The organism is Paenibacillus sp. LjRoot56 (genome assembly GCF_964253335.1).
Taxonomy (GTDB): domain Bacteria; phylum Bacillota; class Bacilli; order Paenibacillales; family NBRC-103111; genus Paenibacillus_E; species Paenibacillus_E allorhizoplanae.
This window is the reverse complement of the sequence record NZ_CAXURV020000003.1, coordinates 1210001-1267671: the sequence shown is the minus strand read 5'-3', so window position 1 is coordinate 1267671 and position 57671 is coordinate 1210001. Positions and strand designations below refer to the sequence as shown.

General features: G+C 45.0%; 54 protein-coding genes and 3 pseudogenes (1 of these 57 cut by a window edge). 45 read left to right on the top strand and 12 right to left on the bottom strand.

What is annotated here, in order from left to right; genetic code table 11:
• The 3 genes from clpP to ACSQ8O_RS24695 all read right to left on the bottom strand — a co-directional run.
• Positions 1 to 44: the 5' end (the start) of an ATP-dependent Clp endopeptidase proteolytic subunit ClpP gene (clpP, locus tag ACSQ8O_RS24705; protein ID WP_056613869.1), read on the bottom strand. 538 nt of this gene lie to the left of the window's left edge; the window shows 44 of its 582 coding nt (coding positions 1-44); its start codon is at positions 42 to 44; its stop codon lies beyond the left edge, outside the window.
• 80 nt (positions 45 to 124) lie between these two features.
• On the bottom strand, positions 125 to 448 hold the full coding sequence (locus ACSQ8O_RS24700) for a hypothetical protein (protein WP_236289351.1): 324 nt from the start codon (positions 446 to 448) through the stop codon (positions 125 to 127).
• Between the two features lie 15 nt (positions 449 to 463).
• Positions 464 to 1057 (bottom strand): ArsR/SmtB family transcription factor, encoded by a 594-nt coding sequence (locus ACSQ8O_RS24695; RefSeq protein WP_436243781.1) that lies wholly within the window; start codon positions 1055 to 1057, stop codon positions 464 to 466.
• A 280-nt stretch (positions 1058 to 1337) separates the two neighbouring features.
• Here ACSQ8O_RS24695 and ACSQ8O_RS24690 point away from each other — a divergent pair.
• The 17 genes and pseudogenes from ACSQ8O_RS24690 to ACSQ8O_RS24610 form a co-directional block, all read left to right on the top strand.
• Positions 1338 to 1592 (top strand): annotated as a pseudogene (locus ACSQ8O_RS24690) (transposase zinc-binding domain-containing protein); the annotation flags it as partial.
• Between the two features lie 381 nt (positions 1593 to 1973).
• Positions 1974 to 2693, top strand: coding sequence for a 3-ketoacyl-ACP reductase (locus ACSQ8O_RS24685; RefSeq protein ID WP_173193800.1), 720 nt, complete (start codon positions 1974 to 1976; stop codon positions 2691 to 2693).
• A 108-nt stretch (positions 2694 to 2801) separates the two neighbouring features.
• Complete coding sequence (locus tag ACSQ8O_RS24680; RefSeq protein ID WP_436243780.1) at positions 2802 to 3218, top strand: Rrf2 family transcriptional regulator; 417 nt, start codon at positions 2802 to 2804, stop codon at positions 3216 to 3218.
• A gap of 91 nt (positions 3219 to 3309) precedes the next feature.
• A complete protein-coding gene (locus ACSQ8O_RS24675) occupies positions 3310 to 4176 on the top strand; it encodes an SDR family oxidoreductase (protein ID WP_436243779.1) in 867 nt (288 codons plus the stop codon).
• A 138-nt stretch (positions 4177 to 4314) separates the two neighbouring features.
• A complete protein-coding gene (locus ACSQ8O_RS24670) occupies positions 4315 to 4758 on the top strand; it encodes a 2-oxoglutarate dehydrogenase E1 (protein ID WP_436243778.1) in 444 nt (147 codons plus the stop codon).
• 34 nt (positions 4759 to 4792) lie between these two features.
• Positions 4793 to 5197, top strand: a pseudogene (locus ACSQ8O_RS24665) (NADPH dehydrogenase); the annotation flags it as partial.
• Positions 5198 to 5434: 237 nt separating this feature from the next.
• Positions 5435 to 6202 (top strand): hypothetical protein, encoded by a 768-nt coding sequence (locus ACSQ8O_RS24660; RefSeq protein WP_436243777.1) that lies wholly within the window; start codon positions 5435 to 5437, stop codon positions 6200 to 6202.
• A complete protein-coding gene (locus ACSQ8O_RS24655) occupies positions 6163 to 8259 on the top strand; it encodes a fibronectin type III-like domain-contianing protein (RefSeq protein WP_436243776.1) in 2097 nt (698 codons plus the stop codon). The genes ACSQ8O_RS24660 and ACSQ8O_RS24655 overlap by 40 nt, the downstream gene beginning before the upstream one ends.
• A 213-nt stretch (positions 8260 to 8472) precedes the next feature.
• Positions 8473 to 8934 carry a MarR family winged helix-turn-helix transcriptional regulator gene (locus ACSQ8O_RS24650; RefSeq protein WP_436243775.1) on the top strand — a complete coding sequence of 154 codons (462 nt, stop codon included), beginning with the start codon at positions 8473 to 8475 and terminating at the stop codon, positions 8932 to 8934.
• Between the two features lie 34 nt (positions 8935 to 8968).
• Positions 8969 to 10198 (top strand): MFS transporter, encoded by a 1230-nt coding sequence (locus ACSQ8O_RS24645; protein ID WP_436243774.1) that lies wholly within the window; start codon positions 8969 to 8971, stop codon positions 10196 to 10198.
• A 462-nt stretch (positions 10199 to 10660) separates the two neighbouring features.
• Positions 10661 to 12949 carry a glycoside hydrolase family 95 protein gene (locus ACSQ8O_RS24640; RefSeq protein WP_436243773.1) on the top strand — a complete coding sequence of 763 codons (2289 nt, stop codon included), beginning with the start codon at positions 10661 to 10663 and terminating at the stop codon, positions 12947 to 12949.
• Between the two features lie 112 nt (positions 12950 to 13061).
• Positions 13062 to 15395: a helix-turn-helix domain-containing protein gene (locus ACSQ8O_RS24635; protein ID WP_436243772.1), complete on the top strand. Its 2334-nt coding sequence runs from the start codon at positions 13062 to 13064 to the stop codon at positions 15393 to 15395.
• A gap of 208 nt (positions 15396 to 15603) precedes the next feature.
• Positions 15604 to 16575, top strand: coding sequence for an ABC transporter permease (locus ACSQ8O_RS24630; RefSeq protein ID WP_436243771.1), 972 nt, complete (start codon positions 15604 to 15606; stop codon positions 16573 to 16575).
• Positions 16576 to 16590: 15 nt separating this feature from the next.
• Positions 16591 to 17472, top strand: coding sequence for a carbohydrate ABC transporter permease (locus ACSQ8O_RS24625; RefSeq protein WP_436243770.1), 882 nt, complete (start codon positions 16591 to 16593; stop codon positions 17470 to 17472).
• Between the two features lie 74 nt (positions 17473 to 17546).
• Positions 17547 to 19133 carry an extracellular solute-binding protein gene (locus tag ACSQ8O_RS24620; protein WP_436243769.1) on the top strand — a complete coding sequence of 529 codons (1587 nt, stop codon included), beginning with the start codon at positions 17547 to 17549 and terminating at the stop codon, positions 19131 to 19133.
• Between the two features lie 88 nt (positions 19134 to 19221).
• Positions 19222 to 20814, top strand: a complete 1593-nt coding sequence (locus ACSQ8O_RS24615; RefSeq protein ID WP_436243768.1) for a glycoside hydrolase family 43 protein — start codon at positions 19222 to 19224, stop codon at positions 20812 to 20814.
• Between the two features lie 638 nt (positions 20815 to 21452).
• Positions 21453 to 21689 carry a group II intron maturase-specific domain-containing protein gene (locus tag ACSQ8O_RS24610; RefSeq protein ID WP_436243767.1) on the top strand — a complete coding sequence of 79 codons (237 nt, stop codon included), beginning with the start codon at positions 21453 to 21455 and terminating at the stop codon, positions 21687 to 21689.
• A 321-nt stretch (positions 21690 to 22010) separates the two neighbouring features.
• Here the strand turns inward: ACSQ8O_RS24610 and ACSQ8O_RS24605 are convergent, their stop codons facing one another.
• Complete coding sequence (locus tag ACSQ8O_RS24605; RefSeq protein ID WP_436243766.1) at positions 22011 to 22136, bottom strand: hypothetical protein; 126 nt, start codon at positions 22134 to 22136, stop codon at positions 22011 to 22013.
• A 2-nt stretch (positions 22137 to 22138) separates the two neighbouring features.
• Positions 22139 to 23230: a GntR family transcriptional regulator gene (locus ACSQ8O_RS24600; protein ID WP_436243765.1), complete on the bottom strand. Its 1092-nt coding sequence runs from the start codon at positions 23228 to 23230 to the stop codon at positions 22139 to 22141.
• Positions 23231 to 23589: 359 nt separating this feature from the next.
• Here ACSQ8O_RS24600 and ACSQ8O_RS24595 point away from each other — a divergent pair, with 359 nt between their 5' ends.
• The 5 genes from ACSQ8O_RS24595 to ACSQ8O_RS24575 all read left to right on the top strand — a co-directional run bounded on the left by ACSQ8O_RS24595 (position 23590) and on the right by ACSQ8O_RS24575 (position 28784).
• A complete protein-coding gene (locus ACSQ8O_RS24595) occupies positions 23590 to 25206 on the top strand; it encodes a xylulokinase (RefSeq protein ID WP_436243764.1) in 1617 nt (538 codons plus the stop codon).
• Between the two features lie 2 nt (positions 25207 to 25208).
• Positions 25209 to 25904 carry an L-ribulose-5-phosphate 4-epimerase gene (locus ACSQ8O_RS24590; protein ID WP_436234274.1) on the top strand — a complete coding sequence of 232 codons (696 nt, stop codon included), beginning with the start codon at positions 25209 to 25211 and terminating at the stop codon, positions 25902 to 25904.
• A gap of 41 nt (positions 25905 to 25945) precedes the next feature.
• The gene (gene araA / locus ACSQ8O_RS24585; protein WP_436243763.1) at positions 25946 to 27370 is read left to right on the top strand and encodes an L-arabinose isomerase; all 1425 of its coding nucleotides are present in this window, start codon (positions 25946 to 25948) and stop codon (positions 27368 to 27370) included.
• 33 nt (positions 27371 to 27403) lie between these two features.
• Positions 27404 to 27505: an AraC family transcriptional regulator gene (locus ACSQ8O_RS24580; RefSeq protein ID WP_436243762.1), complete on the top strand. Its 102-nt coding sequence runs from the start codon at positions 27404 to 27406 to the stop codon at positions 27503 to 27505.
• A gap of 937 nt (positions 27506 to 28442) precedes the next feature.
• Positions 28443 to 28784, top strand: a complete 342-nt coding sequence (locus ACSQ8O_RS24575; RefSeq protein ID WP_436243761.1) for a Gfo/Idh/MocA family protein — start codon at positions 28443 to 28445, stop codon at positions 28782 to 28784.
• A gap of 237 nt (positions 28785 to 29021) precedes the next feature.
• Here the strand turns inward: ACSQ8O_RS24575 and ACSQ8O_RS24570 are convergent, their stop codons facing one another.
• Entirely contained in the window at positions 29022 to 29309 is a 288-nt protein-coding gene (locus tag ACSQ8O_RS24570) for a hypothetical protein (RefSeq protein ID WP_436243760.1), read from the bottom strand.
• Positions 29310 to 29460: 151 nt separating this feature from the next.
• Here ACSQ8O_RS24570 and ACSQ8O_RS24565 point away from each other — a divergent pair, with 151 nt between their 5' ends.
• The 6 genes from ACSQ8O_RS24565 to ACSQ8O_RS24540 all read left to right on the top strand — a co-directional run bounded on the left by ACSQ8O_RS24565 (position 29461) and on the right by ACSQ8O_RS24540 (position 38206).
• Positions 29461 to 29985, top strand: coding sequence for a DoxX family membrane protein (locus ACSQ8O_RS24565; RefSeq protein ID WP_056613989.1), 525 nt, complete (start codon positions 29461 to 29463; stop codon positions 29983 to 29985).
• A 115-nt stretch (positions 29986 to 30100) separates the two neighbouring features.
• Positions 30101 to 30733: a molybdenum cofactor guanylyltransferase gene (gene mobA, locus ACSQ8O_RS24560; protein WP_436243759.1), complete on the top strand. Its 633-nt coding sequence runs from the start codon at positions 30101 to 30103 to the stop codon at positions 30731 to 30733.
• 312 nt (positions 30734 to 31045) lie between these two features.
• Positions 31046 to 33652, top strand: a complete 2607-nt coding sequence (adhE, locus tag ACSQ8O_RS24555) for a bifunctional acetaldehyde-CoA/alcohol dehydrogenase (RefSeq protein WP_436243758.1) — start codon at positions 31046 to 31048, stop codon at positions 33650 to 33652.
• Positions 33653 to 33679: 27 nt separating this feature from the next.
• Positions 33680 to 35938 carry a formate C-acetyltransferase gene (gene pflB, locus ACSQ8O_RS24550; protein ID WP_436243757.1) on the top strand — a complete coding sequence of 753 codons (2259 nt, stop codon included), beginning with the start codon at positions 33680 to 33682 and terminating at the stop codon, positions 35936 to 35938.
• 21 nt (positions 35939 to 35959) lie between these two features.
• Positions 35960 to 36712, top strand: coding sequence for a pyruvate formate-lyase-activating protein (gene pflA, locus ACSQ8O_RS24545; RefSeq protein ID WP_436243756.1), 753 nt, complete (start codon positions 35960 to 35962; stop codon positions 36710 to 36712).
• Between the two features lie 285 nt (positions 36713 to 36997).
• Positions 36998 to 38206 (top strand): MFS transporter, encoded by a 1209-nt coding sequence (locus ACSQ8O_RS24540; RefSeq protein ID WP_436243755.1) that lies wholly within the window; start codon positions 36998 to 37000, stop codon positions 38204 to 38206.
• A 25-nt stretch (positions 38207 to 38231) separates the two neighbouring features.
• Here the strand turns inward: ACSQ8O_RS24540 and ACSQ8O_RS24535 are convergent, their stop codons facing one another.
• On the bottom strand, positions 38232 to 38693 hold the full coding sequence (locus ACSQ8O_RS24535; protein WP_436243754.1) for an Lrp/AsnC family transcriptional regulator: 462 nt from the start codon (positions 38691 to 38693) through the stop codon (positions 38232 to 38234).
• 173 nt (positions 38694 to 38866) lie between these two features.
• Between ACSQ8O_RS24535 and ACSQ8O_RS24530 the strand changes: the two genes are divergently transcribed.
• The 14 genes from ACSQ8O_RS24530 to ACSQ8O_RS24465 all read left to right on the top strand — a co-directional run bounded on the left by ACSQ8O_RS24530 (position 38867) and on the right by ACSQ8O_RS24465 (position 51694).
• Positions 38867 to 40048: a serine hydrolase domain-containing protein gene (locus ACSQ8O_RS24530; protein ID WP_436243753.1), complete on the top strand. Its 1182-nt coding sequence runs from the start codon at positions 38867 to 38869 to the stop codon at positions 40046 to 40048.
• A 293-nt stretch (positions 40049 to 40341) separates the two neighbouring features.
• Positions 40342 to 41625, top strand: a complete 1284-nt coding sequence (locus tag ACSQ8O_RS24525) for a molybdopterin molybdotransferase MoeA (RefSeq protein WP_436243752.1) — start codon at positions 40342 to 40344, stop codon at positions 41623 to 41625.
• Positions 41626 to 41637: 12 nt separating this feature from the next.
• The gene (gene moaA / locus ACSQ8O_RS24520) at positions 41638 to 42666 is read left to right on the top strand and encodes a GTP 3',8-cyclase MoaA (RefSeq protein ID WP_436243751.1); all 1029 of its coding nucleotides are present in this window, start codon (positions 41638 to 41640) and stop codon (positions 42664 to 42666) included.
• A gap of 88 nt (positions 42667 to 42754) precedes the next feature.
• Positions 42755 to 43297 carry a hemerythrin domain-containing protein gene (locus ACSQ8O_RS24515; RefSeq protein WP_436243750.1) on the top strand — a complete coding sequence of 181 codons (543 nt, stop codon included), beginning with the start codon at positions 42755 to 42757 and terminating at the stop codon, positions 43295 to 43297.
• Between the two features lie 181 nt (positions 43298 to 43478).
• Entirely contained in the window at positions 43479 to 44006 is a 528-nt protein-coding gene (locus ACSQ8O_RS24510; protein WP_436243749.1) for a hemerythrin domain-containing protein, read from the top strand.
• Positions 44007 to 44107: 101 nt separating this feature from the next.
• On the top strand, positions 44108 to 44788 hold the full coding sequence (gene ric / locus ACSQ8O_RS24505) for an iron-sulfur cluster repair di-iron protein (RefSeq protein WP_436243748.1): 681 nt from the start codon (positions 44108 to 44110) through the stop codon (positions 44786 to 44788).
• 274 nt (positions 44789 to 45062) lie between these two features.
• Positions 45063 to 46103, top strand: a complete 1041-nt coding sequence (locus ACSQ8O_RS24500) for a hypothetical protein (protein ID WP_436243747.1) — start codon at positions 45063 to 45065, stop codon at positions 46101 to 46103.
• On the top strand, positions 46090 to 48261 hold the full coding sequence (locus ACSQ8O_RS24495) for a molybdopterin oxidoreductase family protein (protein ID WP_436243746.1): 2172 nt from the start codon (positions 46090 to 46092) through the stop codon (positions 48259 to 48261). Before ACSQ8O_RS24500 ends, ACSQ8O_RS24495 begins: the two co-directional genes overlap by 14 nt.
• Entirely contained in the window at positions 48258 to 48821 is a 564-nt protein-coding gene (locus ACSQ8O_RS24490; protein ID WP_056614027.1) for a 4Fe-4S dicluster domain-containing protein, read from the top strand. The genes ACSQ8O_RS24495 and ACSQ8O_RS24490 overlap by 4 nt, the downstream gene beginning before the upstream one ends.
• Positions 48822 to 48845: 24 nt before the next feature.
• Positions 48846 to 49370 (top strand): Rieske 2Fe-2S domain-containing protein, encoded by a 525-nt coding sequence (locus ACSQ8O_RS24485; RefSeq protein WP_436243745.1) that lies wholly within the window; start codon positions 48846 to 48848, stop codon positions 49368 to 49370.
• Positions 49360 to 49548, top strand: a complete 189-nt coding sequence (locus tag ACSQ8O_RS24480; protein WP_056614033.1) for a hypothetical protein — start codon at positions 49360 to 49362, stop codon at positions 49546 to 49548. Before ACSQ8O_RS24485 ends, ACSQ8O_RS24480 begins: the two co-directional genes overlap by 11 nt.
• Positions 49545 to 51050 (top strand): MFS transporter, encoded by a 1506-nt coding sequence (locus tag ACSQ8O_RS24475; RefSeq protein ID WP_436243744.1) that lies wholly within the window; start codon positions 49545 to 49547, stop codon positions 51048 to 51050. Before ACSQ8O_RS24480 ends, ACSQ8O_RS24475 begins: the two co-directional genes overlap by 4 nt.
• A 15-nt stretch (positions 51051 to 51065) precedes the next feature.
• Positions 51066 to 51407, top strand: a complete 342-nt coding sequence (locus ACSQ8O_RS24470; RefSeq protein WP_436243743.1) for a hypothetical protein — start codon at positions 51066 to 51068, stop codon at positions 51405 to 51407.
• The gene (locus tag ACSQ8O_RS24465) at positions 51404 to 51694 is read left to right on the top strand and encodes a hypothetical protein (protein WP_436243742.1); all 291 of its coding nucleotides are present in this window, start codon (positions 51404 to 51406) and stop codon (positions 51692 to 51694) included. The genes ACSQ8O_RS24470 and ACSQ8O_RS24465 overlap by 4 nt, the downstream gene beginning before the upstream one ends.
• Positions 51695 to 51833: 139 nt before the next feature.
• On the opposite strand, the pseudogene ACSQ8O_RS24460 reads toward ACSQ8O_RS24465, so the two are convergent.
• Positions 51834 to 52190, bottom strand: a pseudogene (locus ACSQ8O_RS24460) (Crp/Fnr family transcriptional regulator); the annotation flags it as partial.
• Positions 52191 to 52301: 111 nt separating this feature from the next.
• On the opposite strand from ACSQ8O_RS24460, the gene ACSQ8O_RS24455 reads away from it, so the two are divergent.
• From ACSQ8O_RS24455 to ACSQ8O_RS24445, 3 genes are all read left to right on the top strand, one after another.
• Entirely contained in the window at positions 52302 to 52670 is a 369-nt protein-coding gene (locus ACSQ8O_RS24455) for a globin (RefSeq protein ID WP_436243741.1), read from the top strand.
• 154 nt (positions 52671 to 52824) lie between these two features.
• On the top strand, positions 52825 to 53031 hold the full coding sequence (locus ACSQ8O_RS24450) for a hypothetical protein (protein WP_056614048.1): 207 nt from the start codon (positions 52825 to 52827) through the stop codon (positions 53029 to 53031).
• 165 nt (positions 53032 to 53196) lie between these two features.
• Positions 53197 to 53895 (top strand): Crp/Fnr family transcriptional regulator, encoded by a 699-nt coding sequence (locus tag ACSQ8O_RS24445; RefSeq protein ID WP_436243740.1) that lies wholly within the window; start codon positions 53197 to 53199, stop codon positions 53893 to 53895.
• Positions 53896 to 53966: 71 nt separating this feature from the next.
• Here the strand turns inward: ACSQ8O_RS24445 and pduL are convergent, their stop codons facing one another.
• The 4 genes from pduL to ACSQ8O_RS24425 form a co-directional block, all read right to left on the bottom strand.
• Complete coding sequence (gene pduL, locus ACSQ8O_RS24440; RefSeq protein ID WP_436243739.1) at positions 53967 to 54545, bottom strand: phosphate propanoyltransferase; 579 nt, start codon at positions 54543 to 54545, stop codon at positions 53967 to 53969.
• Entirely contained in the window at positions 54545 to 55750 is a 1206-nt protein-coding gene (locus ACSQ8O_RS24435) for an acetate/propionate family kinase (RefSeq protein ID WP_436243738.1), read from the bottom strand. Before ACSQ8O_RS24435 ends, pduL begins: the two co-directional genes overlap by 1 nt.
• Positions 55747 to 56619 carry a 3-hydroxyacyl-CoA dehydrogenase family protein gene (locus ACSQ8O_RS24430; RefSeq protein WP_436243737.1) on the bottom strand — a complete coding sequence of 291 codons (873 nt, stop codon included), beginning with the start codon at positions 56617 to 56619 and terminating at the stop codon, positions 55747 to 55749. The genes ACSQ8O_RS24435 and ACSQ8O_RS24430 overlap by 4 nt, the downstream gene beginning before the upstream one ends.
• A gap of 242 nt (positions 56620 to 56861) precedes the next feature.
• Positions 56862 to 57566 (bottom strand): metal-dependent hydrolase, encoded by a 705-nt coding sequence (locus ACSQ8O_RS24425; RefSeq protein ID WP_436243736.1) that lies wholly within the window; start codon positions 57564 to 57566, stop codon positions 56862 to 56864.
• Between the last annotated feature and the right edge of the window lie 105 nt (positions 57567 to 57671).

The window sequence follows — 57671 nt, the reverse complement described above, 5'->3', positions numbered from 1 at the left end:
TCTCCGCGCGCGGTTTGTTCGACTACCATTGGTATGAAGCTCATTGAAATCATCCTTTCTAAGATGAAAATGGGTTATTTTGTTTACAAGATTAAGGTTTAGCGTAATTAAATGGTTTAGCGCATTAAGCGGCTTTGCATTGGATCGTATGGGTATGAACGGTAGTCTTCTGTCCAAATCCAGAGGAAACCATGATGAGTCGAATAGGTTCTTCATTTTGAAATGATGGAAACTCGCGAACCGTAACGGTTGCTTCGGAATCTATAGATGCGGCATCTTGTCGGCGATAAGATTCAATCGAAATGACTTTGCTTTTGGAGGAATCGCTTGTTTTGGCAAGGGGCTGTTCCCAAGCGATGACAGGTGATACGGATGATGGAGCAGTATCCTGCTGTGGCAGATTTGTTTGTTTCTCATGTGCTTGCCCAAGCTCTTGCTCTTGACTCATGGTAATTTTGCCTCCTCATTCCTTTGGTTTGGGATAAACGGCTAGTAATACCTGATAAGCGTCTTGATCGTCACCGCGAACACCTGCGTAGCGTTGCACTAACTGTTGGGCCATTGCTGTGTATTCTTCAATGAATGCATGTCGCTGTTGCTCCGTGCATAGCTGCACTTGAAGCTGTAGCGTCGCGCTTGGAATCACTTCACCGACATCCGACTGCTCCATGAGCAGCATAGCATCTCGGCGGATTCGCTCGGAAGTTGTCACGAGATGAGCGAGCGAGCTCTGATCCTTCAGCTTTTGCAAGGTTTCAGGCTTCATACTGAGAGATTCGGCCAGTACAAAGGTTTTGGCGATCGAACGATAGAGCACCTCGACCAGATTGCGCACTTGACGTGTACCAACGCGCGTAACTAAGCCGGCTTTCTCCAACGCTTTCAGGTGATAGTTGATGCGTTGAGCCGTCTCGCCTAAGGTGCGCGCCACTTCCGCGGCGGATCCCGGTTCTAAGAGCTGAGCGATGATTTCTCCGCGAAGCGGATTAAGCAGCACAGTTGCCTGCTCAGGGGACTCGATGTAGTAGCTGTCTTGGATCTCTTTGTCTTGTGGCATGGAGTGGATAGCCTCCGTGTACAAATTATATGTTACGTACAAATATTTTATTACGTGGGGGTGGGAAAGTCAATGGGCGGGATTATAAATCGAAAGTGTTGGATGACAAATTGGTTTTGAAATGGACAATAAAGTTTTGAAATGACAAACAAAGTTTTGAAATAAAAAAGCGTTCACTCACAATTCTGAGTGAACGCTTTTTTAACATTATAGAAAGTATAAGTTTTTTGGGGTGGAACCGGAGGTTCCCCCTTTTTAATTTTTTTGCTAAAGTAAGGATATGAAACAGGACATCCTACACTGGATCTTCTTTGATGAGCACAGGCACTGGGAAGCCTTTGTAACCAAGCATGGAAAGAATATACGATCAGTAGTACTCAAAGAAATTGAAAAGTTTCGAGACTGCGGTAACCCAAAAAAGGGATTCAAACTGATGGCCTGCGAAGGATGCCATGACTTGAAGATGGTGCCGTATCGTTGCAAAGGGCGCTTCTGTACGACATGCTCTTGTGGTGAAACGGAAGAGTGGAGTCGTGACAAAACTCCTTAATCCAAAGTTGAACAGAAAGGGCGGGAAGGTGGAGCGGTTGCCCTTTGAATCTTGTGTTCAAACCAATAAAAATATGATCAAATGTACACAAGTTCAAGAGGCAATCGTATCCCACCTTGCTGCCCTCCCACTCGCCAAACTGAACTCAATCGCCAGAGACCGTCCGCAAGGACGGTTTTTCTTATTGTAAAATAGTTAAAATAACTGTAGCAACTTACTTTTTCACTGCATGATTTTGAAGCACATGCTCAACACCAAAAATGGGAATTATGATTGTTAATGAGCAGGAGCTGAGAGATGCTGAAAATCATCTTTTTCAGTTTGTCCAGATTGGATCAATTAAACGATTGAATGGGAGAGATGTTCATGGAATTGCACAATAAGACAGCAATTATTACCGGAGCGGGGAAAGGAATCGGAAAGGCGACTGCGATTGCTTTGGCCACAGAAGGCGTACAGCTTGGTTTAATGGCAAGAACGAACAGCGACTTGGAGTCTTTACAGGCAGAATTGACCCGAACTTATGGAATTAAAGTTTTTATTGCAACCGCTGATGTATCTGTTAAGGCTGAAGTGGATGCCGCCGTTTCCAATTTGATCGAAAGACTCGGGTCCATCGATATTTTGCTTAATAATGCGGGAATGGCGCAGTTCGGTACACTGCTCGATATGGATCCCGATGTGTGGGAGAATATCATCAAAACGAATGTCCTTGGGACCTACTACGTAACTCGTGCTGCTCTGCCTGCCATGCTGAAACAAAGCAGCGGTTCTATTATTAATATTTCTTCCTCCGCCGGCGAGCGCGGAAACGCTACTGCTTCCGCCTACAGCGCCTCCAAATTTGCGGTGATCGGAATGACCGAATCCCTTATGCAGGAAGTACGGAAATCCAATATTCGGGTAACGGCCCTTACACCAAGTACCGTTAACACCGAGCTGGCATCCAATGCAGGGTTGAAAATAGGGGAAGAGGATCGGATGATGCAGCCGGAGGATGTGGCAGAGTTGATTCTGATGACTTTAAAATTACCACAGCGTGTATTCGTCAAAGCCGCTGGAATTTGGACAACCAACCCTCAATAAGATTGGAATCGAATGGGACTATGAACTCGAAAATTAACTTTGGCCGGGTTATGGGTTGACATTCTGTTGCGTAGTAACTAAAATGGTTACAACGGTGGTGATGCTAAAGTGAAACAGATTAGTAGCAGATTTTCCATTGCTGTCCATATCCTTTCTCTGATCGCAGTTAGCTCCAAAGATTGTACCGGCGATTTCATAGCGGGCAGCGTGAATACGAATCCAGTTATAATCCGCAGGATAATGGGGATGCTTAAGAAGGCGGGTTTGGTAGACATTCGTCTCGGGGTGGGCGGCGCTTCCTTGCTGAAGGATTCCGATCAGATCACGCTTCTGGACGTGTACCGCGCCGTGGAAGTCATCGAGGACGGTCAACTGTTTAATTTTCACGATGAACCGAATCTCCAATGCCCGGTTGGCCGGAATATTGAAGCGGCTCTTCGTTCGGAAATGAAGGAAGCCCAAATCGCGATGGAACAAAGGTTGGCTCAAGTGAACTTAAGCCAGCTAGCTTCTCAGTTTGTATAAAAAAGCTCTTAGAGCTTTTTTTTGCCATCGTTGTAACCAAAGTAGTTATAACTACTGTGATTATTAGATTCATACTATAGGAGGAGTTACGATGAAAATTTTGGTGACAGGCGCAACAGGGAAATTGGGATCACTTGTAGTAGAAACTTTATTGGAAACCGTACCGGCTAAGGATCTTGCCGTCAGCGTTCGCAACCCGGAGAAAGCGGAGAGCCTTCGAGCTCGCGGCGTTGATGTAAGGCTTGGGGATTTTGAACAGCCGGATACGCTAGATAAAGCGTTCGCAGGTATCGACCGCCTCTTGATCGTTTCCACGGACGGCGACAACGAAACTCGGACTCGCCAGCATACTGCGGCTGTAGCGGCTGCTAAGCGCGCTAATGTCGGTTTCATTGCTTATACCAGTTTAGGAAACGCTAGCGAGAACACGATATTCCTTGCGCCGGTGCATCGTGCCACTGAGGAAGCCATCAGAAACTCGGGGATTCCTTATTCCTACCTGCGCAACAACTGGTACTTGGAGAACGAGACTAGCAGCATTCAAGCAGTCCTTGGAGGAGCACCTTGGTTGACTTCGGCGGGATCCGGCAAAGTAGGCTGGGCGACCCGTCGCGATTATGCACAGGCAGCTGCAGCCGTACTGGCGGGCGTTGGCCATGAGAATTCCGTGTATGAGCTGTCCGGCAAACTTGCTACACAAGAAGAGCTAGCTTCTGTCCTTGCCGGTGTCTTGGGCCGGGAAGTTCCCGTTCAACAAGTGGATGACGAAACTTATGCCAGCATAATGAGCAGCGTAGGTGTACCTGAACCGGTCGTTCCGATTCTGGTTGGAATTCAGAGTGCGATTCGCGAGGGCGCATTGGAAGTCGAGAGCAATGATCTTCAGAAGCTGCTTGGACGTCCTGCCACGTCACTCGAAGAGGGTCTACGTCAAATCGTAAACGAAATTCAGGCTTAATTGAGCGTGCGAAACAGAGGTTGTTCCCGAAGGTCTAATTCGACCGGAGGGATTGCGTCTTTTTTATGCGTGTATGGAAAGTCTAGAGAATGTTTGGGGAATAGTACTTCATTATGAACAGTAATGGAGCGTAGAGGAATGAAAGTATTATCCATGATTCAACCGTGGGCGACTCTGCTTGTCCAAGGCGAGACTCTCTATGAAACAAGATCCTGGAAGACCCGGTATCGCGGACCGTTGGCCATTCATGCAAGCCAGAAAGTCGATAAGCAGGCCTGCAAATATGAACCCATCCGTTCTTTACTCGCCAAGAATGGCTATACGGAACAAAACCTCCCTACGGGGGTTATCCTTGCAACTTGCGAGCTTACGAATTGTTATCAAGTCATCGACGCTAATCATACGTCAGCCATTCTGGATTGCGGGAAGGTCGTGACGGGGGATGACTTCCTGTTAGGCGATTACAGTCCAGGTTATTTTGCGTGGGAAATAGCGGGTTTCCGTCTGCTGAAGACCTATATTCCAGTGAAGGGAAAACTGGGACTATGGGAATATCCGATAGGCGAAGAGTTGATGATATGACCTATGTAAACAGTCAATTAATGGAAGTTCTGACTTGGCCAATCACTTATTTTCTCCTTATGAAATTAAAGGTTTACAATTGAAAAATCGGGTAGTCATGGCCCCCATGTGCCAATATTCCGTAGCCGCTATGGATGGCAAACCCAACGAATGGCATTATGTTCACTACCTTAGCCGCGCAATTGGCGGTGCAGCCTTGATCATCATGGAAATGACTGACGTTGAGCCGGATGGTCGAATAACCGACTTTGATTTAGTTATTTGGTCCGATGACCATATTCCGGCATTTTCCAGAATTATTGATGAGGTTCATGCTCACGGGGCCAAGATTGGGATTCAAATTGCTCATGCTGGCCGAAAAGCGGAAGATGCTAAAGAGCCAGTGGCCCCTTCCGCTATACCATATCCGGGATCCCGCTATAAGATGCCCCGTGCACTGAAAATATCGGGTGACAATAAAGTTTTGAAGTAACAAATAAAGTTTTGAAGTAACAAACATAGTTTTGAAGTATAAAAAGTGTTCCTCCTTTTGGTGGCGAGATTGTACAGTAAGAAATTGTCCTTATTAGTCAGCAGTTGCGTTCACTCTATTGGGTGAGCGCATATTTTATTTAGTAATAGTTAAATTGGTTTGGCGCCCCCCAAGAACTCTTACTAATACTGTGTTTTTCTTACAATGGGAAGGTATTCACCTTTTTATGGCAGGACAAACGGTATCCCAAATATTCTTTCTCCGTTTCAAATCTATGCGAATAATAATTCTAAATATGGGGTATACAGCAGTACCGACTTTTTCAGCGACCGTTATGTTTATAGTGATCCGTTTAAGCCTGGAGCAGAGGGGCAAGGGAACGGTTACGACAAACAATATGCCATAGATAATACTCATGCTTCAATTTTATTCACTTTAGCAAAGTCAGGGGACGGACTACAAGATGTTCAAAGTATAGTTAATGCCGTAGAAAATGGATTATATGACGTCACAAAAGAGGATTTGATTGAAGCCGCTCAGTCGCATGTTAACCAAATGGTTCGTCTAGGCATCTTTAATGAAGTTGATGAAAAAGGGATCCCTAAATACTATCCATTTGCAAGTGGTGCGAAAGATGTTTCCGTAACTGAATCTACCTATGCAGTAGTGGAACATCAGGAGGTAGCATTGAGAGCTGCACAAGAAAGCATTGTGTTGTTAAAGAATGATGGAGCTCTTCCATTGGCGAAGAATAAAAAAGCGGCGATTTCAGGGATATATGCGGATTCGAGGTTTAAAACTTCTAAATCTTTAGGCACAACTCCCGGCTTGCCAAATTCGGGAGAAGCTCCCCTAACGTCAATCATAAAACAAGTAGGTTCTGCTAACGTTTCCTACAATACCGGAAGCAAGGTAATTGCACTAACTTCCAAATGGAATGGTGGGTCGGTAACTTTGAATACAGTGATCTAACTGTACCACACTCCATTAACGACAAAGACCCGTTCATAGTTACAGTTAATATGAAAAACACTGGTCAGGTGAATACTTCAGAGGTTGTTCAGTTGTATATGAAGAATAATGATTCGGCTTATGGTGTAAATGCACCTTCCAAAAAGCTGGTCTCATACGAAAAGGTGGCACTCAATGCAGGAGAAACGAAAAATGTAACGTTAAAGGTCGATCCAAACGATATGGCTGTTTGGGATGTGAATAAAGGTGATTTACATGTAGAGAGTGGGGTCTACACGGTTATGGTAGGCGCTTCATCTCAAGATATCCGGCTTCAACAGGACGTACAAGTCACGGGAACCCCTCTTCAGCCGCTTAATATTTACAAACCTTTTAACGTGTTCGACCACTCCTTTACCTCGAATGATATCATTTACTATGAGGTAGCCAAGGAGCGTACGGCAGTCAATCTGAAAGAGAAGAAAGTTGTAGCTGGCTACTATGCCGTGGGATCCAAGAAAAATGGTTCATGGACCGCTATTCCAAAAGTTAACTTGACGGCAGCCAAACAGATAACAGCACGTGTCGCTTCCAATGCTTCTGGTGGTGTAATTACACTGCATGCTGATTCACCGACAAATGCACCAATAGCTGTTCTTGATGTACCGATTACTGGACCCAAATCCTATACCATTGCAAATGCAAACGTATCAGTTACTGAACTCGGATATACGGATATAACTGTTGATTTGAGCAAAACGACTCTGATTGGTAATCACGATCTGTATGTTGTGTTCAAAGCCCCAGATCTTCGTATTGATACGCTTTCGTTCCAAACGAAACCGGCTGTCAAAGCGGTTGGTCATATTACAGCATCCCAAAATAACCCGAAAGTTGATGTAGAGGCCGTCGAAGCACCATTCGGTATTAGCGCTACTGAATTAAAGAATTGGACGTTTGATTCAGGAAATAGCGGTTTGACTCTCGGATCCGTTACAGTAAACGAAACAGGAACTATGGCAACCCTTCAGTTGTCGGGGACTGCATCGTCAGGAGGTACACTTACTGTTACTCCTAAAGCAGATGCTTTTAACGGTAATGTTATTGATGGAAATGTTATTACATTCACCATCGAAAGCACGAGCTCCAATTCGGGTACAGACACACCCCAGACTTCCACACCAAGTGTAGGGAATCAGGGCAATGGGAAACCTACAGCTCCACAAGCAATTGTTGAGAAGTTAACCGTCGAAGAAAGGCGCAAAGTAGAGCAAGTCAAGTCGCCAGGAGTAACGCTCTTAGGAACACCAATTAAGATTTCTTTTGAAAATAAGAATGGGCTATATGTTGTTGTCCAGGTAAATGTAATTCCTGCAATCGGACAAAACATTACCACTTTGGCTAGGGTTAATGATGATGGAAGCTTGTCACCTGTACCAAGTATGATAACTACAGATGCGAATGGAAATACGGTAATACAGTCTATGGTTTCCTCGGAAGGTTTGTATGTACCGGTTTCAGTTCAACGACATTTTACTGATGTACCGGACATTGCTTGGTATGCAAAGGATGTTGCTGAGGCAAGTGGTTTGCTCTTGATCAATGGGGTGACAGAGACGACGATCGATCCATCCTCGGCCACATCGGCTGCTCAGACATTAATGGTAGCACTAAATGTACTCGGCATATCACCAGAGAAAAAGTCAGTGGATTCGAAATGGTTTGAAGCTGTCGTTAGGACCGCAAGCAAGCTAGGTTTGATTGATTATTCCTCCCTTCCTTCGGATAAACCAAATTCTCGAGGGGAAATGGCCCTTGTACTTACTAATGTTTTAAAATCTGCAGGTATCGATGTGTCATTATCTGATAATGAAATAAATGCTTTACTCAATGATTATTCTGATGCAAAAGATGCAAATGCTGAACATCGGAAGGCGCTCGCAGTTATATTGAAGCAGGGGATACTTATAGGAATATCTGCGAACGAGATTGCTCCGAATGATGTTCTAACGAGGGCACAGCTTGCAACTGTAGCGCTACGCGCCCGCAATATTATAATGAAGAATGTAATTCAGTAATTTAAGTGTTCTCCTTGTAAGTGTGGATAGAAACCATCATTTGTTTAAAACACTGCCATGGCAAATTGCCCTGGCTTTTCTATTGCCTACACATTTAGTAATGGTATTCTTGTCGCTATTCATGGCAGGAAAGAAGATTTTGATGACCTTGACAGAACATGTTGTCTAACATATAGTTGTCTAAACAACTATATGTTAGAGGGGGTATCATACATGCCAAACGAATCTCGTATGCTGCCGATTGGATTTGCGATGGGCGTTACATACCGGAAACTGGCGGCTTTGTTTCAGCAAAGGCTGAGCGGGCACGGCATTACGCCCGAGCAGTGGTCTGCGTTGAATCAGATCGATCGCGCTCAAGGTTTGATCCAGCGTGAAATCGCCGAACGGACCGGCAAGGACAAGCCGACGACGACACGGATTTTGGATCATTTGGAGAAGAAGGGGCTTATCTATAAGAAACCGGGGAACCGGGACAGGCGATCATTTCTCGTATATAGCACGGAGCTCGGGCAAGCGGTTATCCGCGTAACGACGCCAATCGAAGACAGTGTGACTTCGGAGGTAAAAGCATGCATTTCGGAAGAGGAGTACGAAATCATGATGGAGCTGCTGCTGCGCATTCAACTGCATATCGGCGGGAAACTCGGACATACGGAGCTGATCGAAGACTAATAACATTAGATTAATGCTGATAGGAGATGATAAAGTGCAGCAAGATCAACAACAAACTCCATTATGGACGAGGCAGTTCATCGCTTTGACAACTTGTTTTTTTCTGTTATTCCTAAGTTTGCAAATGCTCCTTTCGTCCTTCCCAGCCTACGTGAAAGATGAATTTCACACGGGAAATATCCAGGCGAGCCTTGTAACGTCTGTATTCGCGCTGGCGGCTATCCTATCGCGTTTCGCGACCGCAGCCCTCATGCAATGTGTTTCGCGGATGAAGCTGTTGCTCGCGGGTCTTATTGTTGCTGCGGTAACGACGGCGCTGTACTCTGCGGCAAGCTCTTTTGCCACATTATTGTCGCTACGCATTGGCTACGGCATTGGCTTTGGTATGGCGAGCACGATTCTTCCGACGCTGGTATCCCGTATCATCCCGTTGCGCCGAATGGGTGAGGGAATCGGTTATTTCGGGTTGTCGACTAGTCTGGCCATGTCGATTGGTCCGTCCATCGGGCTGAATGTGATGAAACAAGCTGGTTTCTTGCAATTGACGATGATTGGATTGATTACATCCTTGGTTATCTTCCCGGTCTTGTGGGTGTCGCGTGTTAAGCGGGAACAAGCCCCTGTGGAGCAAACGAAGCCTATTCGGCAAGTCGTTCTACCTATAGCCAGTGCCAAACCAGAATTCAACCTAAGACTGCTGTTTCCCGCACTGCTGAACGTATTTCTCTCCATCACGTACAGCGGTCTGCTTAGTTTTCTCGCATTATTCGGCGATTACGTACATATCAAACAGGTCGGTTTATTCTTCATGTTCAACGCCGTCACGATAATTCTCGTACGTCCGTTTTCGGGGCGCATTTTCGACCGATTCGGACATGCGTTGGTGCTCATTCCCGCGGGATTGTTCGTCACGGCCAGCATGGCGGTGCTGTCGATTACGCATGCCATGCCGATGCTGATAGTGTCCGCGCTGCTATATGGAGTCGGATTCGGCGCCATTCAGCCTACGATTCAAGCCTGGATGCTGCGAATCTCGAAACCGGAGCAGTATGGTATGGCGAACAGTATGTTCTACAATTCAACGGATTTCGGCGTTGCGCTCGGTGCGATTCTGCTTGGTGCCATTTCGACGGTAACCAACTACTCGGTGATGTACAGATACTCGGCGGGAGTAATGGCAGTGTTCGTTCTTTTTGGAGCGCTGCAGCATTTCATGGCGACTAGACGCGTCAAAAGAAGCAATGATATCGTGGTAGGTTCATGATCGAATGCTGTACAAAAACGGTAGTATCCGCAATCTCATAGACTTCATTTCTCCGTACACTCAATTTGCGAATTTCAGGAAGGCCAATAAAGCGATTCTATCGTCTGAACGATTCTCGTTAGGGTTTTTCCCTCTTGTAGGCAAAAAAGGTTTGTTAAGAAGTACTTCATAACTTATTTGTAATTCAGTTTTCTCACTCGAAAACACCACTTCAAAACTTAATTTGTAAATCGATTTTATTAGAGAAGCCAAGCCAGCAAACCCTTGCGTTTGCTGGTTTCTTGCACTTCAGAACTTATTTGTCACCCAACATAATTTTATGTATGGAGGATATGCTTACTGCATAGTTTCACACATTCTGAAAAATAGACGATGAATCGCAATAATCAACGATTGAGGATTGAAGCGTATGCTGCTTATACTGAGGGAATAAATAATCAATCATTTACTATGGAGATGAATATGGATAATCGTATATGGTTTAAACAACCTGCACAAAATTGGAATGAAGCTATTCCTATTGGAAATGGTCGCATAGGGGCCATGATCTTCGGAGATCCTTTGAAAGAAAGAATTCAGATAAACGAAGATTCTATTTGGTATGGCGGACCTCAGGATCGGAACAACCCGGATGCGTTAACTCATCTATCTGTCATTCGAGGCTTGCTCTTTGATGGCAAACTGAAAGAAGCGCATCAATTAGCTGAAACCGCTTTCTCTGGAACCCCATGTAGTCAAAGACATTATATGCCTGCGGGAGATTTGCTAATAATTGCGGACAAGGAAGGTGAAGTGTCTCATTATTCCAGGCATTTGGATATGGAGCGGGCAGTTGCAGTCACTTCCTATGAGCAAGATGGTTATCGTTATCGGAGCGAGGCATTTGCCAGTTACCCAGACGGCATCCTTGTCATTCGGCTGGAAACGGATTGCCCTAAGGGGATGTTTCTCCGCGTGCGCTTCGATAGGAAAAAGGGGAAATACGTAGATTTTACGGAAAAACGAGGAACTAACAGCCTTGTGATGCGAAATAGCTGTTACGGTACAGATGGAAACGACTATGCTCTTATGGTTCAAGCCCATACAGATGCAGGAACGACGAAAACCATTGGTGAGCATTTAGTTGTGGAAGGCGCTAAAAGCGTCGAATTCAGGGTAGCGGTCGCTACAACTTTTCGTTATGCAAATGCGGAGCTGGCTTGCCAGCAAAAGTTGGATCTTGTTTCGCTCTTTTCCTATTCGGAGTTGTTGACTCGCCATATAAACGATCATAGTCATCTGTTTCAGCGAGTCTCACTACATTTGCATGATGATCACATGGAAGAGAATCTTGCACTTTCTACGCCAGAAAGATTGGAACGAATGAAGCAAGGCTACGATGACATGGCACTGATCAGTTTGTATTTTCAGTTCGGCCGATATTTACTGATTGCCAGCAGCAGGCAAGGCAGCTTGCCCTCGAACCTTCAAGGAATATGGAATGATGAAATGCTTCCTCCGTGGGATAGCAAATTTACCATTAATATAAATACGCAAATGAACTACTGGCACGCAGAAACATGCAATCTCTCCGAATGTCATGTCCCTTTGTTCGATTTGATTGAGAGAATGAGAGAGCCAGGCAGAAGGACGGCTTTGGTCATGTATGGCTGCCGTGGCTTCGTGGCTCATCATAACACAGACATTTGGGCGGATACCGCTCCACAGGATATTTATCCTCCTGCGACGTATTGGACGCTGGGCGCGGTTTGGCTATGTTTGCATTTATGGGAGCACTACTTGTTTACACAGGACCGCACATTCTTAGCTCAAGCATATGAAACAATGAAAGAGGCAGCGTTATTTTTCGTCGATTTTCTCACGGAATCCCCAGAAGGTGTGTTGGTGACGGCCCCTTCCGTATCTCCAGAAAATACGTATATCTTGCCGGGAGGCGAATCAGGAACGCTATGCTATGGGCCAGCTATGGATAGTCAAATTTTGACGGAGCTGTTCGAAGGCTGTTGCGCTGCAGCTCAATTCCTTGGTGTGGATGAATCGTTTTGTGATGAACTCAAACGCATCATGGAGCGGATGCCCGCAACTCAGATCGGCAGGTTTGGTCAAATTCAAGAATGGCTCGAAGATTATGAGGAAGCGGAGCCAGGGCATCGGCATATTTCTCATCTATTCGCCTTGCATCCTGGAACGAAAATTAGTCCGAACACAACACCTGATCTTGCTGCTGCTGCAAAAGTAACGTTAGAACGAAGACTCAACAATGGCGGCGGACATACAGGTTGGAGTCGCGCTTGGATCATCAACTTCTGGGCCAGGCTTCAAGATGGAGACGAAGCATATCATCATATTGAGGAATTGCTGAGGCACTCAACGCTGCCGAACCTGTTTGATAATCACCCTCCTTTTCAAATTGACGGCAATTTTGGTGGTACGGCTGGTATCGCTGAGTTATTGCTTCAAAGTCACCACGGCGTGCTTCATTTGCTGCCTGCGCTTCCTTCCCGCTGGAAGCGAGGCTGGGTTACTGGACTTCGGGCAAGAGGTGGATATGAGGTCGATATGGAATGGAACGAAGGGAAGCTGAAGAAAGCAGTCATTAGGGCGGATAATGAAGGAGACTGCCTGATTCGCCTCATTTCGGTGACTCCGCTGGAAATCGTAGATGCTACCGGTAATTCGGTTGCCTTCTATCTTGATGGGGATATAATTGTTGTTCACATGCAACCAATGCAAAAAATCAGTATCGTTTGATTAATCTATGCGCACTGGGGAGTTGAGCAAGTTGACTCTCCTTTCTTTCCCTTTAGGTATCGGTTGCAGTCTTCTGTATAATGGAATCTAAGAGAGAAAAGGGGTTCTGCCGATGCTTCCTAAAAGTTTAGTTTTTTTTCGCCAACATAGTATTTTTGTGAAATGGTTGCTCATATTGAATATTGTTATTCTAATTTCTATTGTTACAGTGGGCGGTATTTCATATGTGACTTCATCTTCGCTGCTTATCGAAGAATCGGAACACTCAAGCAGTGTTTATTTGGAGCAGGCAAGGGATAACACAGACAAAGAGATCCTAGTTCTGGACAGTATGACGCAACAAATTGCGTTGCAACCGAATACACGTCGGACGATATATCAATCCTCTAATGGAGAAGTAAATAACGAACCGCTCTATGCGGAATTAGTGAAATACCTTAGTAGCGTGAAACTCTCAAATCCGATTGTGGCTAACCTCTGGTTAGATCCTACGAAGGAGTCCTTTACGATCAGTAACGATGCTAAATATGAGAAAGATTTTTTTTACAGCAGCATCTTTCCATTTCACCCTAATAAGAATGAGTTCAATCAAAAACGCAGTCAGTTTGGCGTCTCCTATTTGGGGGCGGTTAAGGTTAACGACACTCAGCAACTGCTATTTGGTAGACCGGCTCCCATTGAAGAGACGGTTTTTCGAGGCGTCATCTACGCAAGCGTGGATGGTTCTAAATTTCTAAACGGGATCAATAGCTCTAAGCTGGGAGACGATACGGGTGTATTTATAACGGATTCGCTAGGAAATATTGTGATTAAGAACAATCGCTTAAAGGAAACAAATGAAGAGAAAATAGGAGAAATATTGAAAGATATTATGAAGACAGTGAATGACAAACAGCACAGTACGGGTTCCCTCCATGTTCGTGTTGCGAAGGGGAAGGAGTATCTCGTCGTATACACTTCTTCTAATGTGAATGACTGGAACTATATGAGTATGGTACCGATTACAACCATTACTGAGAAATCCCGTCGAATTCAAAGTATAACGATCGTTGCCGTCCTAATTTGCCTAGCCTGCGGCCTAATCGTGTCCTACATGCTAACGAGGAGAATCTACGAACCGATTAACCGCATTATTCAATACATTAATGTGATCGGCGTTGGCGGCAGAATCAGTTCAAATCGTGAGAACAAGCAGAATGAATTAGTATTCATCAATCAATTGATTGATACGGTACATAACCGTTATGAAAGTCTTAAGAATACCTTTGAACAACAGGTACCGGCACTCCGCCAAAAGTTTTTGAACGATCTGATTGAAGGTAGAGCCTATTCAGCGAAATGGGAAGAAACGACGACTTCCATTCAACTAGACTTGCCATTCCCCTCCTTTCAACTTATCGTTTTCGAGTCAATGGATTTCTTTCTAAACCAAATTGTCAGCAGCGGCGAAACGATCATGGAAGCATTCGATGAAGCTTTCTCAAGATTTGCGGCAGTCGGATTATCGATTCATTATGTTCCTAAACATAATAATATGATTGTGGTCATTGTGAATTTGGATTTGGAGACTAGCGATCCCGAGAAAATATTTGAATTTGCTCATCATGTGAATGTTACTTTCGAAAGGTTGTACCACAAAAAGTTCACGGTAGGTATTGGAAGAGCATACGACACCCATTCCAACATTCCGCATTCTTACTTGGAAGCATTGAGTGCACTACATTATAAAGTTGTAAAAGGTCAAGGCGAAATTATTTTCGTGGATGAGGTGCCTGTCAATCCACAAACCATCCTGAACTATTCCTTGGATATGGAGAAACAGTTGATTAATCAACTGAAAACGTCCGACATTGATGAGTCTCGAAAATCACTTGATCGCATTTTATCTAGTAATCTGGGTAGAGAGTTGTCTTCACCCGAGCTCATTCAACAATTATTCAGGGCACTTGCTGGAACTACTGTGCGTACGATATATGAGATAGGGGCGACTATGGAAGTGGTGCTGGGGTCAGACTCCAGAATATATTCAGATATTGATAAGAGCTCTACGGTAGAGGCAAAACGGAAAGTATTAATTCAGGCATTTGAAGCTATTCAACTCTATATTCAAGACCGTACTGAGAATCAATATGAGAAGTTGTTTGCCAATATTCGCGAATATGTTGAGCAGCACTATAATGAGGAGTTATCACTTCCCCAGCTAGGGAAGGAACTTAAGATGTCACCGACCTATCTTAGCAGTAAATTTAAAGAAATAACGGGGATGAAGTTTGTAGACTTCGTGAATATTCGTAGAATCGAACAAGCGAAAACATACTTGAAAAGTACAGAAGATCCCGTACAAGTGATCGCGGAAAAAGTTGGCTTCGTTAATGCAAACACATTTATTAAAGTATTTAAGAAACATGAAGGAGTAACACCAGGCCAATATCGTTCTTTACCTTAATTGTACTTCGAAGATTACCGGTTCCTGCCAAAGCAGGGATCGGTTTTTTTATGTAAACGCAAAATATTACGATGGATCCCAAAAAAAGAAGATCAGATTTGAGTTTAGAACGATCTTACGAAAGAATGATCGATTTACGGAAATGAGGGTAGCAGACATAATAGGGGCATGAGCTGGAATATTGGATTCCGCTAGAAAGGGGATGCCTATGAACATCGAGAACGCCACAGGTGATGTTGTAAAATCAAGAACTAAAGTAAGCGAGAGAAGCGGAACAAAATTAAAGAAACGCCTGCTAAACGAGTATCACCTTTATTTGATGTTTATACCTGTCCTAGTGTACTATGCGCTTTTCAAATATGCGCCGATGCTGGGAGCCATTGTGTTATCTTTCCTTGATTATGATATTTTTAAAGGATTCGCCAATAGTCATTTCGTTGGGTTGAAGCATTTCGTGGCATTTTTCGAATCGGTTTATTTTCTAAGGCTATTGAAAAACACGTTATTACTTAATCTAATGAATTTATTGTTTGTGTTTCCTGCGCCTATCATATTCGCACTACTCATTAACGAGATCCGCAGCCGTGTAGTAAAAAGAACCGTACAAACCGTCAGCTACTTACCCCATTTTGTCTCTACGGTTATCGTGGCCAGCATGGCTGTTACGTTCTTGTCACCAAGTGTGGGGATGATTAACAATATACTCGCCATGTTTGGAGTTGAAAGGATTCATTTTTTGATGAAACCGGAATACTTCAAATGGATTTACACAGCTATTGATAGTTGGCAAACGATTGGTTGGTCTGCCATATTGTATTTCGCAGCATTGACTGGTATCAACAGCGAATTGTACGAAGCTGCGATGGTTGATGGAGCAAGCCGGTGGAAGCAGGCGATTCATATTACGATTCCTGGTATTGCTTCGACGATCATCATCTTGTTGCTGCTTAAGATAGGCCATATGCTTGAAGTCGGATATGAGCTGATATTGCTTCTGTATAATCCAACTACTTACGTTACAGCGGACGTAATCAATACCTATGTTTACCGTAAGGGAATCATCGACTCTAGCTATAGTTTTGCTAGTGCCGTGGGATTTTTCCAATCGATAATTGGGTTGATCTTGATCGTTGCTGCAAACCGTCTGGCCAAGAAATATTCTGAAACTAGCATGTGGTAAGGGAGGATACAGTTCATGCCAAATCAACGGTTAACCATAGGGAGAGTAAGTTTCAATATCGTAAATGCCGTCATCATGATCGCTGTTGTCGTATTGACGCTGTACCCTTTTCTTTATATTTTAGCTTCTTCGTTAAGCGAGCCAATCTATATCCAGCAGGGGAAAATTACGATATTCCCTAAGGGTCTTAACTGGAAAGCTTATCAACTTGTGTTTGAATTTCCGATGCTGGGAAGATCCTATCTCAATACGGTCGTGTACACGATTACGGGAACACTGGTTAGTATCACTTTGACAGTATTAGCTGCGTACCCATTATCAAGGAGAAATATGTGGGGTAGAAAAGCATTTACAACAGTTATTCTTCTGCCAATGTTGTTCTCAGGGGGCATTATTCCAGCTTTCCTTGTCGTCAATGCTCTCGGTATGAGGGATTCTATATGGGCTATTATTATACCTGGTGCTGTAACTTCCTTTTATGTATTCATCATGCGTACTTTTTTTGAAGCGATTCCACAAGAGCTGGAGGAAGCGGCTAGAATTGATGGGTGCTCACATATCCAAATTTTGCTAAGAATTGTGCTTCCCCTTTCTCTGCCTTCGTTAGCGACAATAGGACTCTTTTATGCGGTTGCGCAGTGGAATAGTTTCTTTCCAGCTATGCTTTATTTAAGCTCCAAATCGATGCAGCCTATTCAATTATTGCTACGCGACATTGTTATTATGAATGATACGGATTCTGTATTGGGTGGAACGGACGCCTCTGAGAGGGCGTTAAGGGGAGAAACTGTAAAATATGCAACGATTATGGCTGCAACACTGCCAATTTTGGTGGTATATCCATTCGTTCAGAAATATTTCGTTCAAGGTGCAATGGTGGGATCCGTTAAAGGGTAACACATGTCTATTGTAGTCATAGGCGATAGCCTTTGATTGATACATGATATACATTTAATTAAGGAGGGTTTTCAATGACACTTAGAACGAAGCAAAAAACATGGATGGTACCTGCTGCACTTTCCATGACAGCTTTAATGGGAATGCTCGCAGGCTGCTCGGGTGAGAAAGAAACCGCTGGAAGCAGTTCAACACAACCGAGTGCTAGTTCGGCGGTCACGCTGGATAAACCGGTTACGGTCCGATTTATGGTGCAAAACGATCCTGGGGCTCCAATGAACAATGATATGCCGTGGGTAAAAGAATTTACAAAACATACAGGTGTGCAGTTTGACTGGATAGCGGGACCCGAGAATGCTGATCAATACAAAGAAAAATTTAATCTCACCATCGCTTCAGGGGATGTTCCAGACCTTATGGAAAGCCCGGGGGATATGCTGAACAAAGGTGGAGAAGCAGGGACGTTTTTATCAATTGACAAATATCTGGATAAAATGCCTAATCTCAAGAAGCTGCTGGATAGCAATCCTGCTTATGCCCGTGCATTAAAGACAGATGCTGGTAAAATTTATTATCTTCCGCACTTCTTGGCCGTAAAAACTAATAACACCTTCTTGCTACGTCAAGATTGGCTCGATAAGCTAGGCTTGAAGCAGCCTCAAACGTCGGATGAGATGTATAACGTTTTGAAAGCGTTTAAGGAACAAGATCCTAACGGTAACGGTAAAGCGGATGAGATTCCTTTCACTACAAGAAATAAAAAAGCCGGCTTGAATGGATTTATCGAACCTTTCGGTGTTTCACTGGATGAAGATTTTATAGTTGAAAATGGCAAGGTAGGTTTCACATATACGAATCCTAAGTTGAAGAATGCACTTGCCTATTTGAACAAGCTGTATAAAGAGAAATTGATTGATACCGAGTATGCCACCAATGACACGAAAATTTGGGATCAGCGGCTGTCCACGCAAGTATCGGGAATGACTTGGGATGTTTTTGCTCGCCAGGATTATTTCAATAAATCCATTCAACAAATCAATAAAGACGTAAACATATCGATTATCAATCCGCTCAAAAGTGCCGATGGTAAGCAATATACAAAGAATCAGCAGCTTCCTATTGCAACAACAGGTATTGCTATCAGTGCAAAATCGAAGAATATCGATCAGCTCATCAAATGGGCAGATTGGTTCTACAGCCAAGAGGGACAACTGTCATACAATTTCGGAATCGAAGGAGACACGTATACGATGGTGAACGGACAGCCTCAGTATACAGATAAGGTTGTCAAAGATCCGAAGCTTGCCGCAGGAAGTGTGATTAAAGCGCTCGGTCGCTTGCACTTCGTATCCAAATTGGATATTCGTTACGAGAACGCTTCACAATCCGCGGATGTTGTTAAGAAAAGGGATGAGGCTGCAAAATTTGTCACGGATCGTTTCCCGAAAGAGTATCTGTCCTACACGCCTGAAGAGCGGGAAGTAATCAATGCCAAATACACAGAAATCAGTACGTTTAAGGATGAAATGTTTGATAAGTTCATTTACGGCAACGAGTCTATCGATAAGTTTGACGATTTTGTCGCCAAAATCAACAAGATGGGGCTAGACGAAGTTACTAAGGTACAGCAAGCGGCTTATGACCGCTATATGAAGCGCTAGTCATGGCTACTTAAATGAAGTGAGCCCGATATGACTTGGGCACACTTCATTTTCTTTTAGAAGTATGATGATGAAAGGAGATAAAATAATGAATAAAACTGATTACGGTATAATGAATCGGGAGGCATGGGTATCCGATCAGGGAGATGGTACCTTCCTCAATCCCATTCTTTACGCAGACTACTCTGATCCCGATGTGATTCGTGTCGGTGAGGATTTTTATATGACGGCTTCTAGTTTCGGCCATATCCCCGGTTTACCGATTCTGCATTCCAAGGATCTTATCAATTGGAAGCTCATTAACCATGTGATTAAAGAGATGGACCTTCCCGGTTACGAAGTGCCTCAGCACGGCAAAGGGGTCTGGGCGCCGAGTATTCGATATCATGCCGGTAAGTATTGGGTATTTTACGGTGACCCTGATGTTGGCATTTTCATGAGCACAGCAGATGACCCATCAGCAGAATGGTCCGCACTTCATTTGGTTCAAGCCGGTAAAGGTTTGATCGACACATGCCCATTCTGGGACGATGACGGTCAGGCGTACTTAATACATGCCTTTGCTGGCAGCCGTGCTGGGATTAAGCATAAGCTCAGAATTTGCAGGATTTCTCCCGATGGTAAGCGACTTCTAGATGAGGGAACTATCGTGTATGACAATCCTGAGAAACACCCCACATTAGAAGGGCCAAAGATGTATAAGCGAAATGGAAATTACTATATCTTCGCACCTGCTGGTGGTGTCGAGACAGGTTGGCAAACTGTTTTCCGGTCTAAGAGCGTGTTCGGTCCATATGAAGATCGCATTGTACTTCATCAAGGGGATACTTCCCTCAATGGGCCGCATCAGGGTGGTTGGGTGGAATTGGAATCGGGTGAATCATGGTTTATGCATTTCCAAGATCGCGATGCCTATGGTCGAATCGTGCACCTGCAGCCGGTGGAGTGGACAGAGGATTGGCCTCTAATAGGGAAGGACATCAATGGGAACGGTATCGGAGAGCCGGGGCTTCAGTGGAACAAACCTAATGTTGGTAAGCAAATTCCGATTGAAGTACCAGATACGTCCGATGAGTTCAATGACACCCGTTTAGGACTGCAATGGCAATGGCAGGCTAATCCGATGCAACGATGGTACTCCCTGGAAGAGAAATCGGGAACATTAAGATTGTTTGCTGAAGCTTTGCCTGCTGGGGCTCCTAGTCTGTACCATGCACCCCATTTGCTGCTGCAGAAATTTCCAGCTCCTGAATTTGTAGCTACTGTAAAGCTGGATGTCAGTGGGCTGGAGAGTGGAGACCGAGCCGGATTAATCGTTTTTGGGTATCAATATATGTATATAGGGATTCATCGTACAAAGGACTCAAGCCCTGCAGAGAAACATTTTGAGCTTGTGGCTATGGCGGGCGATGCCAATGGGGAACGTCAATTATGGGCTAGACCCATAAATTCGTTGGCATTGTATCTACAAGTTGAGGTTGAAGATGGCGGATATTGTTCCTTTCGATTTAGCGAGGATGGAGATGCATTCGAACCTATCGACATTCCGCATTTTCAAGCATCGAAAGGACATTGGGTTGGCGCAAAAATGGGTATGTTCGCCGCCGGCTTAGACAACGGTGAAAGAAAAGGATATCTTGATGCAGAGTGGTTTAGAGTCTATCCATTTAAGGAGAAATGATTAACCTACTAAATAATTAACCCCGTACTAACAAAATAAGTGATTAATAAGGTATAACAACGATACCGTTATATTGCTGCAGAACATTTTAATTCGAATGAAGCCAGCAAACCATTGTGTTTGTTGGCTTCTTGCAGTGTGCCACGCATGACGATTAATTAGGTGGTGAAAGTCCACTGTGGGGGCTTGTAGTTGCCAACCACTAGCCAAGAGCAAGGGTGTCCATCGCGAGGTGGAATCTGAAGGAAGCTGGAGGCAAAATTCCGACCCAAGGAACACGAACATCATAAGGCATAGGTTACGGGACGAGTCTGCTGTACAAGACGAAGTCCAATAAACTACACGGACGTGCCAGTGTAGATGATGTGGGTACATGGAAGGAAAGTGAATCGTCTTACCGTGGGAGATCTCATGGACGTGAAGAGATATTTTTCGAATCACGGTTGAAACAAGATTTATCATGAGAAGTCAGCAGACGCCATAGTACCCAATGTTGTCGACGACAAAAGGGAAGGGCTGAACCTTAGGAGGTGATCGTCGATGAAAGTTACCAATACAAGAGCAAAGGGCAGCCATCTTCCAATGGAAGGCTCCAGGCAGACACAAGGGTTAGGATTCACCCAAAATCCATTGCTAAGATGAAAGAGAGAATAAAGGAGCTTACATCAAGAAGCAATGGAATGGGGAACGTAGAGCGAGCAGAGAAACTCAAACGCTATATCATGGGATGGACTAACTATTTCAAGATAGCGGATATGAAAAGTCTGCTCCAATCCACAGATGAATGGATGAGAAGGCGGGTTCGCATGATCTTCTGGAAACAATGGAAACGAGTGAAGACGAAGTACGAAAAACTCAAAGCGCTCGGAATTTAAGAGCGGAAAGCTTGGGAATACGCCAACACAAGAAAGAGCTATTGGAGAACCTCCAACAGCCCAATCCTCTCAAAATCCCTCGGAAACAACACCCTCAAAGGGCTCGGATTCTTATTCTTCTCTGATTATTATCGACAAGTAACTGCGTGAACTAAGGAACCGCCGTATACGGAACGGTACGTACGGTGGTTTGGGAGGTCGGCTGCTCAACTACCGGGCAATATTACGGAACCTTCCAACTATTGGAGGCATAATATTTCAGGACACCTACTATCAAATCCATTGCGGATTCCGCGTTAGTCTAATGTAAGGAGTATGCGATTAAACGGTATGCTCCTTGTATTGCTTCGGCGTCACGCCGGCATACTTTTTGTACACCGGGTTAAACCCCTGATTTCTTCGCCGGCAGAACTGATACGATGAACCGTAAGTAATAACACAGTCCATGACTATTCCACTTCGATCGCTTTTACGGTTTCGCCCTCAATTAATACGGGCTGGTAATAGGTGTTGGTGGGCAAGTCTTTTTTGCCTTGTAAATTCTTAATTACCCAATCCGCTGCGTCGCGTCCCATTTGTTCTTGGGGGTGAGTCAGCGTCGTTAGTTTGATATTCGCGTTTTTGGCGATATATGAATTGTCCTGACCAATGATAGATAGCTCGTCTGGAATGGAGATACCCATTTTTCTGCAGACATGTACGACTTCCAAGCCTACCTCGTCGTTGTAACACACAAGCGCAGTCAAGTCATCCCGATTGTCGTTCAGATACACTTCCAAGTTAGCGGACAGGTCCGACTTCGTTGCCGTATCGAAAGAAAGTACATGCTCTTGCTGGAACCGTAATTTAGCTTCACTAAGAGCCCTGATAAATCCCTTCATTCTATACTTCCCTTGCAAATCATCCATTTTCGCGATGATACCAATCTGGGTATGTCCTTTGGCAATCAGCTCCCGAGTTGCTAGATAGCTGGACTGCACGTCATCTAGACAGAAGAAAGGAACCTCCAACTCTTCATAATAGGCATTTATCATCGTGAAGGGAACCTCCTGCTCCTTAAAAGACAGGTAGTAAGCGATGTTGGGGTTGTATACATTGCTTCTGGTAGGTTCTATAATCAGCCCATCTACTCCGAAGGACAGCATCATTTCTAACGCCTTTTTTTCTTGGGAGATATCGTTATTTGTACTAGCTAGCAGCAAGGAATAGTTATCTTCATTTAATCGGCTTTCAATGCCGCGGATGATGGAGGGAAAGATGTAATCCGAGATATAGGTCGTGATGACGCCAATCGTTTTATTCATGATTTTCCCACCCGTCCTGGAACGGTATTGGGTGCTGACGTATGTACCGGATCCTTTCTCGCTTCTTAGGAAACCCTCGTTCGATAAATCCAGAATAGCCTTTCTAATCGTCTGCCGGCTAACATTGTACTCCTCCTGCAAAGCGAATTCCGAAGGGATTTTCTCGCCTGCTTTGTACGTTCCCGAGAGGATATAACTTTTGAGATCATCTATGATGATCTGGTATTTTGGCTTCATGATATCCACTTCTTTCATCATTTTTCGATAAGTTGTACGTACACATTCTAGCATAAATTGCATGGAATGCAAATGTAGTTATATTTACTCATGAATTCAATGGTACAACTTCTACCCATTTCCTTTATAAAGGTGACTGTGGTGAAAAAATAGGGGCGATTACAGATCATGTTAGTATAACTATAACGATATATTGACAAATGTACGTACAGAAAATATACTAAAAATATCAATTGGAGAAAGCGCCTTCTTGCGATCGTAATCTTCCTTTTATTTCATCGAGTGACCGATTCGATCGGAATTAGCTAGTATACGAATCAAAATCGTTTGGGTTAAACAGAGAGGGGACATATGTGATTATGAATCTTGTAGACTTGAAAGAAGCGATAACCAAGGGCGAAACCTCGCTAGGTATCGAATTCGGATCTACGCGGATCAAAGCGGTGTTGATCGATCGTCGATTCGAGACCATCGCATCGGGGAGCTATGAGTGGGAAAATCAGTTGAAAGACGGATTTTGGACGTACAACCAGAAGGATATTATTAAAGGCCTCCAAACCGCTTATCGTGAAATGAAGCAAGAAGTGGAACGGAATTACGGGGTTACCCTCCGGACCGTGGGTTCGATCGGGTTTTCCGCTATGATGCACGGTTATATGGCATTCGACAGCACGGGTGAGCTGCTGGTGCCGTTTCGGACTTGGCGCAACGCAACAACCGGCGTGGCAGCTAGGGAATTAACGGACTTGTTTCAATTTAATATCCCCGAGCGCTGGAGTATCGCTCATTTGTACCAAGCGATATTAAATCAAGAGGAACATGTACCTAGTATTGATTTCGTAACGACGCTGTCTGGATATATTCACTGGCTGCTGACTGGCAAAAAAGTGATCGGCATCGGAGATGCTTCTGGGATCTTCCCTATTGATGAAGCAAGCCGTAATTACCATCCATCGATGGTTAAACAATTCGATGAACTTATCGCAGCTAAAGGCTATCCGTGGAAGCTTGAGGATCTTCTTCCTAAAGTATATCTCTCCGGTGAGCAAGTTGGTGAACTAACGGAGACGGGAGCTGGCATTCTAGACCTAGATGGGGATCTGCAGTCTGGTATTCTGCTATGTCCTCCAGAGGGCGATGCCGGCACAGGCATGGTTGCGACGAATAGCGTCAAGAAACGTACGGGTAACATTTCCGTGGGCACTTCCGTTTTTGCAATGATTGTATTGGAGAAAGAATTATCCAAGGTTTATCCGGAGATCGATATGGTCACGACGCCGAACGGCAATCCGGTCGGCATGGTGCATGCCAACAACTGCTCCAGCGATCTCAACGCCTGGATGGGCTTGTTCCGTGAATTCTCCGAAGCCATGGGATACGGCGTAGATTCCGGCAAATTGTTCAGCGTGTTGTTGAATAAGGCATTAGAGGCTGATCCGGATGGCGGAGGTTTACTTAGCTACGGTTATCTCTCGGGCGAGAATATTACGGGAATCGACAAAGGCCGGCCGCTGTTCGTTCGCTCACCAGAAAGCAACTTTAATCTGGCTAATTTCATGCGAACGCACTTATTCACTGCTTTCGGAGCATTGAAACTCGGAATGGACATTTTGACCGAAAACGAACAAGTCGCCATTGACAGCATTTTGGCTCATGGGGGCCTTTTCAAAACTCCTGTCGTCGGACAAAAGATCTTAGCGGGCGCGCTGAACGTACCGATCTCGGTCATGTCCACGGCCGGCGAAGGCGGGGCATGGGGTATGGCGCTTCTGGCTTCATATATGATCAATAAGGATCAAGAAGAGAGCCTGGATAACTTTCTCGAGCAGAAGGTCTTTAGAGATGCCGAAGGACAGGAGATTGCTCCAGATTCATCGGATGTAAAAGGGTTCCAAGCATTCATCAAACGATATCAAGCAGGGTTGGCCATCGAACAGGCTGCAGTAGACCATCTGCTAGAGAACGGGAGGGACTAACGTTGTTAGAACAACTGAAAGAAGAAGTGTATCAAGCGAATCTGGATTTGCCGAAGCACGGACTCGTAAAATTTACTTGGGGCAATGCGAGCGCCATCGATAGGGAAAGCGGCTTGTTCGTGATCAAACCAAGCGGAGTCAGCTATGAAAAGATGAAACCGAGCGACATGGTCGTTGTGGATCTCGACGGTAATGTGGTCGAGGGAGAGATGAGACCGTCCTCCGATACCGCGACTCACGCCGTGTTGTACAAACACTATCCGCAAATCGGCGGTATCGTACATACCCACTCAACCTGGGCAACCATTTGGGCGCAGGCGGGACTGGATGTACCCGTTATGGGAACGACGCATGCGGATACCTTCTATGGCGCCGTGCCTTGCGCCCGTTTCTTGAACCAAGCGGAGATTGACCGGGGGTACGAAGCGGAGACGGGCCGTGTCATCATCGAAGAGTTCGAGAAGCGCGGATTGGATGTCATGGCAGTTCCGGCCGTCCTGCTTCAGGGGCATGCTCCATTTACTTGGGGGAAAGATGCGAATTCGGCAGTCGTGAACAGCGTTGTGCTAGAGGAAGTTTGCAAGATGAATTTGTACGCGCGGCAATTGAATCATTTTGCAAAAGAACTGCCTCAAGGCATACTGGATAAGCACTATCTTCGGAAACACGGGAAAGATGCCTACTACGGGCAGAAGTAATAACCGTACTCATTAATAAATACAGGAAGAGGATGATTAAGATGTCAACAACAGCAGCTAAACAGTTTTGGTTCGTCGTAGGTTCGCAACATCTGTACGGAGAAGAGGCGCTGGCTGAAGTAAAAGCTCACGCGCAGACAATGACCGATGCTTTGAATAATAGCGGTGTACTTCCGTATCCGCTTGTCTTGCAGGACCTAGCAGTAACCGCGGATAAAATTACAAGCCTCATGAAAGAGGTCAACTATCGTGATGAAGTGGCTGGTGTCATCACATGGATGCATACGTTCTCGCCAGCAAAAATGTGGATTCGCGGTACAAAAATGCTGCAGAAGCCTCTGCTTCACTTGGCTACACAGTTCAATGAAAGCATTCCTTGGGCAACGATTGACATGGACTTTATGAACCTGAATCAAGCCGCTCACGGCGATCGCGAATACGGCTTCATTAATGCCCGTCTGAAGAAACAAAATAAAATCGTTGTAGGCTACTGGGGACGTCCGGAAGTGAAACAGCAGATTGCGGATTGGATGGACGTAGCTGTTGCTTATAATGAAAGCTTCAACATTAAAGTTGCCCGTTTCGGCGACAACATGCGCAATGTTGGCGTAACGGAAGGGGACAAAGTCGAAGCCCAAATTCAATTCGGATGGACCGTGGACTACTACGGCATCGGCGACCTAGTGCAATATGTGAATGCCGTTTCAGAGCAAGAAATTGATGATCTGCTGGGCCAATATGCGGAGCTTTACGAATTCGATTTCGGAACGAACAGTAAAGAAGCGTGGGAAGCGAGCGTCAGAATCCAAGCGAGTTACGAAATTGCCATCAAACGTTTCTTGGATGAGAAAGGTTATAATGCCTTCACTACGAACTTCGAAGATTTGCATGGAATGAAACAGCTTCCTGGTCTAGCTGTTCAACGTCTGATGGCGCAAGGCTACGGCTTTGCTGGCGAGGGTGACTGGAAGACAGCTGCTCTTGCCCGCTTGCTGAAAGTGATGAGCCACAATCAAAATACAGGCTTTATGGAGGATTATACTTACGAGATGGCGGCTGGTCAGGAAGCGATCCTGCAATCCCATATGCTCGAAGTAGATCCGACCTTTGCAAGCAACAAGCCGAAAATCATCGTTTCGCCACTTGGAATCGGCGGTAAAGAAGATCCGGCGCGTCTGGTATTCGACGGTAAAGGCGGGGAAGGCGTCGTCGTATCCATGGCGGACTTCGGCACTCATTATAAATTGCTGATCAACGAGGTTACCGCTTTCGAGCCGACGGTTCCGGCTCCTAAGCTTCCTGTGGCTCGTGTACTCTGGAGCGTGAAGCCGAACTTCCAGGATGGGGTGAGAGCCTGGATAGAGAATGGTGGCGGCCACCATACCGTTGCTTCTTTGAACTTGACAACAGACCAAATCGTGACCTACGCCAAGCTGGTTAACTTGGAATACGTCGTTATTAAGTAGTCTATAATTAAGGCGAAAAGAAGAAGCTGGAATATGTTGGTGTCTACTCAATTATCAATTTTGCAGATCGCCTATGAAGCAGGATTTAGCCAAACTAGCTATTTTATCAGTCTTTTTCATCAGATGTACGGATAGATCAATATATATGATGCTAAATAGGAGACTGTTCAAAGAATGGTCAACAAAATAAAGACTGCGATCACTGTTCCTTACGTGATTGCAGTTTTTGTTTTACTATGGGATTTAGAGAGTAGAAATGATAACAACAATATTAAGAGCATTTAATATCAGACTCAAAAAATTCCTATTGACTGACTTTTATCATCCGGTTTTACAATTTTGATGTTTTGAATTAATCGATACTTTCCATTGCCAATTCTCGATCTCCTCGTCGGAGTAAGTTTTTCCCGTTGGAATCCTCAGTTTGAAAGGGATGTAAATTATTAATATAATTAATATTAGCAGCGTGAGGAATCTAAATTCTCTGCTTACATTTATTGTTGTTCTAGGTTTCGTTTTTTTTGTATCGTTGACTTCATAAAAGTAGATAAATGAGAAGTAATGTTTTTTACATAGTTTCGCGAGTTTACATAGGTTTTATTAGAATCATAAGCAAGACTGACCTTGGTTATCGACCGTTTGAAGAGGTGAAAGATGGCGTAATTTGACATTACGTTAATGAACAGTATACGAGTTTAATTAACCGCCTTGATAAGGAAGCGAAGGTAACTTTTGTTGATGAGGCATACAATGATATGGTAAATTTTTATTTGAAAAATTGAAGACTAATTTTACAACAAATCCCCGAAAACACCACTTCAAAACTCAATTTGTAAATTGATTTTATATGAAAAGCCAGCAAACTGGTAGTATCCCCTTTAAGTAGACACTCAAAAAAGCCCTTATGGTACCATAAGGGCTTGAGTACAACTTGGAGGGGATTTTTCTTTGGCTAAAAAGGGCAAACAATAAATCGGTAGACGGAGGAGTTTAAGTTAGCTGCCGTTCATGAATACACGCAGGGAACATCGAGTTATAAAACTGTAGCAAGCAATATATCCGTGAAGGTCATATGGGAGAAGTATACACGGGTCGTTGCGGTTGGATTCGCCGTCGTGGGATTCCCGGTAAAGGCGGATGGTTTACAACCAAGGAGCTTTCCGGAGGCGGGCCATTGATCGATTTGGGCGTGCATATGATTGACCTTGCCGTATGGCTGATGGGTAATCCGAAGCAGGTTGCCGTCTCTGGCGCCACGTACACCAAATTCGCTAACAATGATATTTCCGATTCCGTTCACAGCCAATTCGGCGAAAAACAAGAGAACGGGACTTTCGATGTCGAGGATTTAGCAATCGGGTTCATTCGATTTGGGTGGAGCCTATCCTTACTCCGGAGCATGGCGTTGATATGATCAAAATACTAGCTGCCATTTACAAGTCGGCGGAAACGGGGCAGGAAGTGAGATTATAATAGAAATCAGAACCAAGAACTATTTAAATGATGGAGTTGTAAGAAGTGCTTCAAAACTTATTTGTCATCTGTTTTCTGCGAAAAAGCCAGCAAACCCTTGCGTTTGCTGGCTTCTTGCACCTCAAAACTTAAATTGTCACTCAACATTTTTATGATCACTTGTCTTAACTTATTTAAGTTATTTTACATTAATAAGATTTCTAACTAGACTTTCGACGATTATATCTCTAGTAGTGTAGTTTTCCTCTTCTAAAATGTGAATGATGTAATCTTCATCCGGTTTAAAAGCTCTGAAAATTACGTGTTCTTTATCTTCAAGAATTACGTCATGGCCACAATCCCTAAGGCATTGTTCATAATCTATCAAGGTAGGCTTTTGATTCTCCTCCAAGAAAATAATGCCCCTTAATAAGGAACTTTTATCATGGTGGATTACTTTAAAATGCACTGTAAATTCTCTTTTCATAAATTGGATCAGCTCCTGTTCTCGCACATGATCAAAGATTAATTAAATTCATTATAAATAAGATAAATGTAGGAAGCTGTGATTATTATCACTTACACGTCACTCTCTTCGATCTACAATAAAATCATAAAGGACGAAGGAGATGGTTCAAATGATGAAATGGTTAAGGGAAAATAACTACGCTGCAATGCTCTTGACGATCATTCGTTTGTATGTCGGTTGGGAATGGATGATAGCAGGATGGCACAAAATCACAGGTGAAAAAGCTTTCGACGCTACAGGATATCTAAAAGGTGCAATTGCTAAACCAGTTCTTGAAAGCGGAACGACAGATATGGTTTATGCGAATTATGTTGCTTTCTTGAAAAATTTTGCTCTACCGCATGTTGGTTGGTTTAACGTTATGGTTCCTTGGGGGGAATTATTGGTTGGTTTGGGTCTACTGTTAGGTGCGTTGACTACTGTAGCAATTTTCTTCGGCTTAATGATGAATTTTATGTATATGTTTGCCGGTACTGTCAGCAGTAATCCATGGTTAATGCTTCTGGGATTTTTCATATTAGCGGCAGGCGCTAATGCAGGTAAATTTGGTGTGGACCATATGATCCTTCCCTACTTACACAGGTGGTTGGATAAGATCTTAGAACTATTCCATTTAAAAGCAAAATTCAGATAAGATGAGGGCCTAATCCAATGATAAATAGTGATAACACCTGCTCTTTCTACTCCGTAATCTGAGAGTAAGAGTGGGTGTTTTTTCATTAACTATACATTAATTTGAAAGGGAAGTGATGGGTATGCTTTCAGGAGTTATTTTGGCTGGTGGAGCAAACCGTCGAATGAACGGAGAACTGAAGGCATTACTCCCGTTTGGCGGAAAGCCTCTTATTGTCCGACAGATAGTGTGTATGAGGGAAATATGCGATGAGTTGATTATTGTTACCAATGATCCCAAGCCCTATCTAAACAAAGTTGATCGTTCCGTTCGTATTATTACGGATTTTTTTGCAGGTCATGGCCCTCTTGGTGGTATGCACGCCGCATTATCTCTAGCTATACATACTTCCGTCTGGGTAGTCGGGTGCGATATGCCCTTTATTTCTAGTAAAGCAGCGCAGTTATTGATGCAAAGAAAGCTGGATGGATTTGAGGCCGTTGTTCCTTTGGTGGCCAGCGAGCTTTACCCATTGCATGGCATTTATGACCGAGCTTGTGCGTCCCACATCGTGCATTTATTAAATCAAGGGGAAACCAAAGTTTCTGCCTTGCTAAACCATGTTTTTTGGAGCGAACTAGGGGATCGTTTCTTACTTGAGAACGGCGTTGATTTGAATTTTGTTTACAATATCACAACGTTTGAGGAATACGAGGCCATGGGCTTTGTAGAACATGGAAAACCAACGGAAGTAACGGATGGTTCATGATTACTATTTGAGATAGTGAGAAGTCTATAACGTCATTGCTTTGCTGTGTGCGCCTAAAGGAGAGACGGAGTATCCGATAGGAGAAGCTATGGAATCGGCGGGAGCAAGGCAGCAATTTTATGAAAATAGAACTGCTGCCTTTTCTATAAATTGGAATGTGAAATTATTCACAAGAAGTTCAAAGAAGAAATCGCTTTAACCTCTCGTTATGTGATTTTTATCATAGTTAGGGTTCCTGATTAAGCTTAATCTAAGAGTAGAACAACAAGGTAACGGCTTCACATGGAATGTAAATAAAGGAGTGAATAAACCATGACAACCAAAGAAGCGAAGATGAATGAACGGATTTCAGCGCAAGAGGAAGTCAACCAACTGGTGGCCAGAGCGAAAGAAGCACAGCAGCAATTTCTAAAGCTGGATCAAGATCAGGTAGACCATGTCATTCAGCAAATGGCATTAGCCGGCATCGATAGGCACATGGTTCTTGCCAAGCTTGCTGTGGAGGAAACCGGTCGTGGTGTGTATGAAGATAAAATCACCAAGAATCTATTTGCTACTGAATATATTTACCACAGCATTAAAAATAACAAGACGGTCGGTGTGATTGAGGAAAATACGTACGAGAACTGCCGAATGGTAGCTGAGCCCGTGGGCATTATCGCGGGTGTTACACCTGTAACCAATCCGACTTCGACGACGATGTTCAAATCATTGATTGCAACAAAAACCCGTAATCCAATCATTTTCGCCTTCCACCCGTCTGCACAACAATCAAGTGCTGCGGCAGCAGCGACATTACTGGATGCGGCAGTTAAGGCCGGCGCTCCAGAGCATTGTATTCAATGGGTGAAGCATCCATCCGTGGAAGCTACGCAGTTGCTGATGAATCATCCCGATGTAGCGCTAGTTCTAGCTACGGGAGGCTCTTCCATGGTGAAGGCAGCCTATAGCACCGGTAAGCCAGCCTTGGGCGTTGGACCTGGTAATGTTCCTTGCTTCATAGAGAAGACAGCGAATTTGCCGCAGGCTGTGAATGACTTGATCCTATCCAAGACCTTTGATAACGGCATGATTTGCGCCTCCGAACAAGCAGTTATTATTGAGGAACCGGTATACACGGAAACAAAAAAAATGATGGTGGACCAGGGCTGTTACTTTTTAAATAAAGAAGAAACAGAAGCGGTCTCCAAACTGGTAATTAACAGTGAGAAATGTGCGGTGAACGCGGTTATCGTAGGTCAATCTGCTGTGAAAATTGCTGAGATGGCTGGTATTCAGGTGCCTGTGAACACGAAAATGCTAGTCGCGGAACTAGCGGGTGTCGGTGAGGCCTACCCATTGTCAGCTGAAAAGCTAAGCCCCGTACTCGCTTGTTACAAAGTGAAGAACGCGGAGCAAGGCATTGACCGGGCTGTGGAAGTGGTGAAATTCGGAGGTATGGGACATTCCTCTGTCATTCACTCACAGAATACAGAAGTCATACAGGCATTCTCCAACAAGCTTCAAACGGGACGTGTGATTGTTAATTCACCTTCCACACATGGCGCTATTGGGGACATTTATAATACGAATTTGCCATCCTTGACACTAGGCTGCGGTTCATACGGACATAATTCCACGACCTCTAACGTGAGCGCGGTGAATCTGATCAATGTGAAGCGGGTTGCTTACCGCACCGTCAATATGCAGTGGTTCAAGATACCGCCGAAGATTTATTTTGAAAAGGGAGCTACTCAGTATTTGGAAAAAATGCCAGACATTACGCGCGTCATGATTGTCACGGATCCGATGATGGTGAAGCTCGGTTATGTAGAGCGTGTAGAATATTACCTCCGTAAGCGGCAGCTTCCCGTCTATATCGAAGTGTTCTCGGATGTGGAGCCTGATCCGTCTGTTGAAACCGTAGAACGCGGCCGGGCACAGATGGCAAGCTTCCAGCCGGATTGCATTATCGCCTTGGGCGGCGGGTCACCGATGGATGCGGCTAAAGCGATGTGGCTGTTCTATGAATACCCAGATACTAGCTTTGATGCCTTAAAGCAAAAATTCATGGATATCCGTAAACGGGTTTACAAATATCCGCGTCTGGGACGCAAAGCGAAATTTGTCGCGATTCCTACGACTTCGGGTACAGGTTCGGAAGTGACGTCTTTCGCTGTAATTACAGATAAAGAAAAAGGCAATACAAAGTACCCGCTTGCTGATTACGAGCTTACACCGGATGTTGCCATCATTGATCCTGATTACGTGTACAGCTTGCCGAAGACAGCGGTAGCAGACACCGGTATGGATGTCCTAACGCACGCCATTGAATCGTATGTGTCTGTGATGGCGAATGATTATTCCGATGGTTTGGCGATGAAAGCAATCCAATTGGTATTCCAAAATTTAGAGAAATCGTATGCCACAGCAGATCCTATTGCCCGTGAGAAAATGCATAATGCCTCAACCATTGCCGGTATGGCCTTTGCGAATGCTTTCCTGGGTATTAATCACAGCTTGGCGCATAAATGGGGCGGCGAGTATCACACCGCACATGGACGTACCAACGCGATTTTGATGCCGCATGTCATTCGCTATAATGCTCAAAAGCCGACGAAGTTTACTTCGTTCCCGAAATACGATCACTTCGTAGCCGACCAACGCTATGCTGAAATCGCGCGCATGCTGGGGCTTCCAGCTAATACAACGGAAGAAGGCGTGAACAGCCTTATCGAGGCGATCCGCAAGCTGAACAAAATTCTCGGAATTCCGGAGAAATTTCAGGATCTTGGGTTCCAGGCGGAACAATTCGAGACGCGTGTCGATTACTTGGCGGATCGAGCTTTCGAAGATCAGTGTACAACGGCCAATCCTCGGATGCCGCTAGTAACGGAGCTGGCTGACGTATATCGAAATGCATTTTACGGTAAGTTTTAATCGTGCATTACCTAAGGAGGCTTTATCATGGCGACAAGAGAAAAAGAGATTAGGATAGAGAATGGCTGGAGAGAGTTTATCCAAGGCAACTGGGAAGGTTCCATTGATGTGAACGACTTTATTCATAAAAATATAACCGTGTATCCAGGAGATCATGCCTTCCTGGCAGGTCCAACAGAAGCGACAAATGAGCTATGGCGGATGGTGAGTACGCTAACCCAGCAAGAGCGAGAGAACGGAGGCGTGCTGGACATTGATGTCCAGACGATCTCCACGATTACCTCCCATGCGCCAGGCTATATCGCACAGCATAAGGAGAAAATCGTCGGTCTGCAAACCGATGCTCCTTTAAAGCGTTCCGTACAACCTTTCGGCGGTATTCGGATGGTGATCGATGCTTGTGAGGCTTATGGCTTTAAGCTGCCGGAAGAAATTGTTCAGGTGTTTACCGATATTCGCAAAACGCATAACCAAGGTGTGTTCGATGCGTACACCTCAGAGATGAAGACCGCGCGTAAGGCTGCTATCATCACTGGTCTTCCTGATGCTTACGGTCGCGGTCGCATTATTGGCGATTACCGCCGTGTTGCTCTGTATGGTGTAGACCGGCTAATCCAAGAGAAGAAGAACGATCTTCTGCAATTGGAAGTGGACGCGATCACCGAGGATATCATTCGGCTGCGCGAAGAACTTTCCGAACAAATGCGCAGCTTGGGTGAACTAAAGCAGATGGCCAAAACCTACGGCTATGATATTGCAAAGCCGGCAGTGAACGCCGCTGAAGCGGTGCAATGGCTGTACTTTGCTTATTTGGCAGCCATTAAGGAACAGAATGGCGCGGCGATGAGCCTTGGACGCGTATCAAGCTTTCTTGATATTTATATCGAACGGGATTTACGAGAGGGGACGTTGACGGAAGTAGAGGCGCAAGAGCTTGTTGACCATTTTGTCATGAAGCTTCGTATCGTTAAATTTCTGCGCACCCCAGATTACAACGAGCTTTTCAGCGGCGACCCTACCTGGGTGACAGAATCGATTGGCGGTATGGGCATGGATGGCAGAGCGCGTGTCACGAAAAATTCGTTCCGTTTCCTGCATACTTTATATAACTTGGGCCCTGCCCCTGAACCTAACCTGACTGTCCTGTGGTCGACTCAGCTGCCGGAGGGCTTCAAGGCTTATTGTGCCAAGGTATCGGTTGAAACCAGTTCGATTCAATATGAGAATGACGACCTGATGCGACCTTATTATGGGGATGATTACGGCATTGCTTGCTGTGTATCCGCTATGCGGGTCGGCAAGCAGATGCAATTCTTTGGCGCCCGTGCCAATTTAGCCAAAGCGTTGCTCTATGCGATTAATGGTGGAGTGGATGAGAAACTAGGGATACAGGTAGGCCCACAGTTAACACCGTTAACCTCCGAGGTTCTGAATTACGAAGAAGTGGCGGAGAGATTCGATACGGTCATGGAGTGGCTGGCTAAGCTGTATGTGAACACACTTAACGTCATTCATTATATGCATGATAAATATTGCTATGAGCGGCTGGAGATGGCTCTTCACGACCGTGAAATTGTACGTACGATGGCTACCGGTATCGCAGGATTATCCGTAGTAGCTGACTCTCTTAGCGCCATTAAGTATGCGAAGGTTCGCCCGATCCACGATGAGAAGGGCATTACCGTCGATTTCCAAATTGAAGGCGAATACCCGCAGTATGGCAATAATGATGAGCGTGTCGATGCGATTGCCGTGCAAGTAACGGAAACATTCATGAATAAGATCAGGAAGCACAAGACGTATCGCGGTTCTGTGCCAACCATGTCCGTTCTAACGATTACATCCAATGTCGTGTATGGGAAAAAGACAGGGAGCACGCCAGACGGCCGCAAAGCCGGCGAGCCCTTCGCGCCAGGCGCCAATCCTATGCATGGACGTGACCGCAAAGGTGCGTTGGCTTCATTGGCATCTGTCGCCAAGCTCCCTTACGAGCATTGCCTTGATGGCATATCCAACACGTTCTCCATCGTACCGAAGGCTCTCGGTCGTGAAGAAGAGACACGCATCTCCAATCTGGTCGCGTTGCTCGATGGCTACATGGCGAATCTAGGACATCATTTGAATATAAATGTATTTGACCGATCCAAGCTGTTGGATGCGATGGAGCATCCAGAGCTTTATCCACAATTGACGATCCGTGTTTCCGGCTACGCGGTGAACTTCATCAAGCTGACCAAGGAACAGCAGCTTGATGTGATCCATCGTACTTTCCACGGCACGATGTAACGATAGAAAGGGGACAGACCGATGAAAGGACGCATACATTCCTTCGACACCTTTGGCACCGTTGACGGTCCGGGCATCCGCTTTGTTCTCTTCATGCAGGGCTGCGCCCTGCAGTGTAAGTACTGTCATAATCCGGATTCATGGGAGATGAATACGGGCAGGCAGATGGATATCGAGGAGATTCTGAATGAGATTGAGCCTTATCTAACGTATTATCGTCATTCAGGCGGTGGGATTACAGTAACAGGTGGGGAGCCGACTTTGCAGGCTCCTTTCCTAGCCCGTTTGTTCGCTGAGTGCAAACGGCGCTGGGGTCTTCATACCGTGCTGGATACGAACGGCTTTTGTGAGGCGAGTCATGCGCAGGAGCTTTTGGATGTGACCGATTTAGTACTGCTCGATTTGAAACAGATTGATTCTGCTAAGCACGTTGCCCTTACTGCACAACCTAACGATCGAACTAAGCGCTTTGCTGAACATCTGAGTGAGATCGATAAACCTGTTTGGATTCGTCATGTCCTAGTACCCGGATGGACGGATGATCACAAGGATCTCGTCGATCTTGGCATGTTCATTGGCTCCTTGCGTAATGTTAATAAAATTGAGCTCCTACCCTATCACAGAATGGGCGTCTACAAATGGCAGCAAATGGGGAAGGAATACCCGCTCGAACATTGTCCTGCGCCAACAGATCAGGAAGTTACGCGAGCAAGGAATCTCATTGATAGGGGGATGGGTTCGATCCCCCTAGGCTCCGCACTAGAAAAAACGTGATCCTTTGGGATCGCGTTTTTTTTTTGTATGGTGCTATGGGGAGAGAACCCCGGTGGGTTCGCCCGCGCGGACGGAGCGTAAGATGGGGGCCCCCGCAAAGTAATTTTTAAATTAAAGGTAAATGCTGATTTTTGAATTTAATACTGTGACTAAATGTGTCCATTTACCTGGATTGATGTATGTAAAATAACGAATTAATTTTGTAAACTTAACTCTACTGAGTGATTGTTCGCTTGGCAGTGGAATCATTCATCCACACAAATAATAACCAGGAGGTGCTTGATATTGAGCTCAAATCTGACTTCAGCCACGCAAAGTGTCACGAGCGCTACGTCTTCTGATCGCCTTCCATGGGCCGGATTATTAGCCCTTGCGATGGCGGGATTTATTTGTATCCTTACAGAGACACTTCCGGCCGGTTTGCTTCCCCAGATCGGCGAGGGGCTTGGGGTCTCTGAGGCTTTCGCCGGCCAGTTGGTCACGTTGTATGCTCTTGGCTCCCTACTCGCCGCGATTCCATTGACTACCGCAACACGAGGGTGGAGGAGAAGGCCGCTGCTGTTGCTGTGCATCATTGGGTTTCTCGTGTTCAACAGCGCTACTGCTCTATCATCTAATTACACGTTGACGCTGGTTGCCCGTTTCTTGGCAGGAGTATCTGCAGGTGTCTTGTGGGGAATGACAGCAGGCTATGCAAGGCGTATGGTGCCAGATGCGCTCAAGGGCCGGGCCATGGCAGTAGCAATGGTCGGCGCGCCACTCGCTCTGGCGCTTGGCGTCCCTGCCGGAACATTCCTCGGTGCTCTTGTGGGCTGGCGCTCTGTTTTTGTAATCATGTCGTTGCTGACGGTGCTGCTCGTTGCTTGGGTGGTCTGGAAGATGCCGGACTATCCTGGACAGGCCGTTGCCAAGAGACTCCCACTCAAGGAAGTCTTCATCCTACAGGGGATGCGGCCCGTATTGATTGTTGTTTTGGCCTGGGTTTTGTCTCATAACATTTTGTACACTTATATTGCGCCTTACCTTGCCCAGGTCAGGCTTGCCCAGCGCATTGATTTGATGCTACTTATTTTCGGTATTACATCGGTTGTTGGAATCTGGATAATCGGACTGTTGATTGACCGTATGCAGCGTTATTTGGTCTTAATCAGCCTCGCTGCTTTCGCATCGGCATCCCTCCTGCTTGGCATAGGCAGCAGTCAGCCTATTGTGGTCTATTTAGTAATTGCCATCTGGGGGCTTACGTTCGGCGGAGCGGCGACACTGCTGCAGACAGCAATAGCTGAAGCCGCCGGCGAGAGTGCGGATGTGGCTCAATCGATGCTGGTAACAGTATGGAATCTGGCCATCGGCGGAGGCGGCTTAATCGGCGCTGTTTTACTCGAAACCTTAGGCGTTCGATCCTTCCCTTGGTCCTTGTTTATACTGCTGCTCCTTGCACTTCTTGTTGTATGGCGAGCAAAAGAACATGGATTTCCTTCAAAGAAGCGTTGAGACGCTGATCTCTTTTCATCTTTACCTATTTCAAATCAGAAACTCCACCTGCTTCTTCAAGAGAATGAATGAGAAATTTATGATCGATCGGTGAAGACATGACAATCAGGATCGTATAGGTTCCATACTTATCGCACTGATTGCCAAACTCTTCGAGCGTACGTGTGGAGTCGGTCAGTACTTTTAATAAATAATTGTGTTCTCCGCTTATGCGGTGGCACTCGGTAACTTGGGGAGATGTATGGACAAAATCAAGAAATGCAAGGCAGTCTCTAGTCCGAAACAACATATAGGCTGCCGCATGCTTTCCAATTTTTTCAGGAGAGATGATGGTGCGATACTCCTCGATAACTCCTTTCTCTTCCATTCGTCTAACTCGTTCCGTTACAGCAGGCTGGGACAGATTCACGCTTTTACCCAGCTCAGTCATTGAAATCCTCGCCTGATTTTGAAGGTGGAAAAGGATTTGTTTGTCTACATGATCCACTTTGAACATCACTCCTTTAAATTTAAGGTATTTTAAATGAATCCCCTTTTATTACTCTGTAAAATCATCATAATTTATTTGTTGTAATATGTAAAACAAACAATTTAATTTATATAATAAACTCACACCAATAAGATAATCCATACATGAAAAATTAGAGAGGATGACTATCATTGAGAAAATACGATTTTAATAAGATAGGTACAAAAGATTTACAGGCACGTATTGATGACGTCATTGATCGTACACTTGCCGAAAAAAGGTTGGTTGGTGCTGTTGTCCAAGTTGCGCTAAATGGAACGGAATGTTATAGTCGCGCTGCCGGATATGCAGACCGTGAACAAAGCCGGACCATGCAAGATAATACGTTATTCCGGCTTGCTTCCGTATCCAAACCGATCGTTTCCACGGCTGCCTTAGTGCTTGTATCGCAAGGCCGCCTCCAGTTGGACGACCGTGTGGATAAATGGCTGCCCGAATTTCGCCCCCGGTTGCAAAATGGTGAAATTGCTGCCGTGACCATTCGGCATTTGTTGACTCACACGGCAGGGCTAACCTACCGTTTCTTCCAGAAGGAACATGATTCATACGAAAACGCCGGAGTATCGGATGGTATGGATCAGGCTGGCATTTCATTGGAAGAGAATCTGCGCCGTATTGCTTCCGTACCGCTTCTCTATATACCGGGTACCCAGTGGAAGTACTCCATTGCAACTGATGTACTGGGTGCAGTCATTGCCAGGTCTGCCGATGCCTCGCTCGACGAAGCGGTGCGTTCTTTGGTGACCGAACCGCTTGGCATGAATGATACTGGATTTATTGCGGTCGATCCCCTAAGGCTTTCTGCGGCATATACCAACGAACATCCTGAGCCGCGTCGGTTGCTTGATTTTGACCACATTCCATTTATAGAAGGTACTTCGGGTTTCAAGCTTGCTCCAGGCCGGGCACTGGATGAAACGGCGTATCACTCAGGTGGAGCTGGCATGGTTGGCAGTGCGTGCAACTTTATGCGACTATTGGAAACCTTGCGAAAAGGTGGAGCACCTCTTTTACCGGAGAATCTGGTTCAAGAAATGACAACCAACCAGATCGGCAATCTTCCAATGGCATACTGGCCAGGGCGTGGATTCGGGCTAGGTTTTACCGTGTTGAAAGATCCGGCGGCCGCTCAAACTTCGGAGTCGCCTGGAACTTGGCGCATGGGCGGAACTTATGGTCATTCCTGGTTTGTTGATCCGGTCGAACAAATAAGCGTCGTGGCGTTTACCAATACTGCTCTGGAAGGCATGTCGGGCCGTTTTACGATAGACCTTTGTGAAGCTGTGTATGAAGGACTGAAGAAGTCTGTATAGGTCCATACATGACAACTGGTGACATTGTCCCTATTGATTAAAATAAAAACCAGTAGTGCTGGAGAGATTCCAGCACTACTGGTTTTATGCTTTTGCAGAGTGAATCATAGCAGGTACTCCTCCTGAAGGCCAGCTTGATTCAGATATTTCATCGCAGGCTTTATCCCATTATATATGGCAACTCTTCGGAGGAATGTGATATTGGTCACACCATCAGATGTGATTAATATCACATCTACTTTTACCATAAAGACTTATGATCAAATAATAAGCGTAGTTGGAAAGGACGATTGATGATGATAAATCGGAGCCAGAGATTTGCTCGCAAGGCAGTCAAAGTTGATCATGCCCAGAACATGATTATGCAGCATGTCCTGCAGCTGAAGTGCGAGTACACATCGATTGATTCTTGTTTACATAGAAGAATTTCCGAACCTTTATATGCGAAGGAATGTATGCCTCATTTTCGTCGCTCCGGGTTAGACGGGTATGCGGTTTTGAGTGCAGAAGCCTTATTCGCTACTCCGCAAAATCCTACATGTCTAACGGTGATTGATGAAGTGCCTGCTGGGTACACTTCGAATAAACAAGTGGTTCCTGGTACAGCAATTCGAATCATGACAGGCTCTGCGGTTCCGGATGGAGCGGATGCTGTCATCATGTTCGAGCAGACAGAAGAGTACCAGGAGGAAGGGCAAATTTCTGTCCGTATTGAACATAAGGTCAACCCTGGACAAAACATTGCCAAGGTGGGGGATGAAATAACATCAGGACAGCTGCTCATGGGCGCAGGCACCCGAATAGGTCCAGGCCAAATTGCACTGCTTGCCTCGATGGGATATGAAGAAGTCCCAGTTTTCCATCGGCCTATCGTGGGCGTATTAACGACCGGAAGTGAATTAATCGCTGTAGGGGAACTGCTTCAACCAGGGAGAATTCGTAATAGTAATGCCTACATGCTTGCGGCACAAATCGAACAATACGGCGGGTTGGCTGTCATGTTTGGAACTGCCCCCGATGATGGAGATGAAGTCGTAAGAATGATTAATAATGCCTTGGAAAAATGTGATATGCTCATTGTTAGCGGAGGGGTCTCCGTCGGGGATTATGACGTAATAGCGGACTTCTTTACTACAATGAGCGGGAATGATACGACGCTGCTTTTCAATAAGATTGCAATGCGGCCCGGCAGTCCAACTTCAGCAGCGGTCATCAACAATAAACTCGTATTCGGTCTTTCCGGGAATCCTGGCGCCTGCTTCGTGGGATTTGAACTGCTTGTACGGCAGGCGCTGCTTGCCATGCAAGGAATAGAGAAAAGCCCCTATCATCACCACCAAGCGATTATGACGGATGATTATGATAAAGGGTGTCCACACGATCGATATATAAGAGGAAGAATGACGTATTTAAATGACCAAGTGAAGGTAAGTGTATTAGAAAAAAATAACTCGAGTATGCTGATATCCATACAAGAAGCTAATTGTATCATTATGATACCAGCGGGTCCCAAAGGAATTGCAGCCGGCCAACAAGTAGAGGCTATCCCTCTTCCCTATGAAATTACCATGTACTGAGAGAGGTAAAATATGGAAAATACTGCCAAGCAAGTTCCTGCAATGAGAGACGCCTTTCAAAGACCGCTTCGCGATTTACGCATTTCGGTAACGGATCGCTGCAATTTCCGCTGCCGATATTGTATGCCTGAAGAGGTGTTCGGTCCCAATTATCGGTTTCTTCCGCAAGAAAAACTGCTTAGCCTTCAAGAATTAGAGCGGTTAACGCGAATATTTGTTTCTCTAGGTGTAGAGAAAGTACGGATTACAGGCGGTGAACCGCTCTTAAACAAAGATGTTTGCGAAATCATTGCTCGAATTCGTCAAATAGAAGGCGTCAAAGATATTGCCGTTACAACCAATGGTTCATTATTGAAACTTAAGGCAAAAGAGCTAAGAGACTCTGGGCTAGAGCGGATCACTGTAAGCCTGGATAGTTTGGATGATGAGCGATTTGGTGCTATGAACGGGAGAGGATTTTCGGCAAAAGGAGTGCTGGAAGGCATCGATGCCGCAGCTTCGGTGGGATTATCGGTGAAGGTAAATATGGTCGTGCAAAAGGGGGTTAATGATCAGGATATTGTTCCAATGGCCAAATACTTCCGAGAGCGCGGACACATTTTGAGATTTGTTGAGTTTATGGACGTTGGGAATAGTAACGGATGGAATTTAAAGCACGTCGTTCCTAGTCAAGAGATTATCGATATGATTCATAAAGAGTTTCCGTTGGAACAGGTGGAATCGAATTATAAGGGCGAGGTTGCGACGCGTTATCGTTATCTGGATTCTCAGACAGAGATCGGTTTGATCTCATCCGTAACGCAGGCATTTTGCAGCACTTGTACGCGAGCTCGGTTATCTGCAGAAGGGCATTTGTATACATGTTTGTTTGCTTCAAACAAAACAGACCTGCTAAGTGTGATCAGGGACGGTGCAAGCGATGATGAGGTAAGATCAGTAATCAAACAAGTTTGGGGTGAGCGTCAGGATCGTTATTCCGAAACGAGACTAGCACACACGACTCCCGTGTATAAGGTTGAAATGTCTCATATCGGCGGTTAGTGTGATGTATCGCACAGAGAGAGTCCGCTCGTGAAGCTATACTGAACACAGATATCGAACGAAACGATTACTTTGGGAGGGACTTAGTATGGCGATACATTCCACAGGCAATATCTCGGGGATTGCTTCTTCAAACCCAGAGGAAATTGCTTTTGCTACCGATCGTTTAATGGTAGAGCATGAAAAATTGAGAGAAAAGCTAAGGATACTCGAAACGAGTGCCAAGGAACTGATACTATTGGACGATTCGGTGAAAGGCATACAGCTTGTCCAAGAACTCAGGATACAGACCAATCAATTTGTAGATGAGATAAACCAACATTCGGAATGGGAGGAACAGGAGTTGTTTCCGTTCCTGTTAACCTATTTTCATCATCAACCGGCTCCCTCCATGACGCCTTCTTTCTGGGTATTGGAGAAAGACCATCAACTTGGCATGTCGTTTATCCAATCTTTTCAAGAAGCTGTTATTGAGGTAACACCTCTCGTTGTGAAGAAGCAATTAGCCGAGGCGGCAGCGCATCTCTTACAGGCATGTTTGATATTAAATGATCACTTTACCATGGAAGAACAACTTATTTTTCCACTGACAGAGAAAGTGCTGACAGATTTGGAGTCCTTTTTCTCATAGGAGATGAGCCGAAAACTGCATGATAGAAGGAGGTATGGGTTAGTCTACCATGTCTCTTTTTTGCATCTAGAACTATTTTCATAAAGTCACGAAATAGTAACAAGAGCTGTGATTCTCCTCACAGAGAATGCTGAGAGAAAGGCATACAATGTGATTACAGCAATAAGAGGAGGAATCATATATGGTTATTGATCTTGGGATGCCGTTAGATGACGCTCAGACTTCAAGTCTTGGGCAGGTTCTGGGGCGGTTAAAGGACGAACATGGTGCGTTAAAAAAAGAGCTTGATCATGTCCAAGAAATGACAAGTCATATGGTTGGCGTGCTTGGCACAGAGGAGTCAAAGCGTTTACTTCAAGAAATTCGAAAGCAAATGGTATCCTTCATGCAGCAGCTTGAGGCTCATGAACACTGGGAGGAAGTGGAGGTTCTCCCCCTCCTTACCGAATATGCGAATCAGGGGATGGAGCCCACCTTTCTCACCTCAACTTGGGTTCTGGAAGAGGATCATAAACAAGCGGAACGGTTTGTTCGCTCATTTCTTGATTATGCAGACCAATGTGAAGGTGCCGACAGTATAAAGCTGAAGAAAGCGATCACGCTGCTTAGTGTGGCTTGTTCTGTCTTATCCGAGCATCTGATATCTGAAGAGGAGATGGTTTTCCCGATTGCGAATCGAATGCTGGAGCGATGTTTACGACAAATCTAATTGAGAAGTATGTTCAAATAGTGTGACGGCTGTCACACAAGCTTGCCTGTCTTTTCGGTATAGTTGATTCAAATCACAGCTGAACAGGAGGATTTGACAAAATGAACATTCAATTAACCGATCGTGTGGGAGATATTGTGACGGGCTATCCCAAGACGGCAGAGGTATTTAAGGAATACCGCATTGATTTCTGCTGCGGAGGCAATAAATCACTCCTTCAAGTCATTCAAGACCAGAATATCGCAGAAGAGGATTTGTTAAAAAGTCTTGCTGAAGCGGCAATAGCTCCTAAATTTGACGGCTTGAATTGGAGTGAATTAAGCTCAAGCGAATTAATCGATTATATTATTCGCACCCATCATGGCTATTTGAAAACATTACTGCCGCACTTAAGTGAATATGTGAAGAAAGTGGCACGTGTGCATGGGCCGCATCATCCTGAACTCCTTCAAGTCGATCAATGGTTTGAAGCATTGAAAAGTGACATGGAACATCACATGGAGAAAGAAGAAGGAGAAGCATTCCCGGCTGTCATTGATTTTGAGAAAGATCCTACGGATGTGAAAAGAGAACGGCTGCTTAGAATTCTGAATACACTCGAGCAGGAGCATGAGGGCTCGGGTGATCTGCTTAGACAAATTAGGGGAATCACCAAAAACTACGAGTTACCAGAGGATGCCTGCACAACGTTTCGGCTCACTTACTTGAAGCTAGAGGAGTTAGAAGCGGATATGTTCCAGCACATCCATTTGGAGAACAATATTTTATTTAATCGCGCCTAGGGGGAAGTGCGCATGTTCAGGCTTCGGCGGTTGCCTGCTTTCCGTATGTTCCCTTTTGTATATGAGCTTAATCGCCCGTGTCTTTACACGCTAAGGCTGCAGCCTTCCCTTGGATCTCAAAAGATCGATGGAAGGCCATTTTTTTGCCCATATAGTGATAACCAAAAAAATGTGACCGAGATGGGGTACACAGTGATTTTTCTCACAGTGCTGTAGGGCGGTCTCATGTTTTAATTCAACTATAAGAATCACAAGTGAAGGGGCAATGATAATCATGGATCGAGCGTTCGCATCAAAATTCGCCAAATGTGTCTTTGTGGTTGTTTGCGGATTAATTATTCTCATGGGAGTCGGTTCAAGGTTTTTTACACATATTGACATGGCTTTATACGGGTATATGGTAGGAACCGTAGTTTTCATTTGCGGATTCTTTTATCGCTTTATTGCGTGGGGAGAACGCCCGCCTACGAAAATTATTTTGAAAAAAGGGTTAAAGTTGTTATTCCGAAAAAGTACGCCTCAGACGACTACAGAGCATCTACTCACGTACCGCTTTATCTGGAATCGCGGATGGTATCGTTGGACCCAGCACGTACTCCTTGGTTGGGGCTGCATTTTATCCGCCTTCGTTACGTTCCCGCTCGTGTTCGGTTGGATGTACTTCACGATGGCCGAGAACGGAAGGTACACAGTTGTTGGTTTCGGGATCGATCTTATGAAGATTAAAGCAGATGGTGCTCTCGGATTTCTGTTCTACAATGCGCTGAATATTACAGCTTTCATGGTAATCGGTGGTGTTTGTATGGCCTTATATCGCAGGATTAAGAACATGCAGGCTCGTGCGGAACAGACATTTGTCTATGATTTTCTTCCGCTATATATGCTGCTATTCGTAAGCTTGACTGGGCTGCTGCTCACCTTCTGCAATATAGTCCTGCACGGCTATGGACATCCGGTTGTAACGTTAGTCCACCAATGGTCCGTTATCGTGACGCTGATTTATATCCCTTTTGGTAAACTGGCTCACATCCCATTCCGTCCTATGAGCGTGTTTGCCCGAAATTACAGAGAACATTATGCAGAGCAAGAGACGAAAAGCTGTAAGGTTTGCGGAACAGGCTTTGTTTCTGTCGAGCAATCCAAGGATGTCATCGCTGTGCTTAAAGTGAATGAAATTGAATTCAAAACGGAGGAAGGCTTCCACTTGGCAGAGTTGTGCCTGCCATGCCGCCGAAAATATAGAATGTCCCGATTTACAGGGATACCGACCCACCAGATTCGCGTGAAGGAGGCCAACCAAAATGCAAAGGGATAAATTCTTTAAAGTTATCGCGAATAAAACACACCCGAATGAAAAATTGGTTAAAACCCATTGCTCTTATTGTGGTATGCAGTGCGGGATGAATTTGCGGGTGGATACTTCTTCCAATACCATTATTGGCGTCGAACCGCGATATGATTGGCCTGTGACGTTAGGCAAGATGTGTCCGAAAGGTGTGACGGCTTATCAGCAAACGAATCACAATGATCGCCTGCTGCGTCCGTTAATCCGTGACGATGCATCGCTCAAAGGAACGAAGGAAGGCTTCCGCGAAGCCAGTTGGGAAGAGGCCTATACGTTGATCGTTCAAAGATTTCAAGAGATGCAAGGCAAGTACGGTAAGGATTCGCTTTCTGTATTCAGCGGTGTGTCGATGACCAATGAGAAATGCTATCTGACAGGGAAATTCGCCAGAGTTGCCTTGCAAACTCGTTACATTGATTACAATGGCAGATTCTGTATGTCAAGCGCAGCCGCAGGCTTCCTTCGCAGCTTTGGCGTGGATAGAGGATCAACCTTACCTTGGACCGATCTGCATGAGACGGATTGCTTGTTCATCGCAGGCAGCAATACAGCCGAGTGCCATCCTACCTCGATGTTCCGAATATGGGAAGTACAGAACCGCGGTGGTTACTTGATTGTAGCAGATCCCCGGGAAACGCCTATCGCCAGGCGGGCAGACATTCATCTTGATTTACGTCCGGGGACGGACTTGGCGCTTGCCAATTGCATGATTCATTTACTCATTCAAAATAACCACATCGATGCTGAGTTTATAGCGAATCACACCAACGGCTTCGAGGAAATGAGAGAGGTTGTGAAAGAATTCACACCTGAGTACACGAGTGAAATAACTGGCGTTGCTCCTGAAAAATTGATTCGTGCCGCTGAGATTTATGGCAAAGCACCGAATGCCATCGTCATGTTCGCTCGGGGCATTGAACAACAAATTAAAGGGTCTGATAATGTATCAGCCTACACGAATATGTGCTTGGTGACTGGGAAGATCGGCCGTCCGAAGTCTGGCGTTGCCACTTTTACCGGACAAGGGAATGGTCAAGGCGGCAGAGAGCACGGACAAAAAGCTGATGCCCTTCCGGGCTACCGCAAAATCACGAATCCGAAGCACGTCGAAGAGGTGTGCAAGGTGTGGGGGATCAAGCCGGAAGAGATGCCGCAGCCGGGTGTCTCGGCCTATGAAATGTTTGAGCTTATGCAAGAGAAAACGATTCGCGGCTTGTACCTGCTCTGCTCGAATCCAGCTGTCTCGGCGCCGAATCAGAACTTTGTCCGTGCTGCTTTAAAAAATCTGGACTTCATGGTCTGTGCAGATATTTACTTGTCCGAATCGGCAGAGTTTGCCGATGTCGTACTGCCTTCCGTCACCTGGTCGGAGGATGAAGGCACAGTAACGAATCTAGAAGGACGGATTATCAAGATTAATAAAGCGCAAGAGCCCGTTGGCGAGTCGAAGCCTGACTGGTTGATCGAGGTAGAGCTTGCGGAGCGACTAGGCAGAGGACAGTATTTTGGCCATCTGAAGACAGCCAGGGATGTAGCGGATGAATTCCGTTTGGCCTCCAAAGGCGGATATGCCGATTATTATGGAGCCACTTGGGAGAAGATCGACAAGCAAGACGGTGTGTTCTGGCCATGTAAAAGTGAGGAAGACCCGGGAACGCCGCATATGTTCCTGGATCACAAGTTCTACCATGCAGACGGCAGAGCGAAGCTATGCGCACTTCCTTACAGACCGCCGGCCGAAGAGCCTTGTGAGCAATATCCGCTTCGTCTTACCACAGGTCGAGTTGTTTACCATTACTTGTCCGGAAATCAAACAAGAAGAATTCCTTTCCTTCGGGATATGTGTCCGGAGCCGTACGTTGAAGTTCATCCGGAAACAGCGGAGCGCTACAATATCGCACATGACGAAGTCATCCGATTGTTTACACGTCGCGGGGAAGCTTTGTATAAAGTGAAAATTATCGAAGCGATTCGTAAGGATACCGTGTTCGTTCCTTATCATTTCGGCCATGAGCAGTCGATTAATCTGCTAACCATAGCGGCGCTGGACCCGATGTCACGCATGCCGGAGTTTAAGGCATGCGCAGCACAGATCGCAAAGCAACCAGAGAGGATGAGCATCCGATGAAACAACATCTATACATTGAAATGGATAATTGTATCGGCTGTCGGAGCTGTTTGGCTGCTTGTACACAATGCGGAGGCCACGATGAAAGAAATCGTAATTATGTGTATGATGTGAATCCGCTAGTCTCCCGCCAAACGATTCCTTTGATGTGTCTTCACTGTGTGAATCCGGCTTGCGCCAGAAGCTGTCCGGCCCAGGCCATTCAGATCACCGAAGAGGGCGCAGTGCTTTCGGCATTGGTTGAGAAATGTATCGGCTGTCAGAATTGTACCATCGCATGCCCGTATGGCATCCCTAAATTCGATGAAGAGCAGAATCTGATGTACAAATGTGATCTTTGCTACGATCGGACCAAAGAAGGTATCCCTCCTATGTGTGCATCCGTTTGTCCGACGAATACGCTGCAGTGGTTGACTGAGGATGAGTTAGCTCAGAAGAAAGCCCAGCATAAGCTAGGGAAATGGACGGCAAGTCATGAGCCATGGGATCCATTAGAAGGAGAAACGAATGTGAAGATTTCCCTTCCTGGTATTCTGCAAGGAAAACAAAAGTTGTTCTAAACTGCTTGTGATGAGGTGGACTTTATGAAGCAGGACAATAACCATAGTCCTTTTAAAGAAGATAACTATACGCACAATATAAGAAAAAATGATGAGAGAAAATTGGATCGCCGAGGCTTTATGAAGACGCTGGTTGGTGCAGCAGGCGTGTTCGCTGTATCCACGATGCCGTGGGGAGCACTCGCCGCGAAAGAACTGACGGGGCTAACGAAGAAGTCTTATCCGCAGCTGAAAATTACGGATATCTCCTCGCTGGAGGTAGGAGATGCAGTCCAGTTCGCTTATCCGGGCGAGCATGATTCCGCACTATTGATTCGCCTTGGCAAGAACGAGTATAAAGCTTATCAAAATGCGTGTACGCACCTCAAATGTCCCGTATTTTGGAGTAAGGAGAAGGATGAAATGGTCTGTCCTTGCCATCACGGCATTTTCGATGCCAGAACGGGGTCACCAACAGCGGGGCCGCCCAAGAGACCACTGCCAGAAGTTCTTCTGAAGCAAGAGCAAGGCGCGATTTATGCGACAGGAGTGAAACGATATGAAACGTAGCTATGTCGGTGTTATTTTATTATGTATCATCTTGTTTCTCTGTATCGTGTTTACTCAAAAGGCCGTGAATGCGTACTATTTCGACCATTATCGTTCGGTTATTATCTATTCTGTGTTAAATATGTTGTTATTCCCTACTGCTATTATGATCTATCGTCGGGAGCGTGATGTCGAATGAATATCAAAAAAGTACAACTGCCGCTTCAAACTATCAGTCTGGTTCTAGGCTTTATGGTATGGGTCATCCTTTCTTCATTAATGCCATTTATTAAAGAGACGATCAAGCTAACTCCTTCACAGCTCACCTGGGTCACCGCTATTCCTATCTTGTTTGGTTCCGTCATGCGGGTGCCTGTGGGATATTGGACGAATCGTTACGGGGCAAGAAAGCTGTTTGCGATCTCCTTTATACTATTGCTTGCGCCTGTTTACTGGGTCAGCCAAGCGAATTCCTTCGGGGATCTCATTATTGGAGGGTTCTTTCTTGGCATTGGCGGGGCTGTATTCTCAGTGGGTGTGACTTCCTTGCCTAAATATTATCCGAAAGAACGTCATGGCTTCGTGAACGGAATTTACGGGATTGGTAATCTCGGAACAGCGCTCTCCACCTTTGGCGCGCCTGTCATAGCCAACCAAATAGGTTGGTCCAAAACGGTCATGCTCTACAGCATTCTATTGATCGTCATGGCAGGATTGAACTTCGTTGCCGGGGATCGCAAAGAGCCTCCTGTACAGATCTCACTTGTTGAGCAAATCAAAGGAGTTGCCGGCAATTCGAAGCTATGGTTATTATGCTTGTTCTACTTTCTTACATTCGGTTCTTTTGTTGCTTTCACCGTATATTTACCGAATTTCATGGTCAGCAGCTTTCATCTGTCCAAAGTAGATGCCGGGATGCGTACGGGCGGATTTATCGTACTGGCAACGGCTATGAGGCCGATCGGGGGCTATCTAGGAGATAAGTTTAACCCATTCAAAATTCTTATGTTTGTTTTTGCTGGCTTAACGGCTTCTGGTATTTTGCTTTCATTTGCTCCGTCGATGACGTGGTACACAGTCGGTTGCTTAACCATTGCACTGTGTGCAGGAACAGGTAATGGTACCATTTTCAAATTGGTTCCGATGTATTTCATCAAGCAAGCTGGTATTGCGAATGGTATCATCTCGGCAATGGGCGGTTTGGGTGGATTTTTCCCGCCGCTGCTGCTTACCTTTCTCTTCAAACTGACAGGTCATTATGCTATTGGATTCATGGCCTTATCCCAGGTGGCGTTGGCCAGCTTAATTCTCATTCTTTGGATGTTCTATAATGAGAAATTAGGGTTATCTTCACGGATTATTGAAAATACAGTCGAAGGTATCATGGTGACGGATAAGATTGGCAAAATTCATTCGGTGAATGCGGCCTTCACGCAACTGACAGGCTATGAAGCCGAAGAAGTCTTGGGGTTGACGCCAAGTGTCCTGAAATCAGGGAAACAGGATCGAACTTTTTACGATAAGATGTGGGATGATATTCGCGGTCACGGTTTCTGGCAGGGTGAGATTTGGAATCGTAAGAAGAATGGCGATGTGTATCTGGAATGGCTGACGATAAGTGCAGTCAAGAATGATGCCGGAGATGTCGTCTATTATTCGGGGATGTTTAGCGATATCACCAAACTAAGAAGTGCGAAATAGGAGGGGTGATGTGACATGCCGAGTGAGTTTGCATTGGATTTATGCTTTATCCGTGAACATGCGCAGTCTCCTTTCTATACGATTATCGAACAGCAATTGAATGAGCTTTTCGCAGGAAAGGGAACCTGGTATATTGATCTGCGCGAACAAGAGGGGCTCGATATCGCTGTTGCCGAAGTCAAAGGTTTGGCGATTTGGGAAAGCGAAGAAGAAATCCTGAATTATATAGAAAAGTACACAATGAGCGGTGAGCCTTCGGAACACGATTGCTGGAACCATCTCCAAGGATATCAAGTGAAGGTATCGCCCAAAGCAGATGCGGGCTGCTGCCGCTTGAAGAAGGAGGCACAGGTATGAAATGGGAAGAACAATTATCACGGTGGCTTGGCACTCAGATTGAAGTGCATATCGAGGATCAGGCTGGACTCGACCCTGTAGCACCTCCGAAAAAGATGACACTTGAGAAGATACGCATTTCCGAAGACCAAGATTATATGCAAATGTATATGAATGAACATCAGTTTCTAGCCATACCTTTAAGGGGACAAGAGCTAACGAGTTTAATAAATTCAGAGCATGGAACAGTTCTCCGATCATCTGACATTGCGGCGCAATTGGTATATAAAGTCCATTTCGGTTCATAGAAAGCCGACTGTAGGCGATTAAAACGCAAATAAGGACTCCATTTCTCTAGAAATGTGTAGTCCTTTTAGTTCGTATTGTGTTGGACAAGAGTTATTTCCTCCTGAATCATTTACATGCGGCATATCATATCACTTAACATCGATTGACGCTTTCACGTGTAGCCCCAATCATATCAGCCATTTCGGAATTATTGATCTTATAGTTAATGAGGATATGTTCCCCTTTGGGTACGCCGTATGAATTACTTAACCTGATTAATAAAGAACAGAGCGCGCCTGGCTTGCCGTACATCATTAAATCGCGAAATTTCGATTCAGTCATGCGGTGCATGAGCCCCATCCATTTCATAAATTCAATAGCAAGATCTCCGTGCCGCCATAGCAGTACTTCGAGATCTTTTCGCTGAATAATACCAATCTCACAATCCTCTGTCACTTCAGCACTGAAGCTCTGCGCCGAGTTCTGAAAGGGATCCATCTGACCGAATAAATCACCCGCTTTAGCTCATGAAAAGTGTGATTTAGATAACATCTTAGGTTAAAGGTATCGTGTAAACTAGGGAGGTATAATATTTCTAGATGATTCGAAAGGGAGGCAATTGCAGGTATGGAACTGTATGATTATATCGGTGGAGAAACGACAATACGAAATATTGTGGACGCTTTTTATCCAAAAGTTCTGGCACATCCTTTGCTTGCACCTATATTTCCAAAGGATATGGAACCATTAATTGAAAAGCAGTTTCAGTTTTTAACTCAATTTTTTGGCGGGCCTTCCTTATATACAGACGAACATGGTAATCCAATGATGAGAGCGCGGCATGCGCCTTTCCCGATTACTAGGGAACGGGCAGATGCTTGGCTTGCGTGCATGCAAAGAGCACTGGAGGAAGTTGTTCCTTCAAATGAGGTGCGTGCAATTATTTTAGACCGATTGAAAGGTCCGGCCTACTTTTTTGTAAATAAAGAAGCGTAGAGAGTATTTCAACACGCAGACTTGGCACAAAATGCTGAGTCTGTTTTTTATTTATTTAAAGAGGTGTGACTTAAATCACACAGGTTTAGCCTCAAAAGGGATTAGAATGTAAAGAGCACCTGAGTCAGATTTTTTACGAAAAGGGGAGATCTCCATGGTATCTTACATTTTTATTGCTTCTATTTCAATCATCTCCATTCTAGCAACATTTGCAGTGGGGTTTTCCAAAGAAAATCAAAATGAAGATGACCAATATACGAAGAAAACGAAAAACAATATGTTCAGATTAACGCTTTTGAATGCGTTGTATGTCGTTATTCTGGTCGTTGTTTTGGTTGTTTATTTAATGTATTTTCAGTGATATACGTGAGAAAACAGAAGTGTTATCCAACCAGTGGGCACTCCTGTTTTTTTATGCTATACAGCGACCTTCTTGCCTTCTCGATGAGGGTAATTTGAATCGCTGGGAGCCCGCGGTGGACGCCAGAGGATATGTCTGAATCTGCTAAAGGGAAGGGGAATGACAATGAATGAAAAAACGATGGATCCCGGAGTACTCCTTCGCCAAGTTCCGTTGTTTCGCGATTTGTCCGACGGAGAAATGGAAGGTCTTTGCAGGATGATGATTCAGCGTTCCTATCGTAAAAAAACGATCGTATTTACGGAAGGCAGCGAAAAAGGAGCTGTATATTTTATCCAAAGCGGGCTAATCAAAACGTACAAGACGGATGAAAATGGACATCAACAAATCGTATCTTTTCTGAAAATCGGTGATATGTTTCCGCATACCGGGTTGTTCCATACGAATCAATATCCAGCTACGGCAGAGACGATTGTACCCACGAAGCTGCTTGCGATGCCCATCAAGCCCTTTGAGGTTTTTCTTAGTAATACCCCCGGCATAGCGGTTAAACTGTTAAGGGTGATGAGCGAGAAAATCCTTGAACTGCAGGGGAAGCTGCAGGAACTGACAGGACAAGATGTGCAAAACAGAGGGCAGCTATTTCTACTAAAGCTCGCAGAGACGAACGGCAGGGAAAAAAGCGGGAAACTTCTTATTGAAATACCTATGACCCACCAAGATATCGCTAATGCAATTGGTACGACTAGGGAGACGGTTAACCGTCTATTAAATCAGCTTCGCAAGGAGGGCATTGTAGAAGCTGATCGTTCAGGGTTTGTGATTCATGATATCGAGGCGCTCCGGCACTGGAGAGACAATTAATGCTGTTAAATATCCATATAAGCACTTCTTCATCATATTGAAGTTTAGTAGGAAGATCACCAATTCGGGTACTACCTTTTCATTATAATTGTTGCGCTGTCTCCATTTTTAGCTCCACATGCATTGGCTTCATCTGTATCCAGGTGAAGTTCCATTTGGTAGTCATCGGACACTCGAGCAACAACATGATGAAGGATACTGCCTCGTTCCCCTTCAATTTGTACGCTCAAGTCTTGCTTATCTAGAATTCCGTAGCGAGCGGCCTCTGAAGAGTGAAAATGAATGTGCCGAGCAGCGATGATCACGCCACTGTCTAGAGTGACAGAGCCCTTCGGACCCGATAAAACAATACCGGGGGTGTCATTTAAATCGCCGGATTCGCGCAAAGGAGCCTTTATTCCTAGTACGACAGAGTCTGTCATAGATATTTCTATTTGTGTTTTTTTTCGTAAGGGGCCAAGAACCCGAACCTTGTTAAACTGCCCTTTTGGACCAATAATTTTCAATGTTTCTTCACTGGCAAACTGACCAGGTTGCGATAGTGGGCGATAAGGAATCAATTCATATCCGATCCCGAATAAAGCTTCGAGATCTTTCTGATTTAAATGAACATGTCTGGCAGAAACGCCTACAGGAACGGGGATATTCATCAGTTTGTCTCCTCTAACAATGAAAATGTTTTTTGCGCAATGAGAAGTTCTTCGTTTGTAGGTATAACCAAGATACTTACAGGAGAAGACTCCGTGGATATGAATCTCTCTGTCTGTGTACGTTCGGTATTTTTTTCAGCGTCAAGCATAAGACCAAGAAAAGTTAATTGTTCACAGACGTTACGTCTTAAAGAAACTGAATTTTCTCCAACTCCACCTGTGAAGACCAAAGCATCAATCCCATTCATCACTGCGCTATAGGCACCTATATACTTTCTTATCCGATATTCGTACATTTCAAGGGTTAATATCGCCCGAGGATCTCCATCAGTAGCAGCTTGTTGAACTTCTCGAACATCACTGCTTATACCTGAGATGCCTAGAAGTCCACTATGTTTATTAAGCATCGAATTCACTTCGTTAATTGTCAGATCTTCCTTTGATAAAATAAATGGGATAATTGCCGAATCAATATCACCTGAACGCGTCCCCATCATTAAACCCTCTAAAGGAGTCATTCCCATACTAGTATCCATGGATTGTCCACCTGAGACCGCAGCACAACTGGCTCCGTTACCTAAATGGCAAGTAACAATCTTTAAATGTTCAATTGGTTTATTTAATAGCTGCGCCGCTCTTCGACTTACATATTCATGAGAGGTACCGTGAAAACCATAACGCCGGATACCGTATTTTTTATAAAGAGATAGTGGTATCGGGTATAGATACGCTTTTTGTGAAATGGATTGATGGAATGCTGTATCGAATACAGCGACTTGCGGAACATCCGGCATGTGCCCGGTGACCGCCTGAATACCAACCATATGTGCTGGATTATGCAGTGGGGCAAGATCGTAGAGTTGTCGTATCTTTTGCTCTACATCACTGTTAATTAATGTTGCAGAACGAAACCATTCTCCTCCATGCACAATGCGGTGTCCAACTGCTTTAATCTCGGAGATGTGTTCAAGAACGCCATAATCTTCATGAATAAGAAGCTTCAGCATCGTACGGACAGCATCTGAATGGTGTATGATTTCTTGTGTTAACCGTATTTCGTCTCGCTCGTCTCGTTCTACAGTAATGATGGCTGTTTCAGAGCCAATTCGCTCAATACGTCCTTTGATCAACATCATCTCGTTCGTCATCTCGTATAGTTGAAATTTTAATGAGGAACTGCCTGAATTGATGACAAGCACTTTCATATACGGTCACCTCCTTCATTATAATGAAAAAATCCCTTTCCAGTTTTAAGTCCAAGTTGCCGAGCCCGTACCATTTTCTTCAATAACACATTCGGTCTGTATTTGATATCACCTAATTCGTGAAATAACGTCTCCATAGAAGCAAGCACGGAATCAAGGCCAAAACGATCTGCCATTTCTAAAGGCCCATAGTGGAATCCATAACCGATCCTGATTGCTTCATCAATATCTGTAGCTTTTGCTACTCCTTCAGACAAGGTGTGAAGTGCTTCGTTAATCAGTGTACAAATAATGCGTGTAGTCACATATCCAGGCGATTCATAGACTTGAATACTTGCCTTATCTAAGGTCTGCTCAACAAATTGTTTCGTAATTTGAAATGTTAGATCGGATGTTTTTAAACCGCGAACGATCTCTACTAATCTCACTTGTCCTGCAGGGAAGAGAAAGTGCAAACCTATTACACGCTCCTTAAGTTCCATAGCCTCAGCGAGCTCTGTCAAACTAAGTGTTGCCGTATTACTTGCTAGAATGGCGTCAGGTCTAATACTATTTTCCAAGTTGCAGAACAATTGCTTTTTCACGTCAAGTTGCTCCGACACAGCTTCAATAATCATGTCACACTCAAGAAGCATCTGAACATCTGAAATGGGAATGATCTTGGCAGTTATTTGCTTCTTTTCTTGATGAGTCAAAGCCCAGCGTTCGATTTGTTTATTTAAGCTAGCATCCAGCAATCGCAATCCATCATTCAGTTTTTCTGGGGATTTATCCATGAGATATACATCTATGCCCTTAGCAGCAAGAAGTTCAGAGATACCACGTCCCATTGTCCCAGCACCAATTACACCGACTTTTTTAATGTCCATTTGTACGATTCCCCTTCCTCCACATCCTTCCTTATTGAAACATGTAATAGCACTTACGACTGTGATTATCCTCACAGAAAGTGACCAAGATAGAAAATATTATTTACTGCAGCCATTCCATAATGGCTTGATACGGAGGTTAGTCACAAAAAGAAAAAGTACTCTGTGACATTTCTCACAGAGTACTAGTTAAAAAATTAGTACATTACCGATTTTGGGATGATAAATACAGATGCATGATGTTAGCGGCCTACGATCTCAAGTACGTCCCCGGGGGCCATCGCTTTGCCCTTCAATCCTCGCTCTTCAAGTTGCTTTATAAACTGTTTCTCATCCTGCGTGATGCCTGGGAAAGTGCTGTGGTGAATCGGAACAGTTAGCTTCGCGTTGTACCACTCCGCCGCCTGGAGCGCATCTTCCGGTCCCATCGTGTAATGGTCGCCGATCGGAAGGAAAACGACGTCGATTGGATGACGCTCACCGATCATTTTCATATCGCTGAACAAGGATGTATCGCCCGCATGCAGAATTGTTAAGCCTTCGGCAAACACGAGGAAGCCGGCAGGCATACCTGCATATAGAATCTGTTTCGTTTCCTCAATGACGATACCAGAGCTGTGGAAAGCTTGGATCATCTTCGCCTTCGCAAAGCCAAGATCAAATGTGCCTCCCATATTCATGCCGATTGAATTTTTTACGCCTTGCCAAGACATGTAGGACGCGAGTTCGACGATAGAGACGACTGGCGCGTCGTTGTTGGCACTCGCTATTGGCGCTGCGTCGAGAATATGGTCCATATGGGCGTGGGTTAACAGCACAGCGTCGGTAATGATTTCCTCTGGCTTGATTGTGGCTGTGGGGTTACCGCTTAGGAAAGGATCAATGATGAGCGATTTCTCACCGGTATGGATTTGAATGCAGGCATGACCATGATATTTGATTTTCATAATATAGCGCTCCTTTATTTTTAAGTGCATTTGAAGTATATAATGTATAATTACTTTAAGAAAGTACGCAGAATTTTCGTATATAGTATTAAAAATCATACCTTT

Excerpts from the sequence above, each read along its gene's own strand:
- ACSQ8O_RS24495 (WP_436243746.1), top strand. The coding sequence starts at position 46,090 with ATGCAAAGGGATAAATTCTTTAAAGTTATCGCGAATAAAACACACCCG.
- ACSQ8O_RS24515 (WP_436243750.1), top strand. The coding sequence starts at position 42,755 with ATGGCGATACATTCCACAGGCAATATCTCGGGGATTGCTTCTTCAAAC.
- ACSQ8O_RS24615 (WP_436243768.1), top strand. The coding sequence starts at position 19,222 with ATGAATAAAACTGATTACGGTATAATGAATCGGGAGGCATGGGTATCC.
- ACSQ8O_RS24485 (WP_436243745.1), top strand. The coding sequence starts at position 48,846 with ATGAAGCAGGACAATAACCATAGTCCTTTTAAAGAAGATAACTATACG.
- ACSQ8O_RS24635 (WP_436243772.1), top strand. The coding sequence starts at position 13,062 with ATGCTTCCTAAAAGTTTAGTTTTTTTTCGCCAACATAGTATTTTTGTG.
- pflB (WP_436243757.1), top strand. The coding sequence starts at position 33,680 with ATGGCGACAAGAGAAAAAGAGATTAGGATAGAGAATGGCTGGAGAGAG.
- pflA (WP_436243756.1), top strand. The coding sequence starts at position 35,960 with ATGAAAGGACGCATACATTCCTTCGACACCTTTGGCACCGTTGACGGT.
- ACSQ8O_RS24565 (WP_056613989.1), top strand. The coding sequence starts at position 29,461 with ATGATGAAATGGTTAAGGGAAAATAACTACGCTGCAATGCTCTTGACG.
- ACSQ8O_RS24670 (WP_436243778.1), top strand. The coding sequence starts at position 4,315 with ATGAAAGTATTATCCATGATTCAACCGTGGGCGACTCTGCTTGTCCAA.
- ACSQ8O_RS24425 (WP_436243736.1), bottom strand. The coding sequence starts at position 57,566 with ATGAAAATCAAATATCATGGTCATGCCTGCATTCAAATCCATACCGGT.
- ACSQ8O_RS24650 (WP_436243775.1), top strand. The coding sequence starts at position 8,473 with ATGCCAAACGAATCTCGTATGCTGCCGATTGGATTTGCGATGGGCGTT.
- ACSQ8O_RS24605 (WP_436243766.1), bottom strand. The coding sequence starts at position 22,136 with ATGGACTGTGTTATTACTTACGGTTCATCGTATCAGTTCTGCCGGCGA.
- ACSQ8O_RS24620 (WP_436243769.1), top strand. The coding sequence starts at position 17,547 with ATGACACTTAGAACGAAGCAAAAAACATGGATGGTACCTGCTGCACTT.
- ric (WP_436243748.1), top strand. The coding sequence starts at position 44,108 with ATGAACATTCAATTAACCGATCGTGTGGGAGATATTGTGACGGGCTAT.
- ACSQ8O_RS24480 (WP_056614033.1), top strand. The coding sequence starts at position 49,360 with ATGAAACGTAGCTATGTCGGTGTTATTTTATTATGTATCATCTTGTTT.
- ACSQ8O_RS24465 (WP_436243742.1), top strand. The coding sequence starts at position 51,404 with ATGAAATGGGAAGAACAATTATCACGGTGGCTTGGCACTCAGATTGAA.
- araA (WP_436243763.1), top strand. The coding sequence starts at position 25,946 with ATGTCAACAACAGCAGCTAAACAGTTTTGGTTCGTCGTAGGTTCGCAA.
- ACSQ8O_RS24445 (WP_436243740.1), top strand. The coding sequence starts at position 53,197 with ATGAATGAAAAAACGATGGATCCCGGAGTACTCCTTCGCCAAGTTCCG.
- ACSQ8O_RS24575 (WP_436243761.1), top strand. The coding sequence starts at position 28,443 with ATGGGAGAAGTATACACGGGTCGTTGCGGTTGGATTCGCCGTCGTGGG.
- ACSQ8O_RS24570 (WP_436243760.1), bottom strand. The coding sequence starts at position 29,309 with ATGAAAAGAGAATTTACAGTGCATTTTAAAGTAATCCACCATGATAAA.
- ACSQ8O_RS24640 (WP_436243773.1), top strand. The coding sequence starts at position 10,661 with ATGGATAATCGTATATGGTTTAAACAACCTGCACAAAATTGGAATGAA.
- ACSQ8O_RS24435 (WP_436243738.1), bottom strand. The coding sequence starts at position 55,750 with ATGAAAGTGCTTGTCATCAATTCAGGCAGTTCCTCATTAAAATTTCAA.
- ACSQ8O_RS24580 (WP_436243762.1), top strand. The coding sequence starts at position 27,404 with ATGTTGGTGTCTACTCAATTATCAATTTTGCAGATCGCCTATGAAGCA.
- ACSQ8O_RS24610 (WP_436243767.1), top strand. The coding sequence starts at position 21,453 with ATGAAAGAGAGAATAAAGGAGCTTACATCAAGAAGCAATGGAATGGGG.
- ACSQ8O_RS24695 (WP_436243781.1), bottom strand. The coding sequence starts at position 1,057 with ATGCCACAAGACAAAGAGATCCAAGACAGCTACTACATCGAGTCCCCT.
- adhE (WP_436243758.1), top strand. The coding sequence starts at position 31,046 with ATGACAACCAAAGAAGCGAAGATGAATGAACGGATTTCAGCGCAAGAG.
- ACSQ8O_RS24470 (WP_436243743.1), top strand. The coding sequence starts at position 51,066 with ATGCCGAGTGAGTTTGCATTGGATTTATGCTTTATCCGTGAACATGCG.
- ACSQ8O_RS24600 (WP_436243765.1), bottom strand. The coding sequence starts at position 23,230 with ATGAAGCCAAAATACCAGATCATCATAGATGATCTCAAAAGTTATATC.
- ACSQ8O_RS24625 (WP_436243770.1), top strand. The coding sequence starts at position 16,591 with ATGCCAAATCAACGGTTAACCATAGGGAGAGTAAGTTTCAATATCGTA.
- ACSQ8O_RS24595 (WP_436243764.1), top strand. The coding sequence starts at position 23,590 with ATGAATCTTGTAGACTTGAAAGAAGCGATAACCAAGGGCGAAACCTCG.
- ACSQ8O_RS24455 (WP_436243741.1), top strand. The coding sequence starts at position 52,302 with ATGGAACTGTATGATTATATCGGTGGAGAAACGACAATACGAAATATT.
- moaA (WP_436243751.1), top strand. The coding sequence starts at position 41,638 with ATGGAAAATACTGCCAAGCAAGTTCCTGCAATGAGAGACGCCTTTCAA.
- ACSQ8O_RS24700 (WP_236289351.1), bottom strand. The coding sequence starts at position 448 with ATGAGTCAAGAGCAAGAGCTTGGGCAAGCACATGAGAAACAAACAAAT.
- ACSQ8O_RS24655 (WP_436243776.1), top strand. The coding sequence starts at position 6,163 with ATGGAATGGTGGGTCGGTAACTTTGAATACAGTGATCTAACTGTACCA.
- ACSQ8O_RS24525 (WP_436243752.1), top strand. The coding sequence starts at position 40,342 with ATGATGATAAATCGGAGCCAGAGATTTGCTCGCAAGGCAGTCAAAGTT.
- ACSQ8O_RS24450 (WP_056614048.1), top strand. The coding sequence starts at position 52,825 with ATGGTATCTTACATTTTTATTGCTTCTATTTCAATCATCTCCATTCTA.
- ACSQ8O_RS24675 (WP_436243779.1), top strand. The coding sequence starts at position 3,310 with ATGAAAATTTTGGTGACAGGCGCAACAGGGAAATTGGGATCACTTGTA.
- ACSQ8O_RS24475 (WP_436243744.1), top strand. The coding sequence starts at position 49,545 with ATGAATATCAAAAAAGTACAACTGCCGCTTCAAACTATCAGTCTGGTT.
- ACSQ8O_RS24685 (WP_173193800.1), top strand. The coding sequence starts at position 1,974 with ATGGAATTGCACAATAAGACAGCAATTATTACCGGAGCGGGGAAAGGA.
- ACSQ8O_RS24630 (WP_436243771.1), top strand. The coding sequence starts at position 15,604 with ATGAACATCGAGAACGCCACAGGTGATGTTGTAAAATCAAGAACTAAA.
- ACSQ8O_RS24660 (WP_436243777.1), top strand. The coding sequence starts at position 5,435 with ATGGGAAGGTATTCACCTTTTTATGGCAGGACAAACGGTATCCCAAAT.
- pduL (WP_436243739.1), bottom strand. The coding sequence starts at position 54,545 with ATGAATATCCCCGTTCCTGTAGGCGTTTCTGCCAGACATGTTCATTTA.
- ACSQ8O_RS24490 (WP_056614027.1), top strand. The coding sequence starts at position 48,258 with ATGAAACAACATCTATACATTGAAATGGATAATTGTATCGGCTGTCGG.
- mobA (WP_436243759.1), top strand. The coding sequence starts at position 30,101 with ATGGGTATGCTTTCAGGAGTTATTTTGGCTGGTGGAGCAAACCGTCGA.
- ACSQ8O_RS24430 (WP_436243737.1), bottom strand. The coding sequence starts at position 56,619 with ATGGACATTAAAAAAGTCGGTGTAATTGGTGCTGGGACAATGGGACGT.
- ACSQ8O_RS24510 (WP_436243749.1), top strand. The coding sequence starts at position 43,479 with ATGGTTATTGATCTTGGGATGCCGTTAGATGACGCTCAGACTTCAAGT.
- ACSQ8O_RS24500 (WP_436243747.1), top strand. The coding sequence starts at position 45,063 with ATGGATCGAGCGTTCGCATCAAAATTCGCCAAATGTGTCTTTGTGGTT.